The 57,671-nt window shown below is 70.1% G+C and carries 54 protein-coding genes and 1 pseudogene (2 of these 55 cut by a window edge); 46 read left to right on the top strand and 9 right to left on the bottom strand.

The genetic code is table 11. From position 1 onward, the window contains the following. The 4 genes from ispG to R4P08_RS04165 all read left to right on the top strand — a co-directional run. Positions 1 to 827, top strand: partial view of a flavodoxin-dependent (E)-4-hydroxy-3-methylbut-2-enyl-diphosphate synthase gene (ispG, locus tag R4P08_RS04180; RefSeq protein ID WP_317812718.1) — the 3' portion only. It extends 322 nt beyond the left edge of the window; the window shows 827 of its 1,149 coding nt (coding positions 323-1,149); its start codon lies beyond the left edge, outside the window; the stop codon is at positions 825 to 827. A gap of 3 nt (positions 828 to 830) precedes the next feature. Beyond that, positions 831 to 1,685 (top strand): GNAT family N-acetyltransferase, encoded by an 855-nt coding sequence (locus tag R4P08_RS04175; RefSeq protein ID WP_317812498.1) that lies wholly within the window; start codon positions 831 to 833, stop codon positions 1,683 to 1,685. Between the two features lie 66 nt (positions 1,686 to 1,751). Further along, positions 1,752 to 2,627, top strand: a complete 876-nt coding sequence (map, locus tag R4P08_RS04170) for a type I methionyl aminopeptidase (protein WP_317812497.1) — start codon at positions 1,752 to 1,754, stop codon at positions 2,625 to 2,627. Positions 2,628 to 2,705: 78 nt separating this feature from the next. Further along, a complete protein-coding gene (locus tag R4P08_RS04165; RefSeq protein WP_317812496.1) occupies positions 2,706 to 4,184 on the top strand; it encodes an NAD(P)/FAD-dependent oxidoreductase in 1,479 nt (492 codons plus the stop codon). Here R4P08_RS04165 and mtr read toward each other — a convergent pair. Both mtr and R4P08_RS04155 read right to left on the bottom strand, forming a co-directional pair. Further along, a complete protein-coding gene (mtr, locus tag R4P08_RS04160; protein WP_317812495.1) occupies positions 4,181 to 5,581 on the bottom strand; it encodes a mycothione reductase in 1,401 nt (466 codons plus the stop codon). The two genes, R4P08_RS04165 and mtr, sit on opposite strands and share 4 nt — an antisense overlap. 5 nt (positions 5,582 to 5,586) lie before the next feature. Continuing rightward, entirely contained in the window at positions 5,587 to 6,636 is a 1,050-nt protein-coding gene (locus R4P08_RS04155; protein WP_317812494.1) for an alpha/beta hydrolase, read from the bottom strand. A gap of 131 nt (positions 6,637 to 6,767) precedes the next feature. Here R4P08_RS04155 and mqo point away from each other — a divergent pair, with 131 nt between their 5' ends. The 3 genes from mqo (at position 6,768) to R4P08_RS04140 (ending at position 10,737) form a co-directional block, all read left to right on the top strand. After that, positions 6,768 to 8,264, top strand: coding sequence for a malate dehydrogenase (quinone) (mqo, locus tag R4P08_RS04150; RefSeq protein WP_317812493.1), 1,497 nt, complete (start codon positions 6,768 to 6,770; stop codon positions 8,262 to 8,264). A 135-nt stretch (positions 8,265 to 8,399) separates the two neighbouring features. Beyond that, the gene (gene cobA, locus R4P08_RS04145) at positions 8,400 to 9,626 is read left to right on the top strand and encodes a uroporphyrinogen-III C-methyltransferase (protein WP_317812492.1); all 1,227 of its coding nucleotides are present in this window, start codon (positions 8,400 to 8,402) and stop codon (positions 9,624 to 9,626) included. Positions 9,627 to 9,750: 124 nt separating this feature from the next. Continuing rightward, positions 9,751 to 10,737 (top strand): LLM class flavin-dependent oxidoreductase, encoded by a 987-nt coding sequence (locus R4P08_RS04140; RefSeq protein WP_317812717.1) that lies wholly within the window; start codon positions 9,751 to 9,753, stop codon positions 10,735 to 10,737. A 44-nt stretch (positions 10,738 to 10,781) separates the two neighbouring features. Here R4P08_RS04140 and R4P08_RS04135 read toward each other — a convergent pair whose 3' ends face one another. Beyond that, entirely contained in the window at positions 10,782 to 11,531 is a 750-nt protein-coding gene (locus tag R4P08_RS04135) for a peroxide stress protein YaaA (protein ID WP_317812491.1), read from the bottom strand. Between the two features lie 58 nt (positions 11,532 to 11,589). Between R4P08_RS04135 and R4P08_RS04130 the strand changes: the two genes are divergently transcribed. After that, positions 11,590 to 13,341, top strand: a complete 1,752-nt coding sequence (locus tag R4P08_RS04130; RefSeq protein ID WP_317812490.1) for a proline--tRNA ligase — start codon at positions 11,590 to 11,592, stop codon at positions 13,339 to 13,341. A gap of 58 nt (positions 13,342 to 13,399) precedes the next feature. Here R4P08_RS04130 and R4P08_RS04125 read toward each other — a convergent pair whose 3' ends face one another. Both R4P08_RS04125 and R4P08_RS04120 read right to left on the bottom strand, forming a co-directional pair. Beyond that, a complete protein-coding gene (locus R4P08_RS04125; protein WP_317812489.1) occupies positions 13,400 to 13,804 on the bottom strand; it encodes a DUF4439 domain-containing protein in 405 nt (134 codons plus the stop codon). After that, positions 13,801 to 14,274, bottom strand: coding sequence for a hypothetical protein (locus tag R4P08_RS04120; protein ID WP_317812488.1), 474 nt, complete (start codon positions 14,272 to 14,274; stop codon positions 13,801 to 13,803). Before R4P08_RS04120 ends, R4P08_RS04125 begins: the two co-directional genes overlap by 4 nt. 106 nt (positions 14,275 to 14,380) lie before the next feature. Here R4P08_RS04120 and rimP point away from each other — a divergent pair, with 106 nt between their 5' ends. The 22 genes and pseudogenes from rimP to R4P08_RS04010 all read left to right on the top strand — a co-directional run bounded on the left by rimP (position 14,381) and on the right by R4P08_RS04010 (position 39,704). Further along, positions 14,381 to 14,926 carry a ribosome maturation protein RimP gene (gene rimP, locus R4P08_RS04115; RefSeq protein ID WP_317812487.1) on the top strand — a complete coding sequence of 182 codons (546 nt, stop codon included), beginning with the start codon at positions 14,381 to 14,383 and terminating at the stop codon, positions 14,924 to 14,926. Then, positions 14,923 to 15,909 (top strand): transcription termination factor NusA, encoded by a 987-nt coding sequence (gene nusA / locus R4P08_RS04110; RefSeq protein WP_317812486.1) that lies wholly within the window; start codon positions 14,923 to 14,925, stop codon positions 15,907 to 15,909. The genes rimP and nusA overlap by 4 nt, the downstream gene beginning before the upstream one ends. A gap of 139 nt (positions 15,910 to 16,048) precedes the next feature. Next, the gene (locus R4P08_RS04105; RefSeq protein ID WP_317812485.1) at positions 16,049 to 16,423 is read left to right on the top strand and encodes a YlxR family protein; all 375 of its coding nucleotides are present in this window, start codon (positions 16,049 to 16,051) and stop codon (positions 16,421 to 16,423) included. A gap of 94 nt (positions 16,424 to 16,517) precedes the next feature. Continuing rightward, positions 16,518 to 19,391 carry a translation initiation factor IF-2 gene (gene infB, locus R4P08_RS04100; protein WP_317812484.1) on the top strand — a complete coding sequence of 958 codons (2,874 nt, stop codon included), beginning with the start codon at positions 16,518 to 16,520 and terminating at the stop codon, positions 19,389 to 19,391. A gap of 108 nt (positions 19,392 to 19,499) precedes the next feature. Then, complete coding sequence (gene rbfA, locus R4P08_RS04095; RefSeq protein ID WP_317812483.1) at positions 19,500 to 19,961, top strand: 30S ribosome-binding factor RbfA; 462 nt, start codon at positions 19,500 to 19,502, stop codon at positions 19,959 to 19,961. After that, positions 19,958 to 20,932, top strand: coding sequence for a DHH family phosphoesterase (locus R4P08_RS04090; RefSeq protein WP_317812482.1), 975 nt, complete (start codon positions 19,958 to 19,960; stop codon positions 20,930 to 20,932). The genes rbfA and R4P08_RS04090 overlap by 4 nt, the downstream gene beginning before the upstream one ends. Next, entirely contained in the window at positions 20,916 to 22,397 is a 1,482-nt protein-coding gene (locus R4P08_RS04085) for an MATE family efflux transporter (protein ID WP_317812481.1), read from the top strand. The genes R4P08_RS04090 and R4P08_RS04085 overlap by 17 nt, the downstream gene beginning before the upstream one ends. Next, positions 22,394 to 23,320 carry a metallophosphoesterase gene (locus R4P08_RS04080; protein ID WP_317812480.1) on the top strand — a complete coding sequence of 309 codons (927 nt, stop codon included), beginning with the start codon at positions 22,394 to 22,396 and terminating at the stop codon, positions 23,318 to 23,320. Before R4P08_RS04085 ends, R4P08_RS04080 begins: the two co-directional genes overlap by 4 nt. Next, positions 23,317 to 24,024 carry a 4'-phosphopantetheinyl transferase gene (locus tag R4P08_RS04075; protein WP_317812479.1) on the top strand — a complete coding sequence of 236 codons (708 nt, stop codon included), beginning with the start codon at positions 23,317 to 23,319 and terminating at the stop codon, positions 24,022 to 24,024. Before R4P08_RS04080 ends, R4P08_RS04075 begins: the two co-directional genes overlap by 4 nt. Positions 24,025 to 24,033: 9 nt before the next feature. Continuing rightward, positions 24,034 to 24,942, top strand: a pseudogene (truB, locus tag R4P08_RS04070) (tRNA pseudouridine(55) synthase TruB); the annotation flags it as partial. After that, a complete protein-coding gene (locus R4P08_RS04065; protein ID WP_317812716.1) occupies positions 24,925 to 25,947 on the top strand; it encodes a bifunctional riboflavin kinase/FAD synthetase in 1,023 nt (340 codons plus the stop codon). The pseudogene truB and the gene R4P08_RS04065, both read left to right, overlap by 18 nt. Before the next feature lie 114 nt (positions 25,948 to 26,061). Then, positions 26,062 to 26,331 carry a 30S ribosomal protein S15 gene (gene rpsO / locus R4P08_RS04060; protein WP_317812478.1) on the top strand — a complete coding sequence of 90 codons (270 nt, stop codon included), beginning with the start codon at positions 26,062 to 26,064 and terminating at the stop codon, positions 26,329 to 26,331. A gap of 358 nt (positions 26,332 to 26,689) precedes the next feature. Continuing rightward, entirely contained in the window at positions 26,690 to 28,951 is a 2,262-nt protein-coding gene (locus tag R4P08_RS04055) for a polyribonucleotide nucleotidyltransferase (protein ID WP_317812477.1), read from the top strand. Positions 28,952 to 29,051: 100 nt separating this feature from the next. Then, complete coding sequence (locus tag R4P08_RS04050) at positions 29,052 to 30,374, top strand: pitrilysin family protein (protein WP_317812475.1); 1,323 nt, start codon at positions 29,052 to 29,054, stop codon at positions 30,372 to 30,374. Positions 30,375 to 30,474: 100 nt separating this feature from the next. Then, positions 30,475 to 31,218, top strand: coding sequence for a 4-hydroxy-tetrahydrodipicolinate reductase (gene dapB, locus R4P08_RS04045; RefSeq protein ID WP_317812474.1), 744 nt, complete (start codon positions 30,475 to 30,477; stop codon positions 31,216 to 31,218). Positions 31,219 to 31,253: 35 nt separating this feature from the next. After that, a complete protein-coding gene (locus R4P08_RS04040; RefSeq protein ID WP_317812473.1) occupies positions 31,254 to 31,736 on the top strand; it encodes a hypothetical protein in 483 nt (160 codons plus the stop codon). After that, positions 31,733 to 32,185, top strand: coding sequence for a flavodoxin family protein (locus tag R4P08_RS04035; protein WP_317812472.1), 453 nt, complete (start codon positions 31,733 to 31,735; stop codon positions 32,183 to 32,185). Before R4P08_RS04040 ends, R4P08_RS04035 begins: the two co-directional genes overlap by 4 nt. 35 nt (positions 32,186 to 32,220) lie before the next feature. Next, positions 32,221 to 32,973: an FAD-dependent thymidylate synthase gene (thyX, locus tag R4P08_RS04030; protein WP_317812471.1), complete on the top strand. Its 753-nt coding sequence runs from the start codon at positions 32,221 to 32,223 to the stop codon at positions 32,971 to 32,973. 118 nt (positions 32,974 to 33,091) lie between these two features. Then, positions 33,092 to 33,979, top strand: a complete 888-nt coding sequence (dapA, locus tag R4P08_RS04025; RefSeq protein WP_411741165.1) for a 4-hydroxy-tetrahydrodipicolinate synthase — start codon at positions 33,092 to 33,094, stop codon at positions 33,977 to 33,979. Then, a complete protein-coding gene (locus tag R4P08_RS04020) occupies positions 33,976 to 36,153 on the top strand; it encodes a ribonuclease J (RefSeq protein ID WP_317812469.1) in 2,178 nt (725 codons plus the stop codon). The genes dapA and R4P08_RS04020 overlap by 4 nt, the downstream gene beginning before the upstream one ends. A gap of 5 nt (positions 36,154 to 36,158) precedes the next feature. Then, positions 36,159 to 36,815: a TIGR03085 family metal-binding protein gene (locus R4P08_RS04015; protein WP_317812468.1), complete on the top strand. Its 657-nt coding sequence runs from the start codon at positions 36,159 to 36,161 to the stop codon at positions 36,813 to 36,815. Between the two features lie 324 nt (positions 36,816 to 37,139). Next, a complete protein-coding gene (locus tag R4P08_RS04010; RefSeq protein WP_411741153.1) occupies positions 37,140 to 39,704 on the top strand; it encodes a DNA translocase FtsK in 2,565 nt (854 codons plus the stop codon). 57 nt (positions 39,705 to 39,761) lie between these two features. On the opposite strand, the gene R4P08_RS04005 is transcribed toward R4P08_RS04010, so the two are convergent. After that, complete coding sequence (locus tag R4P08_RS04005) at positions 39,762 to 40,043, bottom strand: YciI family protein (protein ID WP_317812466.1); 282 nt, start codon at positions 40,041 to 40,043, stop codon at positions 39,762 to 39,764. Positions 40,044 to 40,120: 77 nt separating this feature from the next. Between R4P08_RS04005 and pgsA the strand changes: the two genes are divergently transcribed. The 9 genes from pgsA (at position 40,121) to R4P08_RS03960 (ending at position 46,918) form a co-directional block, all read left to right on the top strand. After that, positions 40,121 to 40,708 carry a CDP-diacylglycerol--glycerol-3-phosphate 3-phosphatidyltransferase gene (gene pgsA / locus R4P08_RS04000; protein WP_317812465.1) on the top strand — a complete coding sequence of 196 codons (588 nt, stop codon included), beginning with the start codon at positions 40,121 to 40,123 and terminating at the stop codon, positions 40,706 to 40,708. Positions 40,709 to 40,731: 23 nt separating this feature from the next. Then, a complete protein-coding gene (locus R4P08_RS03995; protein ID WP_317812464.1) occupies positions 40,732 to 41,247 on the top strand; it encodes a nicotinamide-nucleotide amidohydrolase family protein in 516 nt (171 codons plus the stop codon). A gap of 16 nt (positions 41,248 to 41,263) precedes the next feature. Next, entirely contained in the window at positions 41,264 to 41,578 is a 315-nt protein-coding gene (locus R4P08_RS03990) for a helix-turn-helix transcriptional regulator (protein ID WP_317812463.1), read from the top strand. 95 nt (positions 41,579 to 41,673) lie between these two features. Further along, the gene (locus R4P08_RS03985; RefSeq protein ID WP_317812462.1) at positions 41,674 to 42,501 is read left to right on the top strand and encodes a PspA/IM30 family protein; all 828 of its coding nucleotides are present in this window, start codon (positions 41,674 to 41,676) and stop codon (positions 42,499 to 42,501) included. Positions 42,502 to 42,575: 74 nt separating this feature from the next. Further along, complete coding sequence (locus tag R4P08_RS03980; protein WP_317812461.1) at positions 42,576 to 42,770, top strand: DUF3046 domain-containing protein; 195 nt, start codon at positions 42,576 to 42,578, stop codon at positions 42,768 to 42,770. Between the two features lie 239 nt (positions 42,771 to 43,009). After that, positions 43,010 to 44,122, top strand: coding sequence for a recombinase RecA (gene recA, locus R4P08_RS03975; protein ID WP_317812460.1), 1,113 nt, complete (start codon positions 43,010 to 43,012; stop codon positions 44,120 to 44,122). Next, entirely contained in the window at positions 44,122 to 44,730 is a 609-nt protein-coding gene (locus tag R4P08_RS03970; RefSeq protein ID WP_317812459.1) for a regulatory protein RecX, read from the top strand. The genes recA and R4P08_RS03970 overlap by 1 nt, the downstream gene beginning before the upstream one ends. Before the next feature lie 26 nt (positions 44,731 to 44,756). Continuing rightward, the gene (gene miaB, locus R4P08_RS03965) at positions 44,757 to 46,355 is read left to right on the top strand and encodes a tRNA (N6-isopentenyl adenosine(37)-C2)-methylthiotransferase MiaB (protein ID WP_317812715.1); all 1,599 of its coding nucleotides are present in this window, start codon (positions 44,757 to 44,759) and stop codon (positions 46,353 to 46,355) included. Next, positions 46,352 to 46,918 carry a hypothetical protein gene (locus R4P08_RS03960; protein ID WP_317812458.1) on the top strand — a complete coding sequence of 189 codons (567 nt, stop codon included), beginning with the start codon at positions 46,352 to 46,354 and terminating at the stop codon, positions 46,916 to 46,918. Before miaB ends, R4P08_RS03960 begins: the two co-directional genes overlap by 4 nt. 124 nt (positions 46,919 to 47,042) lie before the next feature. Here the strand turns inward: R4P08_RS03960 and R4P08_RS03955 are convergent, their stop codons facing one another. Further along, positions 47,043 to 48,413, bottom strand: a complete 1,371-nt coding sequence (locus R4P08_RS03955) for a DUF349 domain-containing protein (RefSeq protein WP_317812457.1) — start codon at positions 48,411 to 48,413, stop codon at positions 47,043 to 47,045. 194 nt (positions 48,414 to 48,607) lie between these two features. On the opposite strand from R4P08_RS03955, the gene R4P08_RS03950 reads away from it, so the two are divergent. The 3 genes from R4P08_RS03950 to R4P08_RS03940 are packed head-to-tail and all read left to right on the top strand — an operon-like array spanning position 48,608 to position 51,095. Continuing rightward, positions 48,608 to 49,366: a hypothetical protein gene (locus tag R4P08_RS03950; RefSeq protein ID WP_317812456.1), complete on the top strand. Its 759-nt coding sequence runs from the start codon at positions 48,608 to 48,610 to the stop codon at positions 49,364 to 49,366. Then, the gene (miaA, locus tag R4P08_RS03945) at positions 49,363 to 50,352 is read left to right on the top strand and encodes a tRNA (adenosine(37)-N6)-dimethylallyltransferase MiaA (RefSeq protein ID WP_317812714.1); all 990 of its coding nucleotides are present in this window, start codon (positions 49,363 to 49,365) and stop codon (positions 50,350 to 50,352) included. Before R4P08_RS03950 ends, miaA begins: the two co-directional genes overlap by 4 nt. After that, positions 50,349 to 51,095, top strand: a complete 747-nt coding sequence (locus R4P08_RS03940; RefSeq protein WP_317812455.1) for an IclR family transcriptional regulator — start codon at positions 50,349 to 50,351, stop codon at positions 51,093 to 51,095. Before miaA ends, R4P08_RS03940 begins: the two co-directional genes overlap by 4 nt. Before the next feature lie 56 nt (positions 51,096 to 51,151). Here the strand turns inward: R4P08_RS03940 and R4P08_RS03935 are convergent, their stop codons facing one another. Beyond that, complete coding sequence (locus R4P08_RS03935) at positions 51,152 to 53,332, bottom strand: malate synthase G (RefSeq protein ID WP_317812454.1); 2,181 nt, start codon at positions 53,330 to 53,332, stop codon at positions 51,152 to 51,154. Positions 53,333 to 53,456: 124 nt separating this feature from the next. Here R4P08_RS03935 and dapF point away from each other — a divergent pair, with 124 nt between their 5' ends. Together dapF and hflX are read left to right on the top strand one after the other, a co-directional pair. After that, positions 53,457 to 54,383 carry a diaminopimelate epimerase gene (gene dapF, locus R4P08_RS03930; protein ID WP_317812453.1) on the top strand — a complete coding sequence of 309 codons (927 nt, stop codon included), beginning with the start codon at positions 53,457 to 53,459 and terminating at the stop codon, positions 54,381 to 54,383. Positions 54,384 to 54,397: 14 nt separating this feature from the next. Then, on the top strand, positions 54,398 to 55,828 hold the full coding sequence (gene hflX / locus R4P08_RS03925) for a GTPase HflX (RefSeq protein WP_317812452.1): 1,431 nt from the start codon (positions 54,398 to 54,400) through the stop codon (positions 55,826 to 55,828). A 50-nt stretch (positions 55,829 to 55,878) separates the two neighbouring features. Here the strand turns inward: hflX and lexA are convergent, their stop codons facing one another. Further along, a complete protein-coding gene (gene lexA / locus R4P08_RS03920) occupies positions 55,879 to 56,547 on the bottom strand; it encodes a transcriptional repressor LexA (protein WP_317812451.1) in 669 nt (222 codons plus the stop codon). A gap of 229 nt (positions 56,548 to 56,776) precedes the next feature. On the opposite strand from lexA, the gene R4P08_RS03915 reads away from it, so the two are divergent. Both R4P08_RS03915 and nrdR read left to right on the top strand, forming a co-directional pair. Further along, entirely contained in the window at positions 56,777 to 57,229 is a 453-nt protein-coding gene (locus R4P08_RS03915) for a hypothetical protein (protein ID WP_317812450.1), read from the top strand. A 115-nt stretch (positions 57,230 to 57,344) separates the two neighbouring features. Then, a protein-coding gene (nrdR, locus tag R4P08_RS03910; protein ID WP_317812449.1) for a transcriptional regulator NrdR crosses the window boundary here: on the top strand, positions 57,345 to 57,671 show its 5' portion. 129 nt of this gene lie beyond the right edge of the window; the window shows 327 of its 456 coding nt (coding positions 1-327); its start codon is at positions 57,345 to 57,347; the stop codon falls past the right edge of the window.

The raw sequence follows: 57,671 nt of genomic DNA, 5'->3' as shown, positions 1-57,671 counted from the left end.
TGCGCGTCAACCCGGGCAACATCAAGGAGTTCGACGGTCGGGTCGAGGAGGTCGCCAAGGCGGCCGGCGCCGCGGGCATCCCCATCCGGATCGGCGTCAACGCCGGTTCGCTGGATCCCCGGCTGCTGGCCAAATACGGCAAGGCGACCCCGGAGGCGCTGGTCGAGTCCGCACTGTGGGAGGCCTCGCTGTTCGAGGACCACGGGTTCGGCGACATCAAGATCTCGGTCAAGCACAACGACCCCGTGATCATGGTGGAGGCCTACCGGCAGCTGGCAGCGCAGTCGGACTACCCGTTGCACCTGGGTGTGACCGAGGCCGGCCCCGCGTTCCAGGGCACGATCAAGTCGGCCGTGGCGTTCGGAGCTCTGCTCACCGAGGGGATCGGGGACACGATCCGGGTCTCCCTCTCCGCCCCGCCGGTGGAGGAGATCAAGGTCGGTTCGCAGATCCTGCAGTCGCTCAACCTGCGTCCGCGCAAGCTCGAGATCGTCTCCTGCCCGTCATGCGGGCGCGCCCAGGTGGACGTCTACAAGCTGGCCGACGAGGTCACCGCCGGTCTCGAGGGTATGACCGTCCCGCTGCGGGTGGCCGTCATGGGCTGCGTGGTCAACGGTCCCGGCGAGGCGCGTGAGGCCGATCTGGGAGTGGCGTCGGGCAACGGCAAGGGCCAGATCTTTGTCAAGGGCGAGGTCATCAAGACCGTGCCGGAGGCGATGATCGTGGAGACCCTCATCGAGGAGGCCATGCGGATCGCCGAGGAGATGGGCGAGCCGGTCGGCGAAGCCGCCCCGGGCCAGGGCCCGCTGGTCAAGGTCACGCGATAGGCCGTGACCGATACGGTTGCCCCGCCGGCCGATGTCGGCGGCTGCCGCGAGGTGGCCGCGAGGGAAGCACGAGAGGTGCTCGGTGTACTCGAGTCCGACCCGCTGGTGTCGGCTCCGGCAGCCGAGAAATTCGCCGCCTCCGGAGCCCGTGCGGGCTCGGAGGGTCGGTTCCTGACGCTCGGGGGCCCGGAACGGTCACTGGTATTCGTGGGGAGTTCCGTGCTGCCGCTGCGCGGCGACGCCCGCGACCACCTCGAGCTCGGCCGGGCGGTCGCGGGTCTGGGGTTCGGCCCGATGTCCGTGCACGGTCGGCGCCACCACGTCGCCGCGCTGTGGGAGTCCCTGGGCAACAGTTGGGGTGACCCGCGGGACTACCGGGCAGGGCAGTTCCTCATGGTCCTGGATCGGCCGGTCCATCCGTCGCTTCCCCTGGGCGGCATCCGCCCCGCGGGCCTGGCGGAGTTCGAGACGGTCCTCACCGCCGCCGCGGCGATGTACCGGGAGGAGCTCTGTTCCGATCCCTTCGCGGTCGGTGCGGGGATACCGTTCCGCCGCCGCGTCGCCCGCTCCCTGTCCAGGGGGAGGACCTGGGTGGGGGTCGACGACGGCGAGGTGTTCTTCAAAGCGGACGTCGCCGCGATCACCCCACGGGTCGCCCAGCTGCAGGGGATCTGGGTTCGTCCGGATCGTCGGGGCGCAGGACTCGGGACCGGCGGGACCGCGGCGGTCTGTGCTGCGCTCCAGTCCCGTGGTCTGACCCCGTCGCTCGTGGTCAACGGCGCCAATGTCGCCGCACGCTCGGCGTATCTGCGGGTCGGCATGGTCGACGCCGTCGACTATGCCACCGTCCTCATGTGAGGGCGACGCGCTGACCGCGGGACGCGCCGGGTGCCGTCGCTCGTCGTTCGCGCCTATCCTTAATGCATGACCACTGCGACCCGTCAGCACCTCGTCCCCGGTGAGCCCACCCCGATCCGGACCGTCCCGGAGTCGATCCCGCGGCCCGAGTACGTCTGGCGCGACCGGGTGGACGAGGCCAACGGGGAGCCCTGGGTGCAGACCCCCGAGGTGATCGAGGCGATGCGCACCGCGTGCACGATCGCGGCGGACGCACTCGCGTTGGCGGGGAAGGCCGTGGCGCCCGGGGTCACCACCGACGAACTCGACCGGATCGCCCACGAGTACATGTGCGACCACGGCGCCTACCCGTCGACGCTCGGGTACAAGGCGTTCCCCAAGTCCGTCTGTGTCTCCCTCAACGAGGTGATCTGCCACGGCATCCCGGACTCCACCGTGATCCGGGACGGGGACATCGTGAACATCGACGTCACCGCCTACATCGGCGGCGTCCACGGCGACACCAACGCCACCTTCCTCGCCGGCGAGGTCAGCGAGGAGAACCGCCTCCTGGTGGAGCGGACGCGCGAGTCCATGAACCGCGGGATCAAGGCCATCCGTCCCGGTCGCGAGGTCAACGTGATCGGCCGGGTCATCGAGTCCTACGCCCGGCGCTTCGACTACACCGTGGTGCGCGAATTCACCGGTCACGGGGTGGGGCCGACGTTCCACAACGGTCTCGTGGTGCTGCACTACGACGATCCGTCCCGGACCGAGATCCTGGAGCCCGGGATGACGCTGACGGTGGAGCCGATGATCTCGCTGGGCGGCCCCGGGTTCGACGTGTGGGATGACGACTGGACGGTCACGACGGCCGACCGGGCGTGGACCGCACAGTTCGAGCACACCGTGCTGGTCACCGATGACGGCTACGAGGTGCTGACCCTCCCGACCGCGGGCTGAGTCCGCCCGGAGGGAGCGCCCGGGGTTGCAGGCCTCAAGGTTCCCGGATCGTGGACAAACCAGGGCATACTGTCCACCATGATCGAAACCCCCCTCGGACCCGTTGACCACATCGGCACGCTCGTGATCGGCGCCGGCTTCGGCGGCATCGCGATGGCCGATCGGCTGTTGCGCGAGGGGCGGGGCGGCGACCTCCTCGTGGTCGAGGCCGCCGACGAGGTGGGCGGCACCTGGCGCGACAACACCTACCCGGGCTGCGCCTGCGATGTGCCCACGGCCCTGTACTCGTTGTCGCGGCACGCGCACCCGGACTGGTCGCACGCGTTCGGTCGGCAGGGTGAGATCCAGGCCTACCTCGTGGGAGTGGCGGACCGGATCGGACTGCGGGAGCGGTTGGTCACCTCCTGCGAGGTCACCGGCGCCCGGTGGGACGTCGAGAGCGCCCGTTGGGTCGTCGACACCAATCGCGGTCAGGTACGGGCGCGCCACCTCGTCGTCGCCACGGGAGCGCTGTCCACCCCTGCCGTGCCCCCGCTCCCGGGCCTGGAGGGCTTCGACGGCGAGGTGTTCCACTCCGCCCGCTGGCGCCACGACGTCGACCTCGAGGGCAAGAGGGTCGCGGTGGTGGGGACCGGCGCGTCGGCCGTCCAGTTCGTCCCCGAGATCGCCGGCACCGCCGAGCACGTCACCGTGTTCCAGCGGACCCCGGCGTGGATCCTGCCCCGGCTCGACAAGACGATCTCCGCGCGCCGTCGCGCCCTGTACCGACGGTTCCCGCTCCTGCAGCGGATCGTCCGGGGCCGCGTCTACGTGGGGCGGGAGTTGTACGTCCTGGCGTTCACCCGGGCCCAGTTCCTCCTGCGGTACTTCGAGGCGTTCGCCCGGTTCTACCTGCTGCTCACGGTGCGGGACCGCGCGATGCGCAGGGCGCTCACCCCGGACTTCTCGATCGGGTGCAAGCGGGTGCTGTTGACCAGCCAGTGGTTCCCGGCGCTCACCCGGCCAGACGTGACCCTGGTGTCCGGTGCCGCGGCCTCGGTGACCCCCCGCGGGCTCGTCGACGCACAGGGAGGAGAGCACCCGGCAGACGTGATCATCTTCGGCACCGGGTTCCAGCCGACCGAACCGCCCATCGCGCGGGCGGTCACCGGCGCCGACGGCCGGACGCTCGCCGAGCACTGGGCCGGCAGCCCCCGCGCCCACAACGGCGTGTCGGTCGCGGGGTTCCCCAACCTCTTCCTGATCTACGGCCCCAACACCAACCTCGGACACTCGTCGATCGTCTACATGTTGGAGTCACAGGCCGAGCACGTGATGCGGCTGCTCGACCTGTCGGGCGACGCGGAGCGGGGGACGGTGGAGGTGCGCGGCGACGCGCTCGAGGAGTACGCCGACCGGATGGATCGCGAACTCGCGCACACGGTGTGGAACGACGGCGGGTGCTCGAGCTGGTACATCGACTCCCGTGGCCGGAACTCCGTGCAGTGGCCCACCTACACCTTCCGCTACCGCGAGCAGCTCAGGTCGCCCGACCCGGCGGACTTCGTGCTGGGCTAGAAACCCCGGTCCGGGAAGTCCAGCCCGAGCAGGGCGTTCTCCACGACCTCGGCCATGGCCGGGTGGATCCAGTACTGCCGGCGCGCGAGCTCGGGCACGGTGATCCCGAACTCCATGGCCTGGATGAGGATCTGTACCAGCGACGGCGCGTGGGCGCCCATGAGGTGTGCGCCCAGGAGCAACCCGGTGGCCCGGTCGGCGATGAGCTTGCAACAACCCACCGAATCCTCCATGGCCCAGCCGTAGGCCACGTCGCCGTAGTCCTGGACCTTGACCGTGATGTCGTACCCCGCGTCGCGGGCCTCGGCCTCCGTCAAGCCCACAGAGGCGATCTGCGGCCAGGTGAACACCGCGTAGGGCACCAGACGGTGGTTGAAGGGATGCAGGTCCTCCGGGTGCCGGAGGTTGTGCCCGACCACCCGCTGCTCGTGGTTGGCGACGTGCTTGAGCTGGAACGGCGAACTGATGTCGCCCAGCGACCACACGCCCTCCGCGGAGGTGCGGCCGAACTCGTCGACCCGGATCCGCTCGCCGTCCATGCGGACCCCGGCGGCGTCCAGACCGAGGAGGTCGCCGTTCGGCGTCCGCCCGGTGGCCACCAGAAGCGCCTCGCCCGAGCAGGTGGAGCCGTCCTCGAAGGTGATCTCGACCCCGCGCCGGTCCGCGCCGGTCGCGGTCATGGTCGCGATCTGCTGACCCAGGCGGACGTCCCAGTTCTGGGCGGCGTGTGTGGTGAAGCGCTCGGCGAGCTCACGGTCGACACTCTTGAGCAAGACATCCGAACGCCCGATCACCGTCACCTCCACGCCGAGCGCGGAGAACACGTGGGCGAACTCGCAGGCGATGAACCCGGAGCCCTGGATCACGATCGACCTGGGCAGTTCGGGGATGCGCATGACGTCGTCGCTGGTGTGATAGGCCACGCCCGCGTCGGTGACGATCCCGGGGATCGACGGGCGGGCCCCGGCGGCGATCACCACGGAGTCGGCCGTGATGATCTCGCCGGTGCCCGTGTCGATGGTGCGCGGGCCGACGAAGGTCGCGTGGCCGTCGTAGACGGTGACGTTGTCGCAGCGGTTGCGCCGGTAGTCCTCGCCGCTGGAGGCGATGGGGTCGATCCGCCGGTCGAACACCCGCGAGACGATGTCGGGCCAGCGGACCCCGTCCAGCGTCGAATCGATCCCGTAGGTGCTCGAGTGCGCGATCGCGGTGGCGGTGTCCGCGGCGTAGACGAACATCTTGGTGGGGATGCACCCCACGTTCAGACACGTCCCGCCGAAGCTGCCCTTCTCGCAGATCGCCACCGACTTGTCGGCGAACGACTCGTCGATCAACGAGTTGCCGCTGCCGGTGCCGATCACGATCAGGTCGAAATGGCGGGAGGGGGTCTGGTCCATGGTTGTCAGGACTCCTTGGTCTGTGGTGTGAGGATCTGGTCCAGCCAGTCCCCGAGGTGGCCCAGAGCCACCTCGAGGACGTCGGCGCGGGAGAGGAAGACGTCGTGGCGGGCGCCGTCGACGGGGATGTCGGTGACCCGGTCGGAGACGCGGTCGGCGAACCGTTCCATCGAGCGGACGTCGAGGATGAGGTCGGTGTCGACGTCGATCACGCCGCCGCGGCCGCGGGCGCCCACCGAGGACGCCGTCGACCGCAGCATGAGCACGGGCAGGGGCAGGTCCACCCCGGACTGCAGGCGCCGCTGCGCGCGCCGGACGGCCGCCAGCCACCCGGCCCGGACGCCGACCCCGCCCGGCGGCTTGAGGGTGGTGTCGAAGTGGAAGTCGCCGTCGTGGTCGACGTGGGTGCTCACCACGTACCGGTCCGAGCCCCTCAGGGGTATCCGGTAGTACGGCCGGGCCGAGCCCAGGGTCCGGATGACGGGGTCGATGACCGGGCCGAGCAGGCCCCGCGCCCGGTCCGGGACGTCGAGTTGGAACCAGGGGGAGTTCAGGACCACCCCCACGACGGGCTCCAGCTCGCCCCTGTCCCGACGCCGACCGAGCCACAGCGGGACCACCAACCCGCCCGTGGAGTGCGCGGCCACGATCACCGGCAGTCCGGGGTGCTCGGCGGTGATCACGGCGAGCGACTGCTCCAGCTCGTCGTCGTACCGTGACAGGTCGGTGACGAAGTGCGGGGTCAGGCCGTCGCGCCTCGAACGGCCGCATTTACGCAGGTCAACGCCGTAGGTGGCGATGCCGCGGGCGGACAGGAATTCCGCGAGATGCGTGTGGAAGAAGTAGTCCGAGAGTCCGTGGACCACCAGGAGTGCGGCGACGGGCTCCGCGGGGGCGTCCTCGTGCCGTACCAGCGTCGCCGAGATCGGGCCCTCGCCGTCCGGATCGGTTCCCAGCGGGAGCTCCCGCCGCCGGTAGGACGGTCCCAACAGATCAGGGGTCCACGGGGCGTCGGCGCCGACGGGGGAGACGGGATCGGGGGAGGGCGGAGACACGACGACCACCCTAGTCCGGTGTGCCGCGGGGGCAGGCCGATGAGTAGTCTGGGACACCGGTGGACGCGGGTCGAGGACGACTCCCGCGTCGACACTGTTTCGGGTCCACGACCAATGAGCGAGGGTAGCCGGTGACTGCAGATCAGGCGGGAAAGCACGGAACGACGGATGTGGCGCTCATCGGCGCCGGCACCATGAGCGCGACGCTCGGTGCCCTCCTGCGCCGACTCCAACCCGACTGGGACATCGAGATCTTCGAGCGCCTCGAGGGACCCGCGTTGGAGTCCTCGGACGCGTGGAACAACGCGGGCACCGGTCACTCGGCGCTCTGCGAGCTCAACTACTCGCCCAAGACCGCGGGCGGCGACGTTGACATCACCAAGGCCGTGGGCGTCAACGAGAAGTTCCAGGTCTCGCGGCAGTTCTGGTCCTACGCGGTGGAGAACACGATCCTCGGCGACCCCACCGAGTGGATCCGCCCGGTGCCGCACATGAGCTTCGTGGCGGGCAAGGACGGGCAGGACTACCTGCAGAAGCGGTACGACAAGCTCGCCGGGCACCCCCTGTTCCCGGGGATGGGGCACACCACCGACTTCGGCGAACTCGAGCGACTGGTCCCCCTGATGGCGCGCGGTCGCTCCGCCGAGCAGCCCTTCGCGCTCAGCCACTTCCAGAACGGCACCGACGTCAACTTCGGGGCCCTGACCCGCCAGCTCATCAAGTACCTCACCCGCACCGGGACCGAGGTCAACTACCAGAACCAGGTCAAGGATCTCGAGCGCAACGCGGACGGCACCTGGCGGCTGACCGTGGTCAACCGCCACACCGGCGACGAGCGCACGGTCGACGCCAAGTTCGTCTTCGTGGGCGCCGGCGGCGGAGCCCTGCACCTCCTGCAGAAGTCGGGCATCCCCGAGATCAAGGGCATCGGCGGGTTCCCCGTCGGCGGCCAGTGGCTGCGCTGCACCAACCCGGAACTCGTCGATCAGCACCAGGCCAAGGTGTACAGCCAGGCGTCGGTCGGTGCGCCGCCCATGTCGGTGCCGCACCTGGACACCCGCGTCATCGACGGCAAGAAGGGCCTGCTGTTCGGCCCGTTCGCCGGCTGGACCCCCAAGTTCCTCAAGATGGGCAGCTTCCTGGACCTGCCCTCGAGCATCCGGCTGGGCAACCTGCTGCCGATGGCCAACATCGGCGTCACCGAGATGGGCCTGGTCAAGTACCTCGTCACGGAGCTCGCCAAGAACCACGGCGCGCGCGTGGACACGCTGCGGGACTTCGTGCCGTCCGCGCAGGACGGTGAATGGGAGAAGGTCGTCGCGGGCCAGCGCGTCCAGGTGATCAAGCCCAGCGGCCGTGGCGGCACCCTCGAGTTCGGCACCGCCGTGGTCACCGCGGCAGACGGGTCGATCGCCGGCCTGCTGGGCGCGTCACCCGGTGCGTCCACCGCCGTCGACGCGATGGTGGACGTCCTCCAGCGCTGCTTCCCGAGCCGGTTCGCGGAGTGGAAGCCCGCTCTCGAGGAGATGATCCCGTCGCTCGGCCGGAACCTCGCCGAGGAGCAGGCGCTGTTCACCGAGCAGTTCGAGCGCTCCACCCGCACCCTCAAGCTGGACCAGAAGGCCTGATAGCGGGCGGGCCCCGCCCGCCGACCCACTCCCATCCCCCGGCTGCTCGCACCACTGCAGCCGGGGGATGACGTGCATCACAGGCCCCGTGGGGTGAGGCATGGACCGTCACCGGTGCCGGATAGGATCGGCGCCATGATCCGGCCCGTGAACCCGTACCCCGTCGGCCTGGACCTCGAGGGTCGTCGCGTCGTGGTGATCGGCGGCGGGTCCGTGGCCCAGCGGCGCGTCCCCGTCCTCCTGGAGGCCGGCGCGGCCGTCCATCTGGTGAGCCCTCAGATCACGCCCACGCTGCAGGGCCTGGTGGACGCCGGCCGGATCCGCTGGGAGGCCCGCGAGTACCACACGGGCGACCTCGAGGGCGCCTGGTACGTGGTGGCCGCCACCAGGGACTCGCTGGTCAACGCCCGGGTGGCGGCGGAGGCCGAGCAGGACCGCACGTTCTGCGTCCGCGCCGACGCGGTCAACTCCGGTACCGCGGTCACCCCGGCCGTCGTCCGCCGGGGCGAGATGCTGGTCGCCGTGCTCACCGGCGACCGGGCCCGCACGGCCGAGGCCCGGGACGTCGTGGCCCGTGCTCTGGCCGAGGCCGGCGCGGAAGCCCCGGATACCGACGAGAAGCTGCGGGGGACCGTGGCACTGGTCGGCGGCGGGCCGGGTGCCGATGACCTCATGACGGTCCGGGGCAGGCGACTGCTCTCGCGCGCCGACGTGGTGGTGGCCGACCGGCTCGCGCCGCAGCGGCCGCTGGGGGAGTTGCGCTCGGACGTGGAGATCGTCGACGCGGCCAAGATCCCGTACGGCCGGTCCATGGCGCAGGAGGCCATCAACGCCGTGCTCGTGGACCGGGCCCGGGAGGGCAAGTTCGTCGTGCGTCTCAAGGGCGGGGACCCGTTCCTCTACGGGCGCGGATACGAGGAGGCCCAGGCCTGCGCCGAGGCCGGGATCCCCTGCTCTGTCGTCCCCGGGGTGTCCAGCGCCCTGTCCGTACCCGCCCTCGCGGGGATCCCCGTGACCAACCGTGGGATGACCCACGAGGTCACGGTGGTCTCCGGGCACCTGCCGCCCGGACACCCCGGATCGCTGGTCCGATGGGAGGCGCTCGCAGGGTTGCGCGGGACCCTCGTGGTGCTCATGGGCGTCAAGAACTCCCCGGCCATCGCGGAGTCGCTGATCGCCGGCGGCCGGTCACCCGAGACCCCGGCCGCGATCATCGTGGACGGCAGCCTCGACGGCCAGGCAACCTACCGGTGCACCCTGGGGTCCATGGCCCACACGCTCGAGACGCATGACGTCCGGCCCCCCGCGATCGTGGTGGTGGGCGAGGTCGCCGGCCTCCCGCAGGCCCTCAGCGAGCACTGACCCAGCGCTGACCCAGCACTGACTCGGCACTGACCCCGCCCGGGCGCCGGTGTCGCTCGGGCATGATGTGGGCGTGGACGTGAGCACCCGCAAGAGCATCGGATTCCTGTCGTTCGGGCACTGGATGGATCATCCCGACTCCGCCGTCCGGACCGCGGCGGACTCGCTGATCCAGAGCATCGAACTGGCCGAGGCCGCCGAGGGTCTGGGGGTGGACGGCGCCTACTTCCGGGTCCACCACTTCGCACAGCAGCTGGGAACCCCCGCACCTCTGCTCGCCGCCGTCGCCGCGAGGACCACCCGGATCGAGATCGGGACCGGGGTGGTGGACATGCGCTACTCCAACCCGCTCGGCTTTGCCGAGGACATCGCCGCCGCCGACCTGATCTCCGCCGGGCGCCTCCAACTCGGGGTCTCCCGCGGGTCGCCCGAGCAGGTCATCGACGGGTGGCGCTACTTCGGGTTCGAGCCGGCGGAGGGTGCGACCGACGCCGACATGGCCAGGCGGCACACCGAGGTCTTCCTCCGGGCGATCGAGGGCGAACACTTTGCCAGGCCCAACCCCCGACCCATGTTCCCCAACCCGCCGGGTCTGCTCCGGATCGAGCCCCACTCCGCAGGACTCCGCGAGCGCATCTGGTGGGGCGCCGGTTCGGACGCCACGGCCCGTTGGGCGGCGTCCGAGGGGATGAACCTGATGTCGTCCACGCTGAAGGCCGACGAATCAGGGGAACCGCTCCACGTCCAGCAGCGCCGACAGATCGAGGCGTTCCGGGACGAGTGGGCGCAGCACGACCACGGATTCGAACCGAGGGTGTCGGTGTCGCGCTCGATCATCGCGATCACAAACGACACGGACCGGCGGTATTTCCTGGGCGGCGGTGAACGCGAGGACCAGTTCGGGAGCATCGAACCGGGCAGCCGCGCGGTGTTCGGCCGCTCGTACGCGGCCGAGCCCGACGTCCTCGTGGACCAGCTGCGAAGCGACGAGGCCATCAGGGCGGCGGACACCCTGCTCCTGACGGTTCCGACGCAGCTGGGCGTCGACTACAACGCACATCTCCTGGAGTCGATCCTCACGCACGTCGCGCCCGAGCTGGGCTGGCGCTGATCGCGCGCTGCGGTGAGGCGAGGGATCGCGGTGTCAGGGCCGGCTCACGGCTGTGTGACCATCGTCAGCGCGGAGTCGGACTTGCGCTCGAGCGTGTAGCCCGCCCGTCGGGCGACCCTCAGGAGCGCGGGGACGTCGTCCATCTCCGACCGGGACGTGGCCAGTGTCCGCGCCAGCAGCCCCTTGTGGAACTTGGAGAAGTGCGAGACGACCTTGCGGGTGCCGTCCGGGTACTCGGTCACCACGTCGACGGTCACCGCCCCCGGAACCGGCCCCAACTGGTGGTAGCCACCGGAGCGCAGGTCCACCACCAGGTCCTCGGCCCAGGTCGCGGTGGCCGCCGTGAGCGACGGCCTCCACGTGGAGCGCAGGGTGCCCAGGCCGGGGAGCTGGGTCCCCGATGAGAGGCGGTAGTGCGGGATGGGATCGGCCGCGGCGAGGAGACCGAACAGCGCTGACCCGATCCACAGGCGGGACTCGGCTCGCGCCCGGCCGGCCCGGGTGAACGAGGCCTGCCCCAGGGCGTCGTAGAGGACGCCGGTGTACCTGCTCAGGGCGGGCGCGGTGGGGGAGGACCACAGCTGCGCGTCGAGCGCCACCTCCTCGACGAGCTTCTCGCTCAATCCCAGGGCGGTGCGGGCTCCGGCGGGGTCGCCGGTACACATCGCCACCACCGCGTGCGCCACGGTCCGGCGGGTGGCGGTGAGAGTGGGGAGGGAGAGCGCGGCCAGATCGAGGGGGTCACCCGAACCGCCGACGGACTTGGTCTCGGAGGGTGAGAGGAGGATGCGCACCCGGCTGAGGCTACCGTCGGTCCGACCTCGAACTCCCGGGCGGCTACGCTTGACCACCGTGATCACGCGTCTGTCCCACCTCTTCCTGCGAACGCTCCGCGACGACCCGTCTGATGCCGAGGTCCTGAGCCACAAGCTGCTGGTCCGGGCCGGATACGTCCGGCGCATCGCGCCCGGCGTCTACTCCTGGCTGCCGCTCGGGCTGCGCACGCTCCGCCGCATCGAACAGGTGGTGCGCGAGGAGATGAACGCCTCCGGCGCCCAGGAGATCAGCCTGCCCGCGCTCCTGCCGCGCGAGCCCTACGAGACCACCGGCCGGTGGACCGAGTACGGCCCGGCGTTGTTCCGGCTGAAGGACCGCAAGGGCAACGACATGATGCTCGGTCCCACCCACGAGGAGCTGTTCACGCTCACCGTGCAGGGCGAGTACACCTCGTACAAGGACCTCCCCGTCACCCTCTACCAGATCCAGACCAAGTACCGCGATGAGGAGCGTCCCCGCGCCGGGATCCTCCGGGGCCGCGAGTTCACCATGAAGGATTCGTACTCGTTCGACGTCGACGACGCCGGGCTCGAGCGCTCCTACCAGGCCCACCGCACTGCCTACCAGCGGATCTTCGACCGCCTGGGGATCGAATACGTCGTCTGCGCCGCCACCTCGGGCGCGATGGGCGGATCGGCCTCCGAGGAGTTCCTCGCCGTCTCCGCCGCCGGTGAGGACACGTTCGTCCGGTCGACCGACGGCGGGTACGCGGCCAACGTCGAGGCCGTGGTGACCCCGGCGCCGCCGGCACGCCCGCTCGAGGGACTCCCCGGGGCCGTGGTTCACGAGACACCGGGCGCGTCGACGATCGAGTCTCTGGTCACCTGGGCGAACGGCGCCGACCTCGGTCGCGAGGTGACCGCCGCGGACACGCTCAAGACGGTGATGCTCAAGGCCCGTGAGCCCGGCAAGGACTGGGAACTGCTCGGCGTGGGCCTTCCCGGTGACCGCGAGGTCGACATGAAGCGCGTCGAGGCCGCGCTCGAGCCCGTCGAGGTGGCCATCCTCGACGAGGCCGACTTCACGGCCAACCCGTTCCTGATCAAGGGGTACCTCGGCCCCCGGGCCCTGGCCGCACACGAGGTCCGCTTCCTGGTCGATCCCAGGGTCGTCGAGGGGACCACGTGGATCACCGGAGCTGACGAGCCCGGCAAGCACGTCGTCGACATGGTGTGCGGCCGCGACTTCACCCCCGACGGCACGATCGAGGCCGCCGAGGTCCGGGAGGGCGACGCCGCCCCCGACGGGCACGGCACCCTCACGCTGGCCCGCGGTATCGAGATCGGCCACATCTTCCAGCTCGGTCGCAAGTACACCGACGCCTTCGGGTTCGACGTTCTCGACCAGAACGGCAAGCCCGCCCGGGTGACCATGGGTTCCTACGGCATCGGGGTCTCCCGCCTCGTGGCCGTGCTGGCAGAACAGTTCGCGGACGAGAAGGGCCTGGTGTGGCCCGCCGAGGCGTCGCCCGCCGACGTCCACGTGGTGATCGCGAACAAGGATGAGGCCGCGATCAGCGGTGCCGCGACCCTCGTGGAGACCTTCGACAGAGCGCGCCTGGAGGTCCTGTTCGACGACCGCAAGGCCTCCCCGGGAGTGAAGTTCAAGGACGCCGAGCTGATCGGTGTGCCGTGGATCGTCGTGGTGGGCCGCGGTTGGTCCGAGGGGACGGTCGAGCTCCGCGAGCGTGCGACCGGGAACATCACCCAGGTGCCCGTCGACGGTGCCGCCGACGAGATCGTGCGGCTCATCGGAGCCGGACGCTAGTCCCCTCGGGGCGACGCGCTGGTCCCCTCGGGCGACGCGCTGGTCCCCTCGGGGGACCTCAGGACGGCGGCGGGAACCCGGGCAGCGCCTCGAACGGCGCGCCCGGGACCAACGTCCGCCAGCGGGCGAGCTGCAGGGCGGCGGCCGTGAGAGCGTCCAGGCAGAACTGTCGGATCTCAGGGGTCTCGGCGTCGCCCATCTCCGTGCGCCACGCCTCGCAGCAGTCGGATTCGAGACGGATCGCCAGCAGTACGGGAGAGGTCGGGGTGTCGGGCGCGGTCAGGTAACCGACCGGCGCGGGACCGGCCTCCGGCCACAGTGCCTCCGCGGCGTCGCGGCGGGCGCGGTGCGCTGCGAGCTCCCGTCGGACCGCGGTGCGGATCCCGCTGTCGGCACCGGCCAGGACCACGCCGTAGCCGAACACAGCGGCGTCCTCGGCACCCAACCCTCGCGGTGTGGTCATGCGAGCGCCACCTCGACCGCTGCCGTGCAGGCGGCGGACACCGAGGACGCGAGCGCGGCGCGGTGACCGCGGGAGGCCACGGCGACCTCCGCGGCCCGCTTGGCGTCGTCCCGGAGTCGGATGCGCACCTCCCCGATGGGCGGGCACACCGCGGGCGGGGTCGGTTCGACCCCGTTCGTGGGTGCTGCCTCGGGCGCCAGGCGCCGGATCTCGGCGGACAGCTGCTCGGCGTGGACCCGCCGGGCATCGGCGACCCGGCGGAGGCGGGCGGCATCCTCCCCGTGGGAGGCGTCGGCGGCGCCGAGCTCGAGCGCGTCACGCTCGGCGGCGGCCGCCAGTCGGAGCAGCGGATCCGGCTCGTCGTCGACAGTCGGTAGCGCGCACCCCCCGGCCACCACCAGCCCGGCGACGCCCACCGTCGACGCGACGAACCGACGACGAGAGACGGGGGGACTGGAGGTGGAGGGCACCCCGACATCCTGCCAGTGGTCGGGACGGTCGGTGGGGAGGCGGTACAGTGATCCGGCCCGTCCGCGACCCGGACCGGTACCCACCAGCCGCGACGCCAGGAGCAACGTGATCGTCCCCGAGTCCGACAGGGCCCATATCCGCACAGCGGTCGCCGAGCGTGGCCTCGAGCTCGAGGAGATCCGAGAGGATTCCGCAGCGACCACCTGGCACGTGACCGTGGTCGTCGACGGCGACACCGGGGTCACCCTGGACCATCTCGCCGAGCTCTCGATCGAGCTCGACGGCATCGCCGAGCAGTGGGGCGGGCCCGACCGCGCCGTCACCTTCGAGGTGACCAGTCGCGGTGTGGACGCGCCCCTCTCCGAGCCCCGGCACTGGAGGCGCGCGCGGGGTAGGCAGGTCGAGCTGTCCTACGTCGAGGGCGTCGACGGCCCCACGCAGGGCCGGGTGGGCGACCTCGACGAGGCGTCCGGCACGGTCCGGCTCGTGACGAGGTCGGGTCGTGGGATGCGGGTGAACTCGGTAGCGTTGTCCGAGGTGGCCCGCGCCGTGATCCGGGTCGAGTTCCGGCCCGCCCCCGAAGGAGAGCTCGCGCTCCTGTCGGATCCCGAGAATCCCGGTCGTGGCGTGCAAGAAGGAGAAGAAAATTGAACATCGACATGGCTGCACTCAACATGCTGTCGCAGGAACGGGAGATCCCGCTGGACGACCTCGTGCGGACCCTGGAGAACGCCCTGCTCACCGCGTACAAGCGGACTGACGACGCGCATCGCGTCGCCCGGATCGAGCTGAACCGCAAGGCCGGCACGGTCGCCGTCATGGCGGCCGAGGTCGACGAGGACGGCAACCGGATCGGCGAATTCGACGCCACCCCTGACGACTTCGGTCGGATCGCGGCAGCGACCGCCCGGCAGATCATCCTCCAGCGGCTCCGTGAGGCGGAGACCGAGCGGATCTACGGTGATCTCGTCGCCAGGGAGGGTGAGGTGGTCAGCGGTGTCATCCAGTCGGATTCCCGGGCGAACGCCCGGGGGATCATCGTGGTGCACATCGGGCCGGAGAACGGAGGCACCGAGGGCACGATCGCGCCGGCGGAGCAGGTGCCGGGGGAGACCTACGCGCACGGCGACCGCATCAAGTGCCACGTCCTGAACGTGCACAAGGGACCGCACGGCGCCTCCCTCTCGCTCTCACGCACCCACCCGGATCTGGTCAGGGGGCTCTTCGCGCTCGAGGTTCCCGAGATCGGGGACGGGTCGGTCCGCATCATGGCGATCGCCCGTGAGGCCGGTCACCGGACCAAGATCGCCGTCGAGACCACGGTGTCGGGTCTCAACGCCAAGGGTGCGTGCATCGGACCGAACGGCGCCCGGGTGCGTGCGGTGATGGCAGAACTCAACGACGAGAAGATCGACATCGTGGACTACGACGAGGACCCCACGGTCTTCGTCGGAAACGCGCTCTCGCCCGCCAAGGTCATCGCGGTGACCGTGGCGGACGCCGAGCTGCGCGCGGCCCGGGTGGTCGTCCCCGACTACCAGCTCTCGCTCGCGATCGGTAAAGAGGGCCAGAACGCCCGCCTGGCACACCGTCTGACCCAGTGGCGTATCGACATCCACAGTGACGCGGAGTGACGCGCGTCATGACCCGGCCCACGCGGTCGGGCGCGCCGTTAGTGCTCACACCGTCGGACCTGTAGACTGATCAGTTGTCACAGTCATTTCACGCTCACCCGCAGATGCGGGCGGGGCGGCGAGGAACCGAGGCGGCCGGATGCGGGTGCACGACGACCAGCATGTCGGTACCGCCGGAGTGGCGGGTCCCATACGGACCTGCGTCGGCTGTCGCCGCCGGGATATCGATTCCCGGCTACTGCGGATCGTCCACGATCCACAGGCGGCAGCTCTCTCGCCTGACCCCCGCCGTCGTGCAGAGGGGCGTGGAGCCTGGGTGCATCGCGACGAGCGGTGCATCACGACAGCACTCGACCGCAAGGCCTTCATCAGGGCCCTGCGAGTCGCCGGGAACGTGTCCCAGGACGCGATCTCGGAGGTGCTCGAGACGATGCCGTCCCGAGCACGAGATCACCCGCCGGCCGCATCGGTCGGTAGGGGGAGCACAAGAAAAGGAACGGACCAGACACGATGAGAACACCGTGAAGCTCCAGCGATGAACGTCCATCGAATGTAGACCGAGGTCGCGCGGCCAGCCCTGCCGTGAAGACCTCGCAGTGAGGAGAGCAGTGGCAGGCAAGCCCCGGGTACACGAGCTGGCAAAAGAGTTCGGTATCACAAGTAAAGAACTTCTGACGAAACTCCGCGATCAGGGAGAGTTCGTCAAGTCCGCATCATCGACCCTCGAGGCCCCGGTAGTCCGGCGTCTCCGTGAGTCCAACCCGGCGACCGACGGCGGGTCCGATTCCGCTCCGGCGTCGCCCAAGCCGGGCGGCTCCGCGGCCCCGAAGCCCGGTGCGCCGTCGGCGCCCGCCGCTCCGGCGCCGGGCCCCCGTCCGGGTTCAGATCCTCGGAAGTCGGCTCCCAAGCCCGCGGCCGAGCGACCGACCCCGGGCGCCAAGCCCGCTGCTCCGGCTCCCCGGCCCGCAGCCGCGCGTCCGACCCCGGGTGCCAAGCCCGCTGCTCCGGCTCCCGAGCCCGCCGCAGCGCCTCCGGCCCCCGAGTCGGTACCGGCGGCGCCCTCAGCCCCGGCAGTGCCCGCGGCTCCGGCGGCTCCCGCCGCCCCGGCGGCGTCCCGTCCGGCGCCCGGTCCGCGTCCGGCAGGCCCGAAGCCGGGTCCCAAGGTCCCGCGCGTCGGCAACAACCCGTTCTCCAGCGGCACCACGCCCGCACCCCGCCCGCAGGGTGGGGCCCGTCCGGCTCCCGGCCAGGGCGGTCCTCGTCCGGCTCCCGGCCAGGGCGGTCCCCGTCCGGCTCGGCCGACCCCCGGTCAGGGTGGACCCCGTCCGCCGCAGCGTCCGGGTGCTCCCGGAGCGGGCGGACCCCGTCCGAGCCCGGGTCAGATGCCCGGTCAGGTCGCGCGTCCCGCGGCCGGTCGTGGTCGTCCGGGTGGTCCCGCGGGCCGTCCCGGTGGCGGTGGCTTCCGCCCCGGTGCCGGTGGCGGTACCACCGGAGCCCCCGCAGCGGGTGGCGGCGGTTTCCGCGGTCGTCCCGGTGGCGGCGGCGGTAACCGTGGTCGCAGCGGTGCCGCGGGCGCGTTCGGTCGTCCCGGTGGCGCGCCCCGCAGGGGTCGCAAGTCCAAGCGGCAGAAGCGCCAGGAATACGATTCGATGCGGGCCCCCGAGGTCGGCGGCGTCCGGTTGCCGGATGGTCGCGGCCAGGTCCTGCGCCTCGCGCAGGGTTCCTCGCTGAGCGACTTCGCCGACAAGATCGACGTCAACCCCTCACAGCTGGTCCAGGCGCTGTTCAACCTCGGTGAGATGGTCACTGCTACGCAGTCCGTCACCCCCGAGACGCTGCAGCTCCTCGGCGAGGAGATGGGCTTCAAGGTCCAGGTCGTCAGCCCCGAGGACGAGGACCGTGAGCTGCTCGACTCGTTCGACCTGTCCTACGGCGAGGACGAGGGCGGCGAGGACGATCTCGAGATCCGTCCCGCGGTCGTCACCGTCATGGGCCACGTCGACCACGGCAAGACCCGGCTGCTCGACAGCATCCGGTCCGCCAAGGTCGGCGAGGGCGAGGCCGGCGGGATCACCCAGCACATCGGTGCCTACCAGGTCACCGTGCCGGTCGACGGCATCGACCGCACGATCACCTTCATCGATACGCCGGGTCACGAGGCGTTCACCGCCATGCGTGCCCGCGGCGCCAAGTCGACGGACATCGCGATCATCGTGGTCGCGGCGGACGACGGCGTGATGCCGCAGACGGTCGAGGCGATCAACCACGCACAGGCGGCCTCCGTGCCGATCGTCGTGGCGGTCAACAAGATCGACAAGGAGGGCGCGCAGCCCGACAAGATCCGCGGTCAGCTGACCGAGTACGGGCTCGTCGCCGAGGAGTACGGCGGCGACACGATGTTCGTCGACATCTCCGCCAAGCAGGGTCTCAACATCGACTCGCTGCTCGAGGCCGTCGTCCTCACCGCGGACGCGTCGCTCGACCTGCGGGCCAACCCGGACATGGACGCCCAGGGCGTCGCGATCGAGGCTCACCTCGACCGCGGTCGCGGTCCGGTCGCCACCGTGCTCATCCAGCGCGGCACCCTGCGGGTCGGCGACTCGATCGTCGCCGGTGACGCCTACGGCCGCGTTCGTCGGATGGTCGACGAGCACGGTGAGGACGTCGTGGAGGCGACTCCGTCCCGTCCGGTGCAGGTCATCGGTCTGACCAGCGTCTGTGGCGCCGGTGACACCCTGATGGTGGTCGAGGAGGACCGGACGGCCCGGCAGATCGCGGACCGCCGTAATGCGCGCAAGCGCAATGCGATGGCCGCACGCAGCCGTCGCCGGATCAGCCTCGAGGACCTGGATTCGCATCTCAAGGAGACGAGCCAGCTCAACCTCATCATCAAGGGCGACAACTCCGGTACGGTCGAGGCCCTCGAAGAGGCCCTCCTCGGGATCGAGATCGACGACGAGGTCGAGTTGCGCGTCATCGATCGCGGTGTCGGTGCTGTCACCGAGACCAACGTCAACCTGGCGGCGGCGTCTGACGCCGTGATCATCGGATTCAACGTGCGTGCCGAAGGCAAGGCCACTGAGCTGGCCAACCGCGAGGGCGTCGACATCCGGTACTACTCGGTGATCTACCAGGCGATCGACGAGATCGCGAGTGCGCTCAAGGGCATGCTCAAGCCGGTGTACGAGGAGAAGCGACTCGGCCAGGCCGAGATCCGCAACCTGTTCCGCTCCTCCAAGGTCGGCTCGATCGCCGGTTGCATGGTCCTCGACGGGATCATGCGCCGCAACGCCAAGGCGCGGCTGCTGCGCGACGGCAACGTCGTGGTCGAGGAGATGACCGTCTCCTCGCTGCGCCGGGAGAAGGACGACGCGACCGAGGTCCGCGAGGGCTTCGAGTGTGGTCTGACGGTGACGTACTCCGACATCAAGATCGGCGACATCATCGAGACCTACGAGCTCGTCGAAAAGCCGCGCGACTGACGTCGACGGTGACATCCGTGGGGGCAGGTTCCGTATCGCACGGGCCTGCCCCCACGGCCATGCTGGGAACACGCGGCCTCAGGTCGCACCACGTCTAGGAGAATCGCCATGGCCGGAAAGGGACGGGCCGGACGGCTCGGCAAGCGGATCGGGGAGATCGTCGCGACGGCGATCGAACACGAGATCAAGGATCCGCGTCTCGAGTTCATCACCATCACGGACTCACGCATCACGAGTGACCTCCGGGTGGCCACGCTGTACTACACGGTCCGCGGTAAGACCCTCGACGAGGAACCCGACCTCGAGGCCGCGGAGGGCGCACTCACTACGGCGCGGGGTCGGCTCCGGACGATGGTGGGGAAGCAGACCGGGGTCAAGTTCACCCCTGAGCTGCACTTCCTGTTGGACTCCGTGCCCGATGCCGCACGCCAGATGGAGGAGCTGCTCGCCAAGGCCCGTGCGCAGGACGAACAGGTCCGCCGCGTGGCGGAGGGCGCACAGCCGGCGGGGGATGAGGACCCGTACCGCAGGGACGACGAGGTGGGGCAGCCGGAGGACGACGACCGGTGACCACCGTGGTGGACGTGGGCGGCGCGGCGGAGGTGCTGGCGCGGCACCGTGAGGTGACCGTGCTGTGTCACCTCCGTCCCGACGCCGACGCCCTCGGCAGCTCGGCGGGCCTCGCCCGGGCGCTGCGGGCCGAGGGCGTCACCGTCCACCACTCCTTCGATCCGGGGACCGTCCCGGACGCGCTCCGGGTGATCCCCGGGACCGAACACGTGGTCCCGCTGTGCGACGTACCGGCGCACGACGGTCTCGTGGTGGCGCTGGACTGCGCGAGCCCTGATCGGGTGGGGGACTGGGAGCGGCTGACCGAGGCCGCCGCCGAGGTCCTGGTGGTGGACCATCACCGGTCCAACCCGGGGTTCGGCACCCACCTCCTCCTCGATCCCGACGCGGCGTCGACCGCGTCTCTCGTCCTGGACGTCCTCGTCGCCGGCCGGTACCCGGTCGACGCCGACCTGGCCAGCAGCCTCTACGCCGGGCTCATCACGGACACCGGGTCCTTCCGCTGGGGAGGCCCCGGCGCGCACGACACGGCGCGTCGACTGCTGGCCGCCGGTGCGGAATCCAGGACCATGGGTTTCGAACTCCTCGACGCCCACTCGTTCTCCTGGCTGCGCGTACTCTCCCAGCTCCTGGCCTCCGCGCGTCTGGAGGCCGACGCGGTGGGTGGACGGGGCTCGATATGGCTGCATGTCCCCCACGAGGTGGTCGTCGCCGCCGAGGAGTCCGACGTCGAATCGCTCGTCTCCCACCTCCAGGGTGTCCGCGAGGCGTGGGTGTCTGTGCTGCTCAAGGAATTCCGGCCGGGCGAGTGGGTTGTCTCGTTGCGGTCCCGCGACGGGGGCGAGTCCGGCGTGGACGTCTCGGCGGTCGCCGCCGCGCTCGGCGGCGGCGGACACCCCGCCGCGGCCGGGTGCACCCTTCGAGGGGACCTCGACACCGTGTCGGCGAGGCTTCGTGAACTCCTCGGCTGACCAGGGGCCCTCCGGGTCGACCCCGGTCGCCGGGCGGGCCCCCGCCGTCGGGGTGGGTGATCTGGGCCGGCGACTGTGGTCGATCGCGCTGCCGGTACTGCCGGTGCTCGCCGCCGAGCCCATCTACCTCCTGGTCGACGGGATCGTCGTGGGCCGGCAGGGCTCGGAGGACCTGGCATCGCTCGGCGTCGGAGCGCTCGTCCTGTTGTTGCTGGGCACCCAGATGAACTTCCTCTCCTACGGCACCACCGCCCGGGCGTCCCGGCTCCACGGGGCCGGGCGGCGTTCCGACGCCGTCGGGGAAGGTGTCCAGGCCACGTGGATCGCACTGACCGTGGGCGCCGTGGTCGTGGCGTCGGTACTGGCCCTGATCGGGCCCCTGACACGAGTGCTCTCCGCGGACGCGGAGGTGGCCGCGGGGGCTGCCGACTGGCTCCGGGTGGCGGTCTGGGGCATCCCCTGCATCCTCGTGGCCTCCGCGGGTCACGGCTGGATGCGAGGGGTGCAACGACTCCGGACGCCACTGATCCTGGTGACGGTGGGGATCGGGATCTCCACCATCGGGTGTGTGGTCCTGGTCCCCGGGCTCGGCCCCGCTCCCGCACTCGGGCTGGTGGGCAGCGCGTGGTCCAACCTCGCGGGTCAGCTGATCATGGCCGGCGGATTCCTCGGGGCGCTGGTCCTGGAACACCGCGCCTCACTCCGACCGCGATGGCACGTGATCGCCCGACAACTCCGCCTGGGCGTGGACCTGGTCATCCGCACCGCGTCCTTCCAGGTGACCTTTGCCGTGGCCACCACGGCGGCCGCCGCAGCCGGTGTCGACTCCCTGGCCGCGCATCATCTGGCACAACAGATGTGGGCGCTCTACACCCTGGTCCTGGATTCGGTCGCGATCGCCGCACAGTCGCTCGTCGGTGCGGCACTGGGTGCCGGGCTCGCCGCCCATGGCCGCGCCCTGGCCAGGGCGGTGGTCGTGTGGTCGCTGGGCCTCGGGGTGGCGCTCGCCGTGTTGACGGTTGTCTTCCGCGGCCCGATGTCGATCCTGCTGTCGGGGGACTCCGCGGTCGCTGGTCGATTGATGGTGGCCCTCCTGGGAATGGCGATCGTGGTGATCCCGGCCGCACTCGTCTTCGGCCTCGACGGCGTCCTGTTGGGCGCCGGCGACGCGGCCTACCTGCGCACCACCACGGTCATCGCGGCGCTGTTCGGGTTCCTGCCGGTCCTGCTCGCGACCCGGCACAACGGGTGGGGGCTCGCCGGGATCTGGTGGGGGATGGGGGTGTTCGTGGCGATGCGGCTGATCTTCGTCGCGGCGAGGGTCCGGGGGGATCGCTGGCTGGTCCTCGGAGCCCAGACCCCCGGCCCGGAGAGACGCGGTGCGGAGACCCGCGCCACGGAGAGACCCAGCCCGGAGAGAACCGGCGCGGAGAGTCCCAGCCGCGGCCAGGAGGCGTCGACATGACCGACCAGCCGAGCCTGCGCGCGGTGTCCGACCTCCATGTGGGGCACCGGGGCAACACGGACGTCCTGGACGACATCCGGCCCGCCCACCCGGGGGACTGGCTCATCGTGGCCGGGGACGTGGCGGAGAAGACCGACCACGTGGTGGATGCCCTGCAGCGGCTCGCCGGGAGGTTCGAGCGGGTGATCTGGGTGCCCGGCAACCACGAGCTGTGGATCGGCCGCGACGACGAGGGGATCACGTCCACGACCAAGTACGACCGGCTGGTGGACGCTTGTCGCTCGATCGGGGTGGACACTCCGGAGGACCCGTACCCGCTGTGGACCGGTCCGGGCGGGCCGGCGTGGGTCGTGCCGATGTTCCTGCTCTACGACTATTCGTGGACCCGGGATCCGGGGCAGTCCCGGTCATCGGCCCTGGCGGGTGCGCGGGAGCGGCGGGTGGTGGCCTCCGACGAGTTCCTCATCGACCCCGCCCCCTACCCGGACGTGGTCGACTGGTGCCGGGAACGCCTGGTGGCCACCACCGCCAGGCTCGCGACGCTGGATCCGGCCCATCCGACGGTGCTCGTCAACCACTGGCCGCTGGTGCGGGAACCGACTAGGGTCCTGCGCCACCCCGACTTCGCGCTGTGGTGCGGGACCGAGCAGACGGCGGACTGGCACCGCCGCTACCGGGCGACCGCGTGCGTCTACGGTCACCTGCACATCCCGCGGTCCACGGTCCACGACGACGTGCGCTTCGAGGAGGTCTCGCTGGGATACCCGCGCGAGTGGTCAGGCCGCGGTCGGCCCGATCCGCTGGCCCGCCAGATCCTCCCCGTCCCGGACCACCCGCAGGTGCGGTGGATCCGGGGGGAGGGCGGGCTGCCGCGGATCGCCCGACCCGGTGACACCGGGCCCGACCTGGAGGAGGCGCGGTGATCCGCAGCGTGCTGCCCGACGACGTGGTGGCGGTCACGTTCGATGAGCTGGACCTCAGCGACGAGGCGGCGCTGGCCGCGCTGCACCCGGTGGAGGCCGAGCAGATCGGTGGGGCGGTGGTCAAGCGCCGCGTCGAGTTCGCGGCCGCGCGGGCCTGCGCGCGAGAAGCCATGACCCGGCTGGGTGTGCCCACCGGGCCGATCATCCGGGGTGGCCGGGGTATGCCGGTGTGGCCGGCCGGGGTGGTGGGCACGCTCACCCATACCGACGGGTTGCGGGCGGCGGCGCTGGCCCCGGCCGACCGCGTGCGGTCCCTCGGACTGGACGTCGAGCCGCACGGGCCGCTGACCGAGGGCGTCCTCGACGCGGTCTCGTTGCCCGAGGAGGCGGCGTGGGTGCGTGCTGCCCGCGGGGAGGTGGGGACCGTCCACTGGGACCGGTTGTTGTTCACCGCCAAGGAGGCGACCTACAAGGCGTGGTTCCCGCTCACCCGTAGGTGGCTGGGTTTCGCCGACGCCCACATCACCCTGACGCCCACGGTCGTCGACGACGAGTCCGCGACGGGCGTGTTGCGTTCGCGGATCCTCGTGGACCCCCACGCCGTGGACGGTGGGCCCGACCTGGTGGAGTTCCACGGCCGGTGGGCTGTCCGGGACGGCTATGTGGCCTCGGCCATCGTGCTCCGGCATGTGGACGGAAGATAACGTGTCCTCGTGACGCCTCGCAGAGCAGACCCCCGTCCCGCCCCCGAACCCGGACTCGTGGTGGTCGACAAACCCGGCGGGATGACCAGTCACGACGTCGTGGGACGGCTGCGGCGGTACTTCGGCACCCGGAAAGTCGGGCACGCCGGCACGCTCGACCCGATGGCCACCGGCGTCCTGGTGGTGGGGATCGAGCGGGCCACCAAGATCCTCGGTCTGCTGGCACTGGAGACCAAGACCTACGAGGCCACGATCCGCCTCGGGGAGACCACCACCACCGACGACGCCGAGGGCGAGACCACTGCGCGCCGCGACGCCTCCGGCGTGACGGATGCGGAAATCGACGCCGGTGTCGCGGGTCTGACCGGGCGACTGGATCAGGTCCCCTCCTCCGTGAGCGCGATCAAGGTGGACGGCCGCCGCGCGTACGACAGGGTGCGGGCCGGAGAAGACGTCCAGCTCGACGCGCGGCCGGTGACGATCTCGCGTTTCGAGGTCTCCGAGCGGCGGCGTTCCGGCGAGGTGGTCGATCTCGTCGTCGTCGTCGACTGTTCGACCGGTACCTACATCCGCGCGCTGGCGCGCGATCTCGGCGCGACGCTCGGCGTGGGGGGACATCTCACCGCACTGCGCCGCACGTGCGTCGGGCCGTTCGGGCTGGACGTGGCCCGGACCCTCGAGGAGTTGGAGGCCGAGCCGCGGCTGTCACTGGACCTCGACGCGGCCGCGCTGGCCGCCTTCCCCCGTCGCGAAATCGACGCCGACGAGGCCGAGGGACTGCGGCACGGGCGCTGGCTCGAGGCCCGGGGCGACGACGGGGTGGTGGCCGCCGTGGCGCCGGACGGCTCGGTGGCAGCACTCGTCTCCGAGTCGGGGCGGCGGGCCGCTCCGGTCGTGGTCATGCGCCCGGCGGGTCTGTCGGGGCCCGCGCGTAAGGTGGTCGCCGTGCAGCTGTGGCGGACGTTCGACGAGATCGTGATCCCCGACGGCGGGACCTCCGTCGCACTCGGGGTGTTCGACGGCCTCCACCGGGGTCACCGGGGTCTGGTGGACCACGCGGTGAAGACCGGGCGCGAGCTGGGTGCCAGCCCGGTGCTGGTGACGTTCGACCCGCACCCCGTCGAGGTGATCAGGCCCGGCACCCACCCGCTCGTCCTGACCCCGCTCGAGCGTCGTGCGGAACTGGCCGGGGAGTTCGGCATCGACGCGGTGTTCGCCCTGCCCTTCGACACCGACATGGCCTCCTGGGAGCCCGACGAGTTCATCGACCGCGTGCTGGTCAGGGGCCTGGGGGCCCGCTCTGTCACCGTGGGCAGCAACTTCACGTTCGGCCGGCGTGCCGCCGGCACCCCGGAGACGTTGCGCGAACTGTGTGCCGAGCGGGGGATCGCCGTGAAGGTCATGGACCTCCTGGAGTCCGGAGGCGAGACCGTCTCGTCCTCACGGGTCCGGCGGCTGCTCTCGGAGTCCGACGTCGCCGGCGCCGCGTCGATCCTCGGTCGCCCGCACCGGGTGTCCGGGGTCGTGGTCCACGGCGCCGGACGCGGTGGGCGAGACCTGGGGTACCCCACGGCCAACCTGGACCTGCCCGAGTACACGGCCGTCCCGGTCGACGGCGTGTACGCGGGGTGGTTCACCCTCCTCGACGCTCAGGCGGTCGACGGTTCGATCGTCGCCGGTCGCCGCTACCCCGCAGCCATCTCCGTGGGCACCAACCCCACGTTCGGGGACACGGTGCGCAGCGTGGAGGCCTTTGTCCTGGACGAGACGGCGGACCTCTACGGACGGGTGGCGGCGGTGGACTTCGTCGACCACGTCCGCGACATGGAGAAGTTCACCTCGGTCGACGAGCTCCTGGTGGCGATGGGCCGTGACGTCGCCCGGACCCGCGCGGTACTCGGGGTCGACGGGGCCCCTGAGTAGTCCGACGGATTGGGGGAGCGGGCGTTTGGGCTGGTAGAGTCCACACCTGGCCTCGCTGCGGTCCGCGGTAGCGGGGTCCTTCACACACGCGGACTGGAACAACCAGGAGACACCATGGCATTGAGCACTGAAGAGAAGAAGGCCGTACTGGCCGAGTACGGAGTCCACGAGACGGACACCGGCTCGCCGGAAGCCCAGATCGCCATGCTCACCAAGCGGATCTCCCAGCTCACCGAGCACCTCAAGACCCACAAGCACGACCACCACTCGCGGCGTGGCCTGCTCCTGATGGTCGGCCGCCGTCGTCGTCTGCTCAAGTACATCGCGAAGACCGACATCGCGCGCTACCGTTCGCTCATCGAGCGCCTCGGCCTGCGTCGCTAGTTCTCACCGTCGCACTTCGCGCCCTGATCCCCGTCCTCCTCGAGGGCGGGGATCCGTGCTTTCCTGATCCTGGTCCTCCTCCAGGGCGGGGGCCCCGTGCGCCCCGATGACCCGGGCTGTCTTCCCTGGTAGCCTGATCACGGCCGGTACGCACGTACCGGGTGTGTCGACAGGTCCGATCAGCGGTCCTCGGTAGTGGCTGCCGGAACTCATGTGCTCCCCCCTGAAGGGTGCCGGGTCCGGCCGCTTCGATCGAAGACCGAGGTCGAACCGGGACTTGCCTGGCGTGTGGCCCGGCGGCCGCGGCGGAACGACTTCGCCTCAGCGGCCCCCAGTCACCAACAGAACAGGTTTACACATGCCACAGATCAAGGCCGTCGAGGTCGATGACGGTGTCTTCGAGACCGTCGCAACCATCGACAACGGCGACTTCGGTCGCCGAGAGGTGCGCTTCGAGACCGGACGGTTGGCCAAGCAGGCCGCCGGCGCGGTCGTCGCGTACCTGGACGACGACACGATGCTGCTGTCCGCCACGACCGCGGGCAAGCACGCCAAGGAGCACTTCGACTTCTTCCCCCTGACGGTGGACGTCGAGGAGCGGATGTACGCCGCCGGCCGGATCCCCGGATCCTTCTTCCGTCGCGAGGGTCGGCCCAGCACGGACGCCATCCTCACCTGCCGTCTCATCGACCGGCCGCTGCGCCCCACCTTCGCGGACGGGATCCGCAACGAGGTGCAGGTCGTCGTGACCGTCATGAGCCTCGATCCCAAGGACCTCTACGACGTGGTGGCCATCAACGCCGCGTCCGCATCCACGCAGCTCTCCGGGCTCCCGTTCTCGGGCCCGGTCGGCGGCGTGCGCATCGCGCTCATCCCGACGGCCGCCGACCCGGCAGGCCAGTGGGTCGCGTTCCCGACCGTCGAGCAGCTCTCCGAGGCCGTCTTCGACATGGTCGTCGCCGGCCGCGTCACCGGCTCCGGTGACAGCGCCGACGTCGCGATCATGATGGTCGAGGCCGAGGCCACGGTCGACGTCATCGAGAAGATCGCCGGCGGCGCGCAGGCGCCCACCGAGGACGTCGTGGCCCAGGGCCTCGAGGCCGCCAAGCCGTTCATCGCCGAGCTGTGCGCCGCGCAGCAGGCGCTGGCCGCCGCCGCGCCCACCGAGGCGCGCGAGTTCACGCTGTTCCCGCCGTACCAGGACGACGCGCTGGCCGCCGTCGCCGAGGTGGCGGAGGCCAAGCTGAGCGAGATCATGTCCATCGCGGACAAGCAGGAGCGCGACAGCGCCACCGACGCGCTCAAGGTCGAGGTGCTCGACGCGCTCACCGCGCGTTTCGAGGGCCGCGCCTCGGAGATCGGTGCGGCGTTCAAGTCGCTCACCAAGAAGATCGTCCGCCAGCGGATCCTCACCGACCACTTCCGCATCGACGGTCGCGGGATCCGGGACATCCGGGCCCTGTCCGCCGAGGTCGAGGTCGTCCCCCGCGCCCACGGCAGCGCACTGTTCGAGCGTGGAGAGACCCAGATCATGGGCGTCACCACGCTCGACATGGTCAAGATGGCCCAGCAGATCGACTCGCTCGGGCCCCAGACCAAGAAGCGCTACATGCACCACTACAACTTCCCGCCGTACTCCACCGGTGAGACGGGCCGCGTCGGCTCGCCCAAGCGCCGCGAGATCGGCCACGGGGCGCTCGCCGAGCGTGCGCTCATGCCGGTGCTGCCCAGCGTCGAGGAGTTCCCGTACGCGATCCGTCAGGTCTCCGAGGCGCTCAGCTCCAACGGTTCGACCTCCATGGGCTCGGTCTGTGCCTCGACCCTGTCCCTGCTCAACGCCGGTGTGCCCCTCCGGGCGCCGGTCGCGGGCATCGCGATGGGCCTGGTGACCGATGAGGTCGACGGGGAGACCCGCTACGTGGCACTGACCGACATCCTCGGTGCCGAGGACGCGTTCGGTGACATGGACTTCAAGGTCGCCGGCACGGGCATGTTCGTCACCGCCCTGCAGCTGGACACCAAGCTCGACGGCATCCCGTCCGAGGTCCTGGCCGGCGCGCTGACGCAGGCACGTGAGGCGCGTCTGACGATCCTCGACGTGATGGCCGAGGCGATCGACGAGCCGGACGAGCTCAGTCCGTTCGCCCCGCGGATCATCGCGATCAAGGTCCCGGTCGACAAGATCGGCGAGGTCATCGGGCCCAAGGGCAAGATGATCAACTCGATCACCGAGGAGACGGGCGCTTCCGTCTCGATCGAGGACGACGGCACCGTGTACATCGGTGCGGTCGACGGCGAGTCCGCGCAGGCCGCGATCGACAAGATCAACGCCATCGCCAACCCGCAGCTGCCCAAGGTCGGCGAGCGGTTCCTCGGCACGGTCGTCAAGACCGCGCCGTTCGGTGCGTTCCTCTCGCTGCTGCCCGGTCGCGACGGCCTGGTCCACATCTCCAAACTGGGCCAGGGCAAGCGCGTCGGCAAGGTCGAGGACGTCGTGAACGTGGGCGACAAGATGCAGGTCGAGATCGCGGACATCGACAACCGCGGCAAGATCAGCCTCATCCCGGTCGAGTCGGACGCCGCGGAGTCGGCTGCCGACGCCGAGGGCGACGAGAACTGATCCGATGCCGGGGGGCGGGCAACCGCCCCCCGGCTCCTCCCGAGGCACGCACCCCGCAGGTTCCGGGTGCGTGCCTCGTTCGCGTGAAGGAGTTCGTGACGTGAGTTCGACGATCCGGGTCGACCGGTCGATCCCCGGGATCCGGGTGGTGACGGAGAACCTCCCGTGGTGTCATACCGCCGCGGTGGGGGTGTGGATCAACTCCGGTTCCGCCGACGAGGGCCCCGACGAGCACGGCGCCGCGCACTTCCTCGAGCACGTCCTGTTCAAGCGGACCGCCACGGCGTCGGGTCGCGAGCTCTCCGAGCGGATCGACCTCCTGGGCGGCGACCTCAACGCGTACACCGGCCGGGAGCACACCTGCTACCACGTCCACGTCCCGGCCGAGGGGTTGGCGACGGCGGTGGACGTGCTCACCGACGTGGTGGCCAACGGGTCGTGCGCGCCCGAGGACGTGGAGATCGAGCGCGATGTGGTGCTCGACGAGCTCGCGGGCCGCGCCGACGACCCCGAGGACCTCGCCTGCGAACTCGCCACGGGGGCCGTGCTGGGCACAGATCCCCTGGCCCGTCCGATCATCGGAACGGAGGAGTCGGTGGAGGCCCTCGACGCCCAGACCCTGCGGTCGTTCCACCGGAGGGTCCTGCGCGCGGGCGACGTCGTGGTGGCCGCCGCCGGACGGATCGACCACGACGACCTGGTCCGGCGCATCGCCGACGGCCCCCTGGCGGCCGTGGTCGCCGCGGGGCCCGGGGTGGCGCCGACCGCGACCCAGCCCGCTGCGCCCCCCTCCGGCCAGACGGACGGACGCCTGGGCTGGGCGCCGTCGTCGGTACTGGTGGGGGAGGACGACGACTCCGAGCAGGTGCTCCTGGCGCTGGTGCGCAGGACTCCCGCCCGCGATCATCGGGACCGGGCCGCCGCGCAGATCGCGACCGCGGTCCTCGGCGGGGGCCTGAGTTCCCGGCTGTTCCAACGGATCCGCGAGGAGCTGGGGTTGGCGTACACCGTGTACGCGTCGATCGACCAGTTCCGCGCGACCGGGCTCGTCTCGGTGGTCGCCGGGAGTCCGGTCGGACGGGTCGATGCACTGTGCGGTGCTCTCGCCGATGTGGTGGCGGGGATGGTCACCGATCCGCCTGACGGCGACGAGGTCGACCGCGCGATCGGACACCTCACCGGATCCATCACGCTAGGCCTCGACGATCCGCTGTCGCGCATGACGCGGATCGGCCGTCACCTGCTGGACCGCGACACGGTGGTCACCGTGGAGGAGTCGCTGCGGAGGCTCCGGACGGTGACCCGCGACGACGTCGCCGACTACTGGACCGGCGAGACCGCGCCCTGGAGTCTGGCGGCCGTGGGCCCCGGCATGCCGGGCAGGGGCGGCGCGGCTGGGCTGCTGGCACGTGTCGGCGGATAGGCTGGTGTCCTGCTCGGCGAGCACTGACTCGGTGACCACGGACTCGGTTACCACGGACTCGACGACCACAGACTCGACGACCACAGAGGAGACGGTGACGGTGACGAAGGTCGGAGTACTCGGGGCCCGCGGCAAGGTGGGCACGGCGATCTGCGATGCCATCCGCGAGGCACAGGACATGGAACTCGTCGCCGAGGTGGACCAGGGTGATCCCCTGCAGTCGCTCATCGAGTCCCGCGCGGAGGTGGTCGTCGACTTCACCCATCCCGACGTCGTCATGGCCAACCTGGAGTTCTGCGTGGCCCACGGCATCCACGCGGTGGTGGGCACGACAGGCTTCACCGACGAGCGGCTCGACTCCCTCCGCGGGTGGCTCGAGGCCAACCCGGGCACAGGCGTGCTGGTGGCACCGAACTTCGCCATCGGCGCGATCCTCATGATGCGCTTCGCGGTCCAGGCGGCCAAGTACTTCCCGTCCGCCGAGATCATCGAGCTGCACCACCCCAACAAGGCTGACGCTCCCTCCGGCACCGCCCACCGCACGGCCGAGATGATGGGGGCCGCCCGCGCCGAGGCCGGACTCGGGCCGTCCCCGGACGCCACGTCCACCGAGCTCGAGGGCGCGCGCGGGGCCGATGTCGACGGGGTCCGGGTCCACTCGGTACGACTGACCGGTCTCGTCGCACACCAGGAGGTGCTCCTGGGAACCCGGGGGGAGACCCTGACCATCCGGCACGACTCACTGGACCGGACCTCGTTCGCTCCGGGTGTCCTCCTGGGCGTCCGGGCCATCGGTGGTGCCCCCGGCCTGACCGTGGGGCTCGACGCCTTCATGGACCTGTAGGCCGGCGCGTGGACAGGGTCGTCAAACCTCTGGTCATGGCAATCACGGCGGTAGCGCTCGTGGTGGCCTTCGGGTACCTGCTCTACCTGGGGTGGTCCATGATCAGCCGATCCGAGCACCTCGCCCTGCGGGGCCTGGGAGTCGGGATCATCCTGCTGACCGTCGTCGGCGCCTGGGCCACGTGGGCGATCCTGCGGAACGGGGTGGAGCTCCAGCGGATCTCGGCGGCGGCCGCCGCGGAGGGGATCGAGCTCGACATCACCGACCTCGAGCACCGGCCGTCCGGCCGGCTCGAACACGCCGCCGCCGACGAGTTGTTCGACCGGGTCAGCGTGGAGTTCCAGGCTGCCCCGGACGACTGGCGTACCAACTACCGTCTGGCACGCGCCTACGATCACGCCGGGGACCGCACCCGGGCGCGTGAGGTGATGCGGGCTGCCATCAGCCTCCGTGCGGCCGAGGCGTCGACGGCGGACGGATTGGCGGCGGACGGGCCGACGGCCGAGGACTCGCAGTGACCACCGTCCTGCTGGTCCACCATGCGCCGTCGCCGCGCCTGCGCCGGATCCTGGAGTCCCTCCTGGCCGGTCTCGCCCATCCGGATCTGGAGGGGATCGAGGTCGAGTCGGTCCCGGCGCTGGCGACGACAGACGACCACGTCCTCCGGGCCGACGGCTATGTCCTACTGACCCCCGCCAACTTTGGCTACATGTCCGGTGCGCTCAAGCACTTCTTCGACCGCACCTACTACACCTGCGAGGGTGCAGTAGCGGGCCGCCCCTACGCGCTGTGCGTGCACGGGGACAACGACACCTCCGGGGCGGTCACCTCGGTCGAGCGGATCGCCACCGGGTGGGGCCTGCGGCAGGTCGCGCCCGCGATCCAGCTCACCGGGGAGCCCGGGCGTGATGATCTGGACGCCGCGGCCGAGATCGCCGCGACTGTGGCCGCACATCTTCTCGGCTGACCGGCCGGGCACCACGCAATCAAGGGAGTACACCGATGTCCGAGCTCGTCCGGCGGCAGGCCCGCCTGGTCGCGCACACCGCGTTCACCCCGCCCGATGATCTCGGGTGGGACACCGACGCGGAGGGCGGATCCGCCCTGGCGGAGTTCGCCGGCAGGGCCTGTTACCAGAGCTGGGACAAGCCCAACCCGCGTACCGCCACCAACGCGGGGTACCTGAGACACATCCTCGAGGTGGGTCACCTCTCGGTGTTCGAGCACGCGAGCGTGACGTTCTACATCACCGGCATCTCCCGCTCGTGCACCCACGAGCTCATCCGCCACCGGCACTTCTCCTACAGCCAGCTCTCGCAGCGGTTCGTCCCCGAGCACGATTCCAAGGTGGTTCCGCCCCCCGCCATCGCCGACGACCCCGAGCTGGTGGAGATCTTCCGTCGCGCCACCGACGCGTCTCGGGATGCCTACGCCGAGATGTTGGCCAAGCTGGAGGACAGGTTCGCCGACGTCCCCAACCCGATGCTGCGGCACAAGCAGGCCCGGCAAGCGGCGCGGTCGGTGCTCCCCAACGCCACCGAGACGCGGATCGTGGTGACCGGGAACTACCGGTCGTGGCGCCACTTCATCGGCATGCGTGCCACCGAGCACGCGGACACGGAGATCCGCGGGCTGGCCATCGACGTCCTGAGGCAGCTGCGTGACGCGGCACCGGCCGTCTTCTCCGACTTCGAGATCGCCACTCTGGAAGACGGCTCCGAGATCGCCGTGAGCCCGTACGTCCTCGAGGGATGACACGGATACGCGGGCCGGAATCGGGCCATGGCGTCTGCTGCGGGTACTCTGGGAGACCATGACACACGTGACCACTGGGGGGCCCATGCCGACCGGCAGTCGGCAGACCCCCGCCGATATGGGGCGCCCTGCGCCCTTCGGGACGGTTCTCACGGCGATGGTCACCCCATTCGGGTCCGACGGATACGTCGATCTGAAGGCCGTCGCACGTGTCGCAGAACACCTCGTGGATTCGGGGTGCGACGGTCTCGTCGTCTCCGGCACCACGGGCGAATCACCCACCACCACGGATGCGGAGAAGATCGCGGTCCTGGAGACAGTTCTGGCCGCGGTGGGGGACAGGGCGACGATCGTCGCCGGTGTGGGCACTTACGACACCGCGCATTCCGTGCACGCCGCACGTCAGGCAGCGGGAGCGGGAGCCCACGGCATGCTGGTGGTGACCCCGTACTACTCCAAGCCCACGCAGGCTGGTCTCGACGCCCATTTCAGGGCGATCGCCGACGCCACCGACCGGCCGGTGATGCTCTATGACATCCCGCCGCGATCCGTGGTGCCCATCCAGGCGGACACCCTGATCGGACTGGCGTCGCATCCGAATATCGTCGCAGTCAAAGACGCCAAGGGTGACTTCCACGACGCCGTCACCGTGATGTCGCACTGCGACCTCGTCTACTACTCGGGCGACGACCAGCTCAACCTCCCGTGGCTCGCCGTGGGCGCCAGCGGGTTCGTCAGCGTGATCGGCCATGTGGCCGCCCCACGACTGGTAGAGCTCCGCCGGGCTTTCCTGGACGGCGATGTCGAGACAGCACGGCGCATCAACCTCGGACTCCTCCCGCTCTTCGACGCCCAGCGGGCGCTCGGCGGCGTGTCGATGTCCAAAGCAGCACTCGAACTTCTAGGAATCTCGGCCGGAGCGCCGCGACTCCCGCAGTTACCACCGACCACCGAGCAGCGGGACGCACTGGCGTCGCTGCTGCACAGAGCAGGAGTCATCAGATGACAGAGAATCCGACCAACAGCCGCGGACGCGGTCGTACCCGTCGCGCAGCGGGCCGCCCCACCGGCGAGCCGGCACCGGCCGCGGCCGCAGCCGTGCAGTTCACGGAGCCGAAGGCCGTCGCCAAGGCGCCCGCCGAGAACTCCGGTCAGGACCAGCCGGGGCAGAGCAAGACCGAGCAGGGTTCGTCCCAGCAGGGCAGGACCGAGCAGGGTTCGTCCCAGCAGGGCAGGTCCCAGCAGGGCAAGACCCAGGACGCGCCCAAGGGCGGCTCCCGCGGCCGCGGTTCATCCGCCGGCAGTGGCCAGGGCGGCGGCAACCGTGGTGGAGGAAACCAGGGCGGCGGCAACCGTGGTGGAGGAAACCAGGGCGGCGGCGACCAGGGCGGGAGCCGTAACCGCGGCGGACGCGGCCGGGGGCGTGGCCGGGATGACACCTCGACCGCCGAGTTCGGTGGCGTGAAGACCATGCAGGGCGCGGACATGACTGTTCGTCTGCCCAGCCCGCCCAAGCCGCGGAAGGGCGCCCTGCGCATCGTCGCACTCGGCGGGATCTCCGAGATCGGGCGCAACATGACGGTCTTCGAGTACGACTCGAAGCTGCTCATCGTGGACTGTGGTGTGCTCTTCCCGAGCTCCACCGAGCCCGGCGTCGACCTCATCCTCCCGGACTTCGGCCACATCGAGGATCGCCTCGACCAGGTCGAGGCACTGGTGCTCACCCATGCCCACGAGGACCACATCGGGGCGATCCCGTTCCTGCTCAAGCTCCGCCCGAACATCCCGATCATCGGTTCCAGGTTCACCCTGGCGCTGGTCGAGGCCAAGTGCCGCGAGCACCGCATCAAGCCGGTCTTCCGCCAGGTCGACGAGTCCAGCGTCAGCGATCTGGGCAAGTTCCAGGTCCGCTACTTCGACGTCAACCACTCGATCCCGGAGTGCCTGGGCGTGGTCATCAAGGCCGGTGACAACACGGTCATGATGTCGGGCGACATCAAGCTCGACCAGCTGCCCACGGACAAGCGACCCACCGACCTGCCCAAGATGTCGCGGTTCGGCGACGAGGGCATCGACCTGTTGCTCCTCGATTCCACCAACGCCACCACCCCGGGCATCAGCCGCTCGGAGGCGGAGGTCGGACCCACGCTCGCCCGGCTCATCTCCGACGCGCGTCAGCTCGTCGTGGTGGCCTGCTTCGCTTCCAACGTCTACCGCGTGCAGTCCGTGCTCGAGGCCGCCGCCGCGAACGGACGGAAGGTCGCACTCACCGGCCGGTCGATGATCCGGAACATGGAGATCGCCCTCGAGATGGGGCTGCTCACCGACCCGAAGAAGGTCCTGGTGGACATGGACACGGCGGCCAAGCTCCCCGCCGGCAAGGTCCTCGTGATGACCACCGGTACCCAGGGCGAGGCCATGGCCGGACTCTCCCGGATGGCCCGTCGCGAGCACCGGCAGATCAACCTCTCCGAGGGCGACACCGTGCTCTTCTCGTCCTCGATCGTCCCCGGCAACGAGGAGCCGGTCTTCGGCGTGCAGAACAGCCTGTCGCAGATGGGCGTCAAGGTCGTCACCGGCCGCGACGCCACCATCCACGTCTCCGGTCACGGCGACGCGGGCGAGCTGCTCTTCGTCTACAACGCGGTCCGCCCCAAGAACGCGATGCCGGTCCACGGCGAGTGGCGCCACCTGAGGGCCAACAAGGCCCTCGCGATCGCCACCGGCGTGCCGGAGAAGAACGTGGTCCTCGCGCAGAACGGCGTCGTGGTCGAGCTGATCGACGGCAAGGCCTCCGTCGTCGGCCAGGTCCAGGTCGGGAACCTCTACGTCGACGGTCTGTCGACCGGTGACATCGGCGATACCGTGTTGGCGGACCGCACGGCGCTCAGCGAGGACGGCTTCATCGTCGCCACCGTCGTGGTGGACCCCCGCACCGGTCGTCCGGTGAGCAAGCCCCAGATCATCGGCAAGGGCTTCACCGACGAGCCGGGCGCTCTTGACCCGGTCGTCGAGCTGGTCGAGAACGCGCTGTGGGACCTCGCCGGAGAGGGCGAGACCGACCCGTACCGTCTCGCACAGGCCGTCCGGCGGACCGTCGGGTCGTGGGTCTCCGAGAAGTGGCGTCGCAAGCCCATGATCGTCCCGACGGTCATCACTTCAGTCGCCTCCGAGGCCTGATCGCGGTGAACACTGATCGGCGGACTCTGGCCCGGCGGGAGCGGAGCGCCCTCGTGGCGACGATGCGTGCCACCGGGCCGGAGGCGCCGACCCTGTGCGAGGGGTGGACCACCAGAGATCTGGCGGCCCACCTCGTGGTACGGGAGTTCCGACCCGATGCGGCAGCCGGTGTGGTCGTGCCCGCGTTCGCCGCGCGGTTGGAGGAGTTGCGACTGCGCGAGGCCGAGCGTCCCTGGGCAGAGCTGCTCGAGAAGATCGACGGCGGCGCGCCGTGGTACTCGCCGCTGAAGTACGCGGATCGGGTGGCCAACGCCGCAGAGTACCTCGTGCATCACGAGGACGTCCGTCGGGCGGGCGGGGAGTGGACCGCACGCGCCTTCGACATCGAGGATCTCGACCGGGTGTGGTCGCTCGGGACCACCTTCGCCAAGACGTCCCTGCGGCGGGTCGCGGCACGGGTCGAACTGAGGACCCCTCCGGAGATCCGGTTGACCAAGCCCGGCGCGGTGTCGACGGGCGCCGCCCTGGCCCCCCTCGTCAGCATCACGGCGCCGCCGGTCGAACTGCTCCTGTGGGCGTTCGGCAGGACGGCCGTCGATGTGGACATATCCGGAGCGCAGCAGGGGATCGACGCTGTCCACGCCGTCTCCCGGGGGCTCTGACCTCACCCCGGACCTCACCCCGGCCGTGTGGCTGCTGTTACCTGTGGGGTTCGAGCAGATAGAGTGACCCCCATGGCATCAAGCTCGAGCACGCGATCCACCCGGGCCCCGGGTGCACGACGACCGGCAGCGAAGTCGGGAGCGCAGCGATCGACCACGTCGAGCTCGTCGTCGTCCCGGGGGGGCGGTTCCCGACGCGGTGCGGTCGTCTCCACACCCCGATCGGGGACGCGTAGCGGTTCCCGCACGACCGTCGCCGCACCGGTCCGGACCACCGGCGCCTTCGGCGCTGTGGGCCGTGGCCTGCGCGGCGGGTGGTCGGCGATGGCGAAGGGCGTCGGCCACGGCGTGCGCGGCCTGGGTGGAGGAACCGACGACGACAAGGTGGCGCCGCCGCATCGACGGGACGGCCTCGGACTGATCCTGGTGGGCCTCGCCATCGTCGTCGCCGGAGCCGTGTGGTTCGGTGCGGCCGGCCCCGTCGGACAGTGGACGGATACCGGGATCCGGACCGTCGTCGGGACCCCCGGCGCACTCCTGCCGCTGCTGTTGGGCGGTTGGGGAGCCCTCGTCATGGCGCGGGAACCACGACCCGAGGTCCACTCCAGATGGCTGGTCGGAACCACCGTGACGGCCTTGGGAGTGCTGGGGCTCTGGCATCTCGGCTCCGGTTCACCCTCGGATCCCGAGGGCGTCCGCTCGGGGGCCGGCGTACTCGGTCGGATCGTCGGGGGCACGCTCGAGGCCGGGCTCTCCGTCTTCGTCGCCGTCCCGTTGCTGGTCCTGCTCGTCGCGTTCGGTGTCCTGGTTCTGGTGGGCAGGCCTGCTCGGGAGATCCCGGGATTGGTTCGCGGGTTCTTCGGCTGGGACGGCAGCGGGGACATCGAGGACTGCGACGACGGTTACGACGACGAGATCTGGGACGACGCGGACGCCACCACCGCGTATCCGATCACTGCAGCCGGTACCCCGGCCGAGGGTGAGCGACCCGCGGTCCGTCGATCGCCCAGGCGTCGGGTGGCCGCGTGGTCTGAGACCCCCACGACCGGGGAGACGGTCGAGATGCCGGCAGCCGCCAGGCCCGTTCGCACTCCCGAGCCCGAGATCGACCCCGACGCGGCCCCTGCCGCGACCCCCGCCCGTACTCCTCGCACGTCGCGTAAGGCCGCGACGCCGGACGCGCCGGATGCGCCGGGCCCCACGGGATCCGATGAGGCCGCGGTGGACAGGGCGGTGGTGACCAGGGCGGTGGTGGACACCGCGGCGATACCGCAGACCAACACCCCGCCGACCCACACCGCGACGGACTCCGACGCCGAGCGGCTCGACTCGCAGAAGCAACTCCTCAACGGGGTCGAGTACACCCTTCCGCCGGTGAGTCTCCTGACGGCAGGGGATCCACCCAAGGCGCGCAGCGAATCCAACGACAAGATGATCGAGGCCATCCAGGGCGTCCTCGAGCAGTTCAAGATCGACGCGGCCGTCACCGGGTTCACGCGTGGCCCGACGGTCACGCGTTACGAGGTCGAGCTCGGCCCCGGGGTGAAGGTCGAGAAGATCACGGCCCTGCACCGGAACATCGCCTACGCGGTGGCCACCGACAACGTGCGTCTGCTCGCCCCGATCCCCGGCAAGTCGGCCGTCGGTATCGAGGTCCCCAACCTCGACCGTGAACTGGTGCGGCTCGCGGACGTCCTCACCGACCCCAAGACCGCCAACAAACACAACCCCATGCTCATCGGGCTGGGCAAGGACATCGAGGGCGACTTCGTCACCGCCGATCTGTCCAAGATGCCGCACCTCCTGGTGGCCGGCTCGACGGGCTCGGGCAAGTCCAGCTTCGTCAACTCGATGCTCGTGTCGTTGCTGTCCAGGGCGACCCCGGACGAGGTGCGGCTGATCCTCATCGACCCGAAGATGGTCGAACTGACGCCGTACGAGGGCATCCCCCACCTGATCACGCCGATCATCACCGAGCCGAAGAAGGCCGCCGCCGCGCTGGCCTGGCTCGTCGAGGAGATGGAGCAGCGCTACCAGGACATGAAGTCCACGCGGGTGCGACACATCACCGACTTCAACGAGCGGGTCAAGTCGGGGGAGATCACCACGCCGCCGGGTAGCCAGCGCGTGTACCGGCCGTACCCGTACATCGTGGCCGTGGTGGACGAGCTCGCCGACCTCATGATGACCGCCCCGCGCGATGTCGAGGACGCCATCGTCCGCATCACCCAGAAGGCCCGCGCGGCCGGCATCCACCTGGTGCTCGCCACGCAGCGTCCGTCCGTCGACGTGGTGACCGGTCTGATCAAGACCAACGTGCCGTCACGGCTGGCGTTCGCGACGTCCTCGCTCACCGACTCGCGGGTCATCCTCGACCAGGCGGGCGCGGAGAAACTGATCGGTATGGGCGACGGGCTCTTCATCCCGATGGGGGCATCGCGGTCCGTGCGCATGCAGGGAGCGTTCATCACGGACGAGGAGATCCACGCGGTCGTCGACTACGCCAAGAACCAGGCCGAGCCCGAATACGACGACACCGTCACCGCCGCCAAGGAGTCCTCCAAGAAGGAGGTCGACGGCGACATCGGCGACGACCTCGACGACCTGCTCGCCGCCGTGGAGCTCGTGGTCTCGAGCCAGTTCGGCTCCACCTCGATGCTGCAGCGCAAGTTGCGGGTCGGCTTCGCCAAGGCCGGTCGGCTCATGGACCTCATGGAGTCGCGGGACATCGTCGGGCCCTCCGAGGGGTCCAAGGCCCGCGACGTCCTGGTCAAGCCCGAGGAACTGGCGTCCGTGCTCTGGTTGATCAGGGGCGGCACGCCGCCGGAGGACGAGCCGGCGGACGCGCCCGCCGCGAGCGAGAGCCTGGACGAGTCACCGGTGGGCTGACCTGACCGGGGCCGGCATGGTCGGGCCGGTGTGGTCGGGCCGGTGTGGCGGCAGGGATCAGGCGAGGGCGCCGAAGATCGGCAGCCACTCCCGGACAGTGATCTCCGGCACCAGCCCCCGCAGACAGTGGGGGTCGTCCGCGACGAGTTCACGGGCGGCGCGGGAGTCAGCGGCCTGCACCAGCAACAGCGCCCCCGAGCCGTCCACGAACGGGCCGACGGAGCGGATGGTCCCCGCCCGGACCTGCTCCGAGAGCCACTCGCGGTGGGAGGGCTTGTTCGCCTCGCGCTCCTCGGTCTGCGCTGCCTCGTAGCGGTAGGTGACGGCGAATAGCGGCATCGGGGTGGTTCTCCCTCGTGTGTGGGGGTCGGGTGTGCGATCAAGGGTATGCGCACCGTTCTCGCTAGGGTGGAGGGGTGAGAGCTTCCACCACTGACCACGGCCACCCCACCGGAGAGGTGCCCGTTCTCAACATCGCGAACGTGCTCACCGTGCTGCGGGTCGTACTGGTCCCGGTCTTCGTCGTCTTCTTCTTCATCTCTGACGCCCAGGACCCGTGGTGGCGGGCGGGAGCGTTCGTCGTGTTCGCCCTGGCGATGGCGACCGACTGGGTCGACGGGTACCTGGCCCGGAAGCTGGGGCTGGTGACCGACTTCGGCAAGATCGCCGACCCGATCGCGGACAAGGCCCTGATCGCCGCTGCGATGATCTCGCTCTCGCTGTTCGGTGAGCTGTTCTGGTGGGTGACGTTTCTGATCCTCGTCCGCGAGGTGGGGATCACCCTGTGGCGCCTGTTCGGAGTCGACTACGTGGTGGCCGCCGGTAAGGGCGGGAAGCTCAAGACCGTCACCCAGACCGTCGGCCTGGGCATGCTGATCCTCCCGCTGCCGCACTGGGTGTGGCCGATCGAGTGGGCGGTGATCGGCGTGGCGCTGGTCCTGACCGTCTACACGGGAATCGACTACCTGGTCAAGGCGCGTCGCGCCGCCAGGGCCGAGCGCTGAGCGGGACCGGGATCGGGTACTGCATGACCGCGACGGGATCTCCTGACCACCTGGCCGCCGCCGCGGTCTCGGCTCTGCGTGCGCGCGGGTGGACGCTGGCGACGGCGGAATCCCTGACCGCGGGACTGCTCGCCGCGACGGTGGCCGAGGTCCCGGGCGCGAGCGACGTTCTCCGCGGCGGACTGGTCGTCTACGCCACCGACCTCAAGCACCGACTCGCTGACGTCCCGGAGGATGTCCTTAACCGACACGGAGCGGTGTCGGCGGAGACGGCCCGGGCGCTCGCCGTCGGCGCGGCCCGCCGGTGCGGCGCTGACGTCGGGATCGGACTCACCGGGGTGGCGGGCCCGGACCTGCAGGAGGGCCAACCGGTCGGGACGGTTCACGTGGGGGTGAGTGCGCCGGGTGTCGACCCGTGGTCCATACGGGTATCGCTGACGGGGGACCGCGGTGCCATCCGTCGCGGGGCGTGTACGACCGCGCTGGAACTGCTCCTCGGGATAGTCGTCGACGACGACGGGAACGAATCCGGGACATGACGCGTTGTACCCCGTGATGCCGAACATCCAGATGACCACGTTGCCCCGACCGGACCACCGGAGCAGGCCCCCGCTGCTCCGCGAGACCCTCGGGACGGTGCTCCGCGGGCTGCGCGGGGAATCGGGGCGGACCCTCAGGGACGTCGCCGATGCCGCCCGCGTGAGCCCCGGGTACCTCTCTGAGATCGAACGCGGGCGCAAGGAGGCCTCGAGCGAGCTCCTGGCCTCGGTCTCCGGTGCCCTCGACGTCTCGCTCGGTGAGATCCTGATCCGGGCGGCACTCGAGGTCTCGCCCCCGGGCACCATCACGGAACCCGTGCTCGCCGCCTGAACCCGGCGCGCGGCACTGAGTAGTCGCACCTCGACGTTGTTCGGTACCGTGGTATCGACCCGTCGTCCGAATCGGCAGAAGGACACTACGTAGCTATGGCCAATCCGTTCACCAAGGCGTGGCACTACCTGATGGCGTTGTTCGATTCGAAGATCGACGAGAATGCTGACCCCAAGATCCAGATCCAGCAGGCGATCTCGGACGCGCAGCGCCAGCACCAGCAGCTCTCACAGCAGGCGGCCGCCGTCATCGGCAACCAGCGTCAGCTGGAGATGAAGCTCAACCGGCAGCTCGCGGACATCGAGAAGCTGCAGGGGTCGACCCGGCAGGCGCTGCAGATGTCGGAGCAGGCCCACCTGAACGGCGACGTGCAGAAGGCGACGGACTACGAGAACGCCGCCGAGGCGTTCGCGGCCCAGCTCGTCACCGCCGAGCAGAACGTCGAGGATCTCAAGGGACTGCACGACCAGTCGCTCCAGGCGGCCGGCCAGGCCAAGAAGGCCGTGGAGCAGAACGCGATGGTCCTGCAGCAGAAGGTGGCGGAGCGGACCAAGCTGCTCAGCCAGCTCGAGCAGGCCAAGATGCAGGAGCAGGTCAGCGCGTCGCTGCAGTCCATGTCCGAGCTCTCCTCGGGCGGCAACACCCCGAACCTGGAACAGGTCCGCGACAAGATCGAGCGGCGTTACGCCAATGCTCTCGGGTCCGCCGAGCTCGCCCAGAACTCGGTCCAGGGACGGATGATGGAGGTCGAGCAGGCCTCCACGCAGATGGCCGGGCACAGCCGGCTCGAGCAGATCCGCGCTTCGATGAAGTCGGAGGGCGGCCAGCTCGGTCAGGGCGCAGGCGCCGCGGGCGAGCTGTCCAAGGGCCAGGCACATCCGGCTACGCCACCTCAGCAGCAGGCGCAGACCGAACAACAGTAAGTGCATCCGACACGGGCCGCTGGCGACACCGCCGGCGGCCCGCCGTCGTCCGCGGAGGAGAGGTGAGCTAGCTGGTGACACTGACCGAGTTCCGGGCACGGACCATGGAGGCCTTCGGGGATCTCAGGGCCGACCACCTGGTCCGCTCCCACCATCTGGCCGCGTTCGGCGGCCGGACCGCCCACGAGGCGATCGACAACGGTTCCTCCGTCAAGCAGGTCTGGCTGGCTCTGTGCGCGGAGTTCGAGGTCCCCGAACAGCTGCGCTAGAACAGATGCGCTAGAACCCCGGCACGGCGTGTCGCTAGATCTCGAACAGGCGTTCGCCTACACTGTGGGTATGTGACAACGGGACCTCCCGTCCACAGGGCGTCATCCCTCCACAGGGAGCGGTCGCCGGGCTTCGCGCGACGGTGTCGTGTCGTACCCGACCCGTAACGTCCGGCAGTGAGAACACCACACAGACCGACCGGCTCCACACCGGGGGTCGAGCACGAACGGAGAGCACCATGGCAGCTAAGGCCAGGACACATACGAGTAAGCCGGGCGCGGCGGCGAACCGGGAGCAGGCGCTGGAGCTGGCTCTCGCGCAGATCGACAAGGCCTACGGCAAGGGCTCGGTCATGCGGCTGGGGGATGACGTCCGGCCGCCGATCAAGGTCATCCCGTCCGGCGCGCTCTCGCTCGACGTCGCGCTCGGCATCGGCGGGTTCCCCCGGGGACGCGTCGTGGAGATCTACGGTCCGGAATCCTCCGGTAAGACCACGGTCGCGCTCCACGCCGTGGCCAATGCGCAGGCCGCAGGCGGAATCGCCGCGTTCATCGACGCGGAGCACGCGCTGGACCCGGAATACGCCCGCAAGCTCGGCGTGGACACGGACAACCTCCTGGTGTCGCAGCCGGACACCGGTGAGCAGGCGCTGGAGATCGCGGACATGCTGGTCCGGTCCGGTTCCATCGACATCCTCGTCATCGACTCCGTCGCGGCGCTGGTGCCGCGGGCGGAGATCGAGGGCGAGATGGGGGACAGCCACGTCGGTCTGCAGGCCCGGCTGATGAGTCAGGCGCTCCGCAAGATGACCGGTGCGCTCCACAACACCAACACCACCGCGATCTTCATCAACCAGCTGCGCGAGAAGATCGGCGTGATGTTCGGCTCGCCGGAGACCACCACCGGTGGTAAGGCGCTCAAGTTCTACGCCTCGGTCCGTCTGGACGTGCGCCGGATCGAGACCCTCAAGGACGGTGCTGACGCGGTCGGCAACCGCACCAAGGTCAAGGTCGTCAAGAACAAGATCGCGCCGCCGTTCAAGATCGCGGAGTTCGACATCCTCTACGGCGAGGGCATCAGCCGTGAGGGATCGCTGATCGACATGGGTGTGGAGAACGGCTTCGTCAAGAAGTCGGGTTCCTGGTTCACCTACGGCCCGGATCAGCTCGGCCAGGGCAAGGAGAACGCCCGCCGCTATCTCAAGGAGAACCCGGAGGTCCGGGACGAGATCGAGCGCAAGATACTCGACAAACTCAACATCGGTGCCGGAGCGGAGATCGCGGAGATCGCGGAGATCGAGGCGGAGTCCGACGCGGACGCTCCGATCGACGTGGTGCCCGTCGAATTCTGATGGGGGAGGAGAACGCCCGGGCAGTCGACCCGGGGCGGACGATCGTTCCCGACGAGCTCCGCTCGGCTGTCGCGGCGGTGGAGTCCCGGGCATCCACGACGTCGGACCTGCCGCCGCTGGCCCCGGAGGCACACCAGGCCGCGGTGTCAGCGCTCCGCCTGCTGCGATACCGGCCACGGAGCGAGCACGAACTGCGCGAGAAGCTGCTGAGCAAGGAGTATCCAGCCGACGCCGTCGATGAGGCGTTGGAACGGATCCGAGTGTGGGGCCTCATCGACGACGCCGACTTCGCCTCGGAATGGGTGAGAGGTCGGCGACGACGGCGTGGACGTTCGCGGGGGGCTCTCGAGCGTGAGCTCCGCGACAAGGGTGTCGCGGAGTCACACATCGCGGGGGCGGTCGCCGACATCGACGAGTCGGATGACGAGCAACAGGCGGCGGAGCTCGTGCGCGCACGCCTGTCGCGGAAGCCCACTGACACCGGTCCGGGGGCGGATGTACAGGGGGAGCGGCGCCGGCTGGTGGCGTTCCTCGCCCGTCGGGGCTATCCGACGGGGTTGGCAGTGGCAGTGGTGAACGCCGAATTGGCGGCCCAGGTGTCGCCCTGAGTACCCTGGCCTGCGTGGATTCTCTCGTGACCGACCTGCAGCCGGAGGCGGAGGACGCTCGCCTCGACGGCGTCGACAGACGCACCTACCAGGTGCGCACCTTCGGCTGTCAGATGAACGTTCATGACTCCGAGCGACTCTCCGGTGTGCTCGACGCCGCCGGTTATGTTCCGTTCGAGGGCGAGGCGGATCCGGACGCGGGCACGCTGCCGGACCTGGTGGTCTTCAACACCTGCGCCGTCCGCGAGAACGCGGACAACCGTCTCTACGGCACCCTCGGCAACCTCCGGCCGTGGAAAGACGTCAACCCCCGCATGCAGATCGCCGTGGGCGGGTGTCTGGCGCAGAAGGACCGAGAGGTCGTGGTCTCGCGGGCACCGTGGGTCGACGTGGTGTTCGGCACCCACAACCTGGGTCACCTACCCACGCTGCTGCAGCGCTCGCGGCACAACCAGCGCGCCGAGGTGGAGATCGCCGAGTCGTTGCAGCACTTCCCGTCGACCCTGCCCGCCACGCGGGAATCGTCGTACGCGGGCTGGGTGTCGGTGTCCGTCGGGTGCAACAACACGTGCACGTTCTGCATCGTGCCGTCGCTACGGGGCAAAGAGGTGGACCGGCGTCCCGGCGAGGTGCTCGCCGAGATGCAGGCCCTCGCCGACGAGGGAGTGATGGAAGTCACGCTCCTCGGGCAGAACGTCAATGCGTACGGTCGGTCTTTCCACGACCCCGACGAACCCTCGGACAAGGGCGCGTTCTCCAAGCTCCTCCGAGCGGCCGGTCGGATAGAGGGGATCGAACGGATCCGGTTCACCTCCCCACACCCGGCGGAGTTCACCGACGACGTGATCGAGGCGATGGCCGAGACGCCGGCCGTCTGTCCGCAGCTCCACATGCCGCTGCAATCCGGGTCGGACCGCGTCCTGCGGGCCATGCGCAGGTCGTACCGGTCGGAGAAGTTCCTGGGGATCCTGGACCGCGTCCGGATCGCGATGCCGCACGCAGCCATCACCACCGACATCATCGTCGGGTTCCCCGGGGAGACCGAAGAAGACTTCCAGGCCACTCTCGACGTGGTCGAGAAGGCCCGGTTCACCAGCGCCTTCACCTTCCAGTACTCGCCTCGACCGGGAACCCCGGCGGCCACGATGGAGGACCAGATCCCCAAGGCCGTGGTGCAGGAACGCTACATGCGCCTGATCGAACTGCAGGAGCGGATCACCCTCGAGGAGAATCAAGCGCATATCGGCAAGGTGGTGGAGCTCCTCGTCACGGCCGACCAGGGACGCAAGGACGCCGCCACCGCTCGGATGACCGGCCGGGCCCGGGACGGCCGTCTGGTGCACTTCGCGCCGATCGGCGGGGATGCCGCACAGGTCAGGCCCGGTGACGTCGTCACCACGCGCGTCACCGCCGCCGCGCCGCATCATCTCATGGCCGACGACGGCGTCCTCAGCGTCCGGCGCACTCGGGCGGGCGATCGTCATGAGGCTGGCGAGAAGCCGTCGACCCCGCCGATCGGCGTGGGACTCGGTCTGCCGACCCTGCGACGCGACACGATTACCATCGGCCTCACCGAGGTTGCCAGGTCAGAGGCCGACATCGCAGAGAAGGGTTGCCCCACGTGAGCACCGACGACCGCCCCGACCCCATCGCGGGGATCATGGAAGTCACTCGGAACGCCGAGTCCGAGATGAGAAGCAAGGACCGGGTGCTGGGCCGCACGCTGGTGATCGGGAAGGCCTACCTCGCGTCGGCTGTCCTGATCGTGCTGCTCGCTGCGGCACTGGCTCTACCGCACAGCGACGGGGTGCGGGGGTTGGACGTCCTCTTCTCCACCACCGTGGCCAGTGAGCAGCAGACGTCGCTGCCGTCGCAGGTGTTCGTCTGGCTGTACTCGATCGGCGCCATCCTGTTCGGCGCCGTCATGATCCTCAGCCAGAAGTGGTGGGCGGCGGGGATCGCGTGGAGCGCGAGCTGCGTTGCCGCCGTCTACGGGATCCTGGCAATCTGGCTCCGCCAGTCCGGCCGCGGGCCCAACCCCGACTTCCAGGACTTCGGTGCCCCCGGAATCGGGCTGTACCTCAGCGAGATCCTGGTATTCGCCCTGGCCGTCGTGCTCGCGGGAGTGCTGTGGGCGCGGACCCCTGAACAGCAGGAACTCGAAGAATCCGCCCGCCACGGCGACTAGAGCGACCGGGGAAAAGACTGCCGGTCACGGAAGCACCGGTCACCTGGGCGTCCAGGGACCACGTGACCGTAGACGGAGGAGACCGGGCCGGGCCATCGCCCCGCCCGGTCTCGTTATTCTCCCGTCAGCGGGTGTCGACCGCCTTCTCCGCGGCCTCCGCCCACTCCTTCCACTGCGCGGCCTGAGCGCGGGCCTTCTCCGCGTCCCCGGACTTGCCGGCGGCCTCCGCCTTGGCGGCCTGTGCCTCGTAGTCCTCGACCCTCACCCAGAACTGGGCAGCGCGTGCCTTGGCCTCCGGGTCCGTACGCCGCCATTCGGTGTCGGCCGCGTCGGAGACCGCCTTCTCGATCGCGCGGATCCGGCCCTCGAGCCGTCCCATCTTGTCCCGGGGGACCTTCCCGAGCTCCTCCCAGCGCGACTGGAGCTCACGCAGTGCGGAGCGAGCCCCGGCCAGGTCTGTTGCCGGGTTGATGCGGCCCTCGTAGTGGGCGAGTAGCGCTTCCTTGGCGGTCGCATTGTCCTCGAATTCGGCGTCCCGCTCCGCGGCGGCGGCGTGGCGGGCGTCGAAGAAGGTGTCCTGGGCGGCCTTGAACCGCTTCCACAAGGCGTCGTCGGCGTCGCGGGGCGCGCGGCCCGCGGCCTTCCACTCGTCCATCAGGCGGCGGAACGCGGTCGCGGTGTCGTTCCAGTCGGTCGAGCTCGAGATCGCCTCGGCGCGCTCGATCAGCTCTTCCTTGACCCGCTTGACCGAAGCGCGGTTGCGGTCCAGGTCCGCGAAGTGCGATCCGCGACGCCGGTTGAACGCTTCACGCGCCTTGGAGAAGCGCTTCCACAGGGCGTCATCGGTCTTGCGATCGATGCCCCGGATCGTCTTCCACTCGTCGAGGATCTCCCTCAGCCGGTCGCCGGCGGATTTCCACTGGGTCGACGACTCACCGATCTCCTCGGCCTCGACGGCCAGCGCCTCCTTGCGGGCGATCGCACCGGCACGCTCGGAGTCCTTGCGCTGCCGGGCCTCGGCCTCGACGGCGACGGACCGCTCGACGATCGCGGTGACACGGGAGGCGAGTGCGTCGAGGTCGCCCACGGCGGCGGCGGTGGGGATCTGCTCGGCCAGGGCCTCGGCGGAGGAGCGGGTCTTGCGGGCGTCCTGCGGATGGGACTCCAGGCGGGCCTCGAGCAGCGTCACCTCCGCGACGAGGTCGTCGAACCGGAGACCGAAGTGGGCGAGGCCCTCCTCAGGGGTGCCGGCCTGCCAGGATCCGACCTGACGCTCGCCGGCGGCGGTCCGGACGAACACGGCGCCGCTGTCGTCGACCCGCCCCCACTGGGACGGATCCGACGCGCGGACCGCACGCGGCTCGGCGGCGGTGGGCCGCGGTGCGACCTTGCGCGCCAGCGCGGCGGGAGACGGCGCGCCGGGGCGCGGCCCGGGAGTCGGTGCGGGTGCGCCCGCCGTCGGCTCGTCGGGGGTGCTGGCTGACTGTTCGGTCATCTCGTCCTCAATTCCTTCTGCCGCGTGACACGGCACCGTCGCCGGAGTCTCACCGGTCATCGCCTCGCCGTCCTCTCGCGGAGTCGGCATACTCCCAGTGTGTACCAACCACCGGCGCGGCGTCGGTGTATCCCCGCCGAGTCGCGCCGAGTCCCTACGGGAGTGGCCCACGAGGGTCAGTAAGGTTCCCCGGTGTGAGCACTCCTGTCGTCCTGGTACCCGGCGCGCCGGCTCTGGTACCCGAATTGTCCGGGGCTGCGGCCGCGGACTCCGCGCGCCAGGTCGCCGCTTGTCTGGAGATCCTGGACCACGCAGCGGCAGGGGCCTCCCGGGTGGTCGTCCTGGGCACTGATCCCGCGGGTCACACGCTCGGAGACGTGAGGTCCACCCTCTCCAGGTGGGGCGTGGCGGTGCCCGTCGGACGCTCGACGGCCCCGCAGGCCGCACACGACGATGTTCCCGACGCGGCTCTGCTCGGCTGGTGGTTCCTCGACCGGTCCGGGATCGACCTCCCGAGAACGTTCGTGGGCCTCGCCTGCGACGGGTGTCCCACGTGGACCCCGGAGCCGGACACCCTCGTCGTCGTCGTGGCGGACGGTCCCGCATCTCTCACCCCCCGCGCGCCCATCTTCGAGGACCCGCGCGGCGTGACGCTCGACTCGGAACTGGCCGGCTGGTTGCGGAGCGGAGGGCCGCTCCCGGACCCCGGCGCCGCGGTGTCGGACGCCGTCGGCTGGTGGAGTCGGCAGGCGTGGCGGCTGCTCGGCGGGATGGTCGGGGAGAGGGCCGCTCGAGAATCGGTGTCCTGGGCACCGTTCGGTGTGGGTTACCACTGTGCGCGATGGGACCTCTCAGCGTCGTCCGCGTCGTCCGCGTCGTCCGCGTCGTCCTCGTCGTCGGCGTCGGCGTCGGCGGCGTCGTCGGATACCGCGACCCCCGGAGGCGCAGCGTGACCGGGCCGGTCCCCGTCGCGGTGGTGGGGCCGACGGGTACGGGCAAGTCCGACCTCGCGCTCGACCTGGCCGAGCGACTGGGCGGGGAGGTGGTCAACTGCGACGCCATGCAGCAGTACCGCGGCATGGACCTCGGCACCGCCAAGCTTCCCCCGGCCCAGCGCCGGGGCATCCCACACCACAGGCTCGACGTACTGGAGGTCACCGAGACCGCGAGCGTCGCCGACTTCCGTCGTGAGGCCGAGCGGGAGATCGCGGAGATCCGGGAGCGGGGGAACGTGCCCATCCTGTGCGGCGGGTCGATGATGTACGTGCAGGCCCTGGTGGACGACTGGTCGATCCCCGACACCGATCCGCTGGTCCGCGCCCGCTACGAGCGTCGGCTCGAGGAGATCGGGGTGCACGCGCTGCACGACGAGCTCGCCCGCGTGGACCCCGAGGCCGCGGGGACCATCCTCCCCACCGATCCCCGCCGGACGGTGCGGGCGCTCGAGGTCGTGGAGATCACGGGCAAGCCCTTCTCCGCCTCGCGTCCCACCATCGGCGAGCCGCGCTGGGGGACCCGACTGTTGGGGCTGCGGTGCGCCCTGCCGGAGCTCGACGCCCGGCTCACCGCGCGGACCGCCCGCATGTTCGCCGATGGGCTGGTCGCGGAGGTCCGGGGGCTCGTCGGGGTGGGGCTTCTCGACGGGGTCACCGCGCGCCGGGCCATCGGCTACGCCCAGGTGCTGGACGAGATGGACGACGACCTGGGCATCGACGCCGACGGGCTGGCCCGCGCCGAGGAGCGCACGGTGATCGGCACCCGCCGGTACGTCCGGAGACAGCGGTCGTGGTTCGGGCGCGATCACCGGATCCGCTGGATCGACACCGACACCACCGATCCCGGCGCCAGTTCGGACACCGACCCCGGTTCCGGTCCCCGAGCCGGTGGCCCCTCCCCGCTGGAGACGGCGCTCGAACTGCTCGGCGAGGGACGGCAGTGACCGCCGCTGACCCCGCCCGGGGCCGCGTCCAGTCCGTGGACCGCGCCTTCGCGCTGGTCGACGCGCTCACCCGTCGGGGCGGCCGGGCGACCCTCGGGGAGCTCTGCACGGACACCGGCCTGGCGGCGGCCACCGTTCACCGGTTGTGCGGCACGCTCGCGGAGTCGGGACACCTGCGGCGCGACGCCCGCCGGGACTACCTGCTGGGACCCCGGCTGCAGCGCGTGGGCGACGCGGCCGCCCGGGCGACCTGGTCATGGGCGGAGCCCGTGCTGGCGGCCGTGGTCGAGGGCACGGGGGAGACCGCCAACCTCGCCGTCCGGGAGGGTGACGGGGTGGTGTACCTGGCCCAGATCCCGTCTCCGCACTCGATGCGGATGTTCACCGAAGTGGGTCGGCGGGTGGAGGTGCACTGCACTGCCGTGGGAAAGGCCCTGGTCGCGGGGGACGATGACGACGAGGTCCGCGCGATGCTTGGCCGTGCCGGGATGCGCCGCTACACCGCCTCGACGATCGTCCAACCGGACAGTCTGGTCGCCGAACTCGAACGCGTGCGCCGCCTGGGCTTCGCCACTGACGAGTCAGAGCAGGAGGAAGGCGTGCGCTGCGTGGCCATCTCGGTGGGCTCGGGGGACGCGGCGTTCGCGATCTCCGCCTCCGGACCCGAGGCCCGGTTCACCGAGGACCGCCGGGACGCGGCCGTCGAGACCCTGCGCGGTGCCGTGGCCGGCCTGCACCCCTGACAGAGCGGAATCCGCCACTCCCCGGGGAGTGGCGGATTCCGGGGGAGCGAGTCCTCTTACAGGCCGTTGGCCGCCTTGAACTCGCGGCGACGGCGGTGCAGGATCGGCTCGGTGTAGCCCGACGGCTGCTTGGTGCCCTCCAGGATCAGTTCGCGAGCGGCCAGCCAGGCGATGGACTTCTCGACGTCCGGCGCCATGTCCCGGTAGGCGTCGTCGCCGGCGTTCTGCTTGTCCACGATCTCGGCCATCCGGCGCAGCGAGTCCTCGACGTCGGCGGCGGTGATGATCCCGTGACGGATCCAGTTGGCCAGCATCTGCGAGGAGATCCGCAGGGTGGCGCGGTCCTCCATGAGGTTGACGTTGTGGATGTCCGGCACCTTGGAGACGCCGATGCCCTGCTCGACCCAGCGCACCACGTAACCGAGGATCGTCTGGCAGGAGTTGTCGACCTCCTCCTTCTTCTCCGCGTCGGACCAGTCGGTGTCCGGGGCGAGCGGAACGGTGAGGATGTCATCGACGCTGGCGCGTGGGCCGCCGGCGAGGAGCTCCTCCTGGCGGGTCAGGACGTTGACCCGGTGGTAGTGCGTGGCGTGCAGGGTCGCACCGGTCGGGGACGGGACCCATGCGGTGTTGGCGCCGGCCCTGGGCTGCCCGATCTTCTCGGCGAGCATCTCGGCCATGAGATCGGTCTTGGCCCACATGCCCTTGCCGATCTGCGCGCGTCCACGCAGGCCGCAGGCCAGGCCGGTGTCGACGTTGAAGTCCTCGTAGGACGTCATCCAGCGGGCGGCCTTCATCTCGGCCTTGCGGACCATCGGGCCGGCTTCCATGGAGGTGTGGATCTCGTCGCCGGTCCGGTCGAGGAAGCCGGTGTTGATGAACACGACCCGCTCGGTGGCCTCGGCGATGCACGCGGCGAGGTTGACCGAGGTGCGGCGCTCCTCGTCCATGATGCCCACCTTGAGGGTGTTCCCGGGCAACCCCAGCAGTGACTCGATGCGACCGAACAGCTCGGTGGTGAACGCGACCTCCGCCGGACCGTGCTGCTTGGGCTTGACGATGTAGATCGACCCGTGGCGGCTGTTGCCCCGCTCGTTGCCCTCGGCGATGCCGTGCATTCCGGCCAGCGAGGTGATCAGCGCGTCCAGGATGCCCTCCGGCATCTCGTTGCCCTCGGCGTCGAGCACCGCCGGGTTTGTCATCAGGTGACCGACATTGCGCACGAAGAGCATCGAGCGGCCGTGGAGCCGGACCTCGCCGGAGCCGTCGGGGGCGGTGAAGACGCGGTCGTCGTTCAGGACGCGGGTGAAGCTCTTGCCGCCCTTGGTCATCTCCTCGGACAGGTCACCCTTCATCAGGCCCAGCCAGTTGCGGTAGCCGTGGGTCTTGTCCTCGGCGTCGACGGCGGCGACCGAGTCCTCGAAGTCCATGATGGTGGAGACGGCGGACTCCAGGACGACGTCCTTGACCCCCGCCGCGTCGGTGGACCCGATCGGGGAGTCGGCGTCGATCTGGATGTCGATGTGCAGGCCGTTGTTGCGCAGCAGCACCGAGGACGGCGTGGCGGGCTCGCCGAGGTAACCGACGAACTGGGCGGGGTCGGCCAGGCTGGTGGTCGAACCGTCGGCCAGGGTGACCTGCAGGCCACCGTCGACCACGGCGTAGCCGGTGGTGCCGACGTGGCTCCCGGTGGCGAGCGGCGCGGCGTCGTCGAGGAACTCGCGCGCCCAGGCGATCACCTTGTCGCCGCGGACCTTGTTGTACGACGTGCCGGGCTCGGCCCCGCCGGACTCAGGGATCGCGTCGGTACCGTAGAGGGCGTCATACAGCGAACCCCAGCGGGCGTTGCCGGCGTTGATCGCGAAACGCGCGTTCATGATCGGCACCACCAGCTGCGGGCCGGCGACCGTGGCGATCTCTGCGTCCACGTTCTCGGTCTTCACCCGGACAGCCGCCGGCTCGGGCACCAGGTAGCCGATCTCCTGCAGGAACGCCTTGTAGGTGGAGGGATCGATCGGCGCGGGGTTCTGGTGGTGCCAGGCGTCGATCTTGGACTGGAGCTCATCTCGGGTGGCCAGCAGCTCCCGGTTCCGCGGGGCGAGCTCGGTGAAGATCTCGGAGGCGCCCGCCCAGAACGCGTCGGGGTCGACCCCGGTGCCCGGGATCGCCTGGTTGTTGACGAAGTCGTACAGGACCTCGTCGACCTGGATACCGCCGACAGTGATGCGTTCGGACATCGATGCTCTCCTCGTGGATAGGGGATCGTTCTCCCGTCCGACTCTAGTGCCCCCCTGCCGAGGGTTCATCCGGCATTTCCGCAGGGCGGAACGCCGGCGGGAGCCTCCAGTAGGATTCGTGCTCATGACCCCACCCTCACGGAACCCGCAGCTCGACGGCTTCGCCTTCCTCAAGGGGCACGGCACGCTCAATGACTTCGTGATCGTGCCGGATGACGACGCCGAGCTGGACCTCGACACGGATCTCGTGCGGGAGCTCTGTGACAGGCGAGCCGGTATCGGGGCCGACGGGGTGCTCCGGATCGCGAGGGCCGGGGCACTGGTCGATCGCGGGGTGCTCGCCGGGCTCCCGGCGGGGGTGGACGCCGGTCACTGGTTCATGGACTACCGCAACGCGGACGGATCCATCGCCGAGATGTGCGGCAACGGCGTCCGGGTGTTCGCCCACGCCCTGGTGTCGACCGGGCGTGCCGATGTCGGTCGCATCCCGGTGGGCACCCGTTCCGGGCCAAGGCCGGCCCACATCGTCAGCCACGACGGCAACGACGCCGTGGTCCGCGTGGACATGGGTCAGCCCCGGCTTCTCGGGGTCTCCTCGGCCGAGCTCGACGGCCGGGTGTTCGCCGGCCTCGCCGTAGACATGGGCAACCCGCACCTGGCCTGCGTGGTCCCAGGTCTCGATGCGGCGGCCCTGGGCGAACTCCCGGTTCATCTGGCCCCGGTGTTCGACACCGGCTTCTTCCCGGAGGGCGTCAATGTGGAGATCGCCACGCCTCTGGTCGGGGGCCGCGTCTCGATGCGCGTCCATGAACGCGGAGCCGGCGAGACGATGTCCTGCGGCACGGGCATCGTCGCGACGGCCGTGGCCGCGCTGGCCGACGCCGGTGAGTCCACGGGGGACGTCGTCGTGGTCGTACCCGGCGGTGAGATCGTGGTGACCCTGACCGAGGGGGGCTCCACCCTGACCGGGCCCTCCGCTCTGGTCGCGGACGGCCGGTTCCGTCGGTCGGCCGCCCGGACTCGCGCGGGAGCACCTCGGGCCGGGGTATGAGATGATCGTCTGGAATGACTACCGACAACACCGCCCCTGAACGGGACACACGAGACCACGATCCCTCGATCGGCGATTTCCAGCTCGAGGAGCGATCCTCGATGCGCCGCGTCGCCGGGATGTCGACCGAGCTCCAGGACATCAACGACGCCGAGTATCGCCAGCTCCGATTGGAGCGGGTGGTCCTGGTAGGTGTCTGGACCGACGGCAATTCCGCTCTGGCCGACGCCGCGATGGCCGAACTGGCCCAGCTCGCCGAGACCGCCGGCTCCGAGGTCTGCGACTCGATGATCCAGCGCCGCGACAAGCCTGATCCCGCCACCTACATCGGTTCCGGTAAAGCACAGGACCTCAAGGACATCATCGACGCGACCGGTGCCGACACGGTCATCTGCGACGGTGAGCTCACCTCCGGGCAGCTCCTCGCGTTGGAGAAGGTGGTCAACGTCAAGGTGATCGACCGCACCGCGTTGATCCTCGACATCTTCGCCCAGCACGCCACCAGTCGCGAGGGCAAGGCCCAGGTCACGCTGGCCCAGATGGAGTACATGCTCCCGCGCGTGCGTGGTTGGGGCGAGTCGCTCTCCCGCCAGGCGGGTGGCCGAGCAGGCAGCAACGGCGGCGTGGGTCTACGTGGTCCCGGTGAGACCAAGATCGAGACGGACCGCCGCCGCATCCGCGAGCGGATGTCCAAGCTCCGCAAGGAGATCAAGGGCATGAAACAGGCCCGGGACACCAAGCGGCATCAACGGCGTGCCACCACGGTGCCGTCGATCGCGATCGCCGGCTACACGAACGCCGGCAAGTCGAGTCTGCTCAACCGCCTCACGGGCGCGGGCGTCCTGGTCCAGAACGCCCTGTTCGCCACGCTCGACCCCACGACCCGCCGGGCGGAACTGCCCGACGGTAAGGCAGTGGTCTTCACCGACACCGTGGGGTTCGTCCGGCACCTTCCCACCCAGCTCGTCGAGGCTTTCCGTTCGACGCTGGAGGAGGTGGTCGATTCCGAACTGCTCCTGCACGTGGTGGACGGGTCGGACGCCTTCCCACTTCGTCAGATCGAGGCCGTCCGCGGCGTCATCAACGACGTCGTGGAGGAGCAGAAAGCCGAGAGGCCCCGCGAGCTCGTGGTGGTCAACAAGATCGACGTCGCGGACCCGGTGGTGTTGACCGAGCTGCACCACGCCCTCCCGGAGGCGGTCTTCGTCTCAGCCGAGACCGGAGAGGGTTTTGACGAGCTGCTCGGTCGGATCATCGAGATCGTCGGCTCCGGGGACACCGAGGTGACCCTGGAGATCCCCTTCACGCGGGGAGATGTGGTGTCGAGGGTCCACGCGGACGGCGCGGTCGTGGATGAGCAACACACGCAGGACGGCACCCGGATCGTGGTCCGCCTGCCGGCCTCCGTGGCCGCAGAGCTCGGGGCCTTCACCTCGAACGGTTGACACGACGGCGCCGCCCGACCCGGAGGGGCGGGCGGCGCCGGTGCGTGCCTTCAGAGTTTGCGGAAGACCGTGACCACCTTGCCCAGGATGGTCGCGTGTTCGCCCGGGATCGGACTGAACGACGGGTTGTGGGGTAGCAACCACACCCCGGTGGCGTCCTTCCGGAAGGTCTTGACGGTGGCTTCACCATCGATCATCGCTGCGACGATCTCGCCGTTGTCCGCCACGTTCTGTCGACGCACCACCACGTAGTCGCCGTCGCAGATCGCCGCGTCGATCATCGACTCGCCGACCACCTTGAGCATGAACAGATCCCCGGAGCCCACCAGGTCTGCCGGGAGCGGGAAGACCTCTTCCACCGCCTGTTCGGCGAGGATCGGCCCGCCGGCAGCAATCCGCCCCAGGACGGGGACGTAGACGGCTTCCGCAGCCCCGCTCGGACGCGACGCATCCTGAGTGGGCGCACGACGTCCCCGGGAGCGCTGGCCAGGCACCCCGTGGACGTCGACCGCCCGGGGTTTGTGCGGGTCACGCGTCAGGAAGCCCTTCTTCTCCAGCGTCCGGAGCTGGTGTGCGACGGACGATGTGGACTGCAGGCCGACGGCGTCACCGATCTCGCGGATGCTCGGCGGATAACCGCGGTCCTTGACCGTGTCGTGGATATGCATCAGGACGCTCTTCTGACGAGCGGTCAGGGCCTCGAAGTCGGGCTTGGACATGTAGTGGTCCCTTCGGCGAATGGGTGTTCGACGTCTTTGTCTGTGTACACCCTAACTCCTCCTTGGTGCGAGCGCCACACAGGTGTTCGAAGTTTTTTCGCCTCGGGTGGTGACTCTGTCGTAGCTCCGTGATACAACTCTATCCAGGTTCGAGTTCGAACAGATGTGCCAGCAGATGCATACGGGTGTACGAGGCGAGTTCGCACACCGTATCGAGTAAGGAGTCACCATGTCCGTCCTGGAGATGCAGTCGCAGTCGCGTCCGGCCGTGCGGTGGACCGAGGTCTGCGCCACCGAGCACAGCGCCGTTAACCTCGGCGCCACCGAGCACAGCGCCGTTAACCTCGGCGCCACCGAGCACAGCGCCGTTAACCTCGGCGCCACCGAGCTCGGCGCCCCGGCGACGACCCGGGTCCGGCCCCGCGACGGGTCGGAGCGCGGGCTGACGATCCGGACCCTCGACCGGGGCCGCCGTGTGCCCACCCGGTCGATCGGCCCCGGTCGGCTGTCGCCCGTTCGTCCCGCCTCAGCAGGGCAGGTCACCGCGTGTCGTGTCGCGGCGAAGCCCGCGTCGCCGGTCGTCGACGACGTGCCGACGTGGGTGCTCCTGGCCTGCGGAATCGTGTTCGGCGTCGTGATGCTGCTGGCGCTGGCTCTCCTGGGCGGGCCCGCCTACGCGTGATCATCACGATCGCCTCCTAGACTGGCTCCGGGACGGCGACCTGTCGTCCCACGCATCGCCCCGGGTTCCGGCCGGGGGAGGTGCACGGACCCGGTCGACGAATGGCGGAGCTGGAATGTACTGCCCGACATGCCACCACGAGGACTCTCGGGTGATCGACTCGAGGTCGGTCGACGAGGGGCAAGCCATCCGACGTCGTCGGGAGTGTCCCGAATGCGGGCACAGGTTCACCACCCTGGAGACTCCGCTGTTGACCGTTCTCAAACGCAACGGCGTCACCGAGAGCTTCAGCCGTGACAAGGTGGTGCGCGGCGTCCGACGAGCATGCCAGGGCAGGTCGGTCGACGAGGACGCGCTGCGGCGGCTCGCGCAGGAGGTCGAGGACGCTGTAAGGGCGGGTGGGGCGTCTGAGGTTCCTGCGCACAAGATCGGGTTGGCGATC

Origin of the sequence: Rhodococcus sp. IEGM 1408 (assembly GCF_033142235.1) — a bacterium.
Classification (GTDB): domain Bacteria; phylum Actinomycetota; class Actinomycetes; order Mycobacteriales; family Mycobacteriaceae; genus Dietzia.
The sequence above is the reverse complement of the archived record's forward strand: the minus strand, read 5'-3'. Positions and strand labels throughout refer to the sequence as shown.

Bases quoted from the DNA above. Each gene is read 5' to 3' on its own strand.
- R4P08_RS04125 (WP_317812489.1), bottom strand. From the start codon at position 13,804: ATGACCACACCGCGAGGGTTGGGTGCCGAGGACGCCGCTGTGTTCGGC.
- map (WP_317812497.1), top strand. From the start codon at position 1,752: ATGACCACTGCGACCCGTCAGCACCTCGTCCCCGGTGAGCCCACCCCG.
- lexA (WP_317812451.1), bottom strand. From the start codon at position 56,547: ATGTCCAAGCCCGACTTCGAGGCCCTGACCGCTCGTCAGAAGAGCGTC.
- R4P08_RS04055 (WP_317812477.1), top strand. From the start codon at position 26,690: ATGCCACAGATCAAGGCCGTCGAGGTCGATGACGGTGTCTTCGAGACC.
- R4P08_RS03955 (WP_317812457.1), bottom strand. From the start codon at position 48,413: ATGACCGAACAGTCAGCCAGCACCCCCGACGAGCCGACGGCGGGCGCA.
- R4P08_RS04140 (WP_317812717.1), top strand. From the start codon at position 9,751: ATGGATCATCCCGACTCCGCCGTCCGGACCGCGGCGGACTCGCTGATC.
- R4P08_RS04020 (WP_317812469.1), top strand. From the start codon at position 33,976: ATGACAGAGAATCCGACCAACAGCCGCGGACGCGGTCGTACCCGTCGC.
- dapF (WP_317812453.1), top strand. From the start codon at position 53,457: ATGACCCCACCCTCACGGAACCCGCAGCTCGACGGCTTCGCCTTCCTC.
- R4P08_RS03970 (WP_317812459.1), top strand. From the start codon at position 44,122: ATGGGGGAGGAGAACGCCCGGGCAGTCGACCCGGGGCGGACGATCGTT.
- cobA (WP_317812492.1), top strand. From the start codon at position 8,400: ATGATCCGGCCCGTGAACCCGTACCCCGTCGGCCTGGACCTCGAGGGT.
- R4P08_RS04010 (WP_411741153.1), top strand. From the start codon at position 37,140: ATGGCGAAGGGCGTCGGCCACGGCGTGCGCGGCCTGGGTGGAGGAACC.
- mtr (WP_317812495.1), bottom strand. From the start codon at position 5,581: ATGGACCAGACCCCCTCCCGCCATTTCGACCTGATCGTGATCGGCACC.
- R4P08_RS03985 (WP_317812462.1), top strand. From the start codon at position 41,674: ATGGCCAATCCGTTCACCAAGGCGTGGCACTACCTGATGGCGTTGTTC.
- thyX (WP_317812471.1), top strand. From the start codon at position 32,221: ATGTCCGAGCTCGTCCGGCGGCAGGCCCGCCTGGTCGCGCACACCGCG.
- R4P08_RS03935 (WP_317812454.1), bottom strand. From the start codon at position 53,332: ATGTCCGAACGCATCACTGTCGGCGGTATCCAGGTCGACGAGGTCCTG.
- hflX (WP_317812452.1), top strand. From the start codon at position 54,398: ATGACTACCGACAACACCGCCCCTGAACGGGACACACGAGACCACGAT.
- R4P08_RS03915 (WP_317812450.1), top strand. From the start codon at position 56,777: ATGTCCGTCCTGGAGATGCAGTCGCAGTCGCGTCCGGCCGTGCGGTGG.
- rpsO (WP_317812478.1), top strand. From the start codon at position 26,062: ATGGCATTGAGCACTGAAGAGAAGAAGGCCGTACTGGCCGAGTACGGA.
- recA (WP_317812460.1), top strand. From the start codon at position 43,010: ATGGCAGCTAAGGCCAGGACACATACGAGTAAGCCGGGCGCGGCGGCG.
- R4P08_RS04080 (WP_317812480.1), top strand. From the start codon at position 22,394: ATGACCGACCAGCCGAGCCTGCGCGCGGTGTCCGACCTCCATGTGGGG.
- R4P08_RS04065 (WP_317812716.1), top strand. From the start codon at position 24,925: ATGCGCCCGGCGGGTCTGTCGGGGCCCGCGCGTAAGGTGGTCGCCGTG.
- R4P08_RS04005 (WP_317812466.1), bottom strand. From the start codon at position 40,043: ATGCCGCTATTCGCCGTCACCTACCGCTACGAGGCAGCGCAGACCGAG.
- R4P08_RS04040 (WP_317812473.1), top strand. From the start codon at position 31,254: ATGGCAATCACGGCGGTAGCGCTCGTGGTGGCCTTCGGGTACCTGCTC.
- R4P08_RS03995 (WP_317812464.1), top strand. From the start codon at position 40,732: ATGACCGCGACGGGATCTCCTGACCACCTGGCCGCCGCCGCGGTCTCG.
- R4P08_RS04105 (WP_317812485.1), top strand. From the start codon at position 16,049: ATGCGGGTGCACGACGACCAGCATGTCGGTACCGCCGGAGTGGCGGGT.
- R4P08_RS04165 (WP_317812496.1), top strand. From the start codon at position 2,706: ATGATCGAAACCCCCCTCGGACCCGTTGACCACATCGGCACGCTCGTG.
- rbfA (WP_317812483.1), top strand. From the start codon at position 19,500: ATGGCCGGAAAGGGACGGGCCGGACGGCTCGGCAAGCGGATCGGGGAG.
- dapA (WP_411741165.1), top strand. From the start codon at position 33,092: ATGGGGCGCCCTGCGCCCTTCGGGACGGTTCTCACGGCGATGGTCACC.
- R4P08_RS03990 (WP_317812463.1), top strand. From the start codon at position 41,264: ATGCCGAACATCCAGATGACCACGTTGCCCCGACCGGACCACCGGAGC.